Source organism: Marinifilum sp. D714, assembly GCF_030851345.1.
In the GTDB taxonomy this organism is placed as follows: Bacteria; Bacteroidota; Bacteroidia; order Bacteroidales; family Marinifilaceae; genus Marinifilum.
The window spans coordinates 230,686-288,356 of sequence record NZ_JALPNU010000004.1 but is presented as its reverse complement, the minus strand read 5'-3'; the positions used below and the strand labels follow the sequence as shown (position 1 = coordinate 288,356).

General features: G+C 36.5%; 46 protein-coding genes (2 of these 46 only partly in view). 19 read left to right on the top strand and 27 right to left on the bottom strand.

What is annotated here, in order from left to right; all coding sequences use genetic code 11:
• Positions 1-267, bottom strand: the start of a protein-coding gene (locus M0051_RS06435; RefSeq protein WP_306740710.1) for a TonB-dependent receptor plug domain-containing protein. 2,214 nt of this gene lie to the left of the window's left edge; the window shows 267 of its 2,481 coding nt (coding positions 1-267); its start codon is at positions 265-267; its stop codon lies off the left edge, out of view.
• A 180-nt stretch (positions 268-447) separates the two neighbouring features.
• On the opposite strand from M0051_RS06435, the gene M0051_RS06430 reads away from it, so the two are divergent.
• The 4 genes from M0051_RS06430 (at position 448) to M0051_RS06415 (ending at position 3,032) form a co-directional block, all read left to right on the top strand.
• Positions 448-711 carry a hypothetical protein gene (locus M0051_RS06430; RefSeq protein WP_306740709.1) on the top strand — a complete coding sequence of 88 codons (264 nt, stop codon included), beginning with the start codon at positions 448-450 and terminating at the stop codon, positions 709-711.
• Between the two features lie 204 nt (positions 712-915).
• A complete protein-coding gene (locus tag M0051_RS06425; RefSeq protein WP_306740708.1) occupies positions 916-1,527 on the top strand; it encodes a hypothetical protein in 612 nt (203 codons plus the stop codon).
• 337 nt (positions 1,528-1,864) lie between these two features.
• The gene (locus tag M0051_RS06420; protein WP_306740707.1) at positions 1,865-2,266 is read left to right on the top strand and encodes a GFA family protein; all 402 of its coding nucleotides are present in this window, start codon (positions 1,865-1,867) and stop codon (positions 2,264-2,266) included.
• 175 nt (positions 2,267-2,441) lie between these two features.
• Positions 2,442-3,032 (top strand): HD family hydrolase, encoded by a 591-nt coding sequence (locus M0051_RS06415; RefSeq protein ID WP_306740706.1) that lies wholly within the window; start codon positions 2,442-2,444, stop codon positions 3,030-3,032.
• A gap of 159 nt (positions 3,033-3,191) precedes the next feature.
• On the opposite strand, the gene M0051_RS06410 is transcribed toward M0051_RS06415, so the two are convergent.
• Genes M0051_RS06410 through M0051_RS06400 form a run of 3 tightly spaced genes read right to left on the bottom strand, consistent with a single transcriptional unit; the run spans position 3,192 to position 5,500 of the window.
• Positions 3,192-3,806: a bifunctional 2-polyprenyl-6-hydroxyphenol methylase/3-demethylubiquinol 3-O-methyltransferase UbiG gene (locus M0051_RS06410; protein WP_306740705.1), complete on the bottom strand. Its 615-nt coding sequence runs from the start codon at positions 3,804-3,806 to the stop codon at positions 3,192-3,194.
• 9 nt (positions 3,807-3,815) lie between these two features.
• Positions 3,816-4,337, bottom strand: a complete 522-nt coding sequence (locus M0051_RS06405) for a GNAT family N-acetyltransferase (protein WP_306740704.1) — start codon at positions 4,335-4,337, stop codon at positions 3,816-3,818.
• Between the two features lie 5 nt (positions 4,338-4,342).
• Complete coding sequence (locus tag M0051_RS06400; protein ID WP_306740703.1) at positions 4,343-5,500, bottom strand: ATP-grasp domain-containing protein; 1,158 nt, start codon at positions 5,498-5,500, stop codon at positions 4,343-4,345.
• A gap of 168 nt (positions 5,501-5,668) precedes the next feature.
• Here M0051_RS06400 and M0051_RS06395 point away from each other — a divergent pair, with 168 nt between their 5' ends.
• From M0051_RS06395 to M0051_RS06385, 3 genes are read left to right on the top strand one after another with little or no spacing between them, the layout of a single operon-like run.
• Positions 5,669-6,610, top strand: coding sequence for an NAD(P)-dependent oxidoreductase (locus M0051_RS06395; protein WP_306740702.1), 942 nt, complete (start codon positions 5,669-5,671; stop codon positions 6,608-6,610).
• Positions 6,611-6,632: 22 nt separating this feature from the next.
• Complete coding sequence (locus tag M0051_RS06390; RefSeq protein ID WP_306740701.1) at positions 6,633-7,403, top strand: type III pantothenate kinase; 771 nt, start codon at positions 6,633-6,635, stop codon at positions 7,401-7,403.
• 10 nt (positions 7,404-7,413) lie between these two features.
• Positions 7,414-7,872, top strand: coding sequence for a CYTH domain-containing protein (locus tag M0051_RS06385; RefSeq protein ID WP_306740700.1), 459 nt, complete (start codon positions 7,414-7,416; stop codon positions 7,870-7,872).
• Here M0051_RS06385 and M0051_RS06380 read toward each other — a convergent pair.
• Positions 7,843-10,953 carry a glycoside hydrolase family 3 N-terminal domain-containing protein gene (locus tag M0051_RS06380; protein ID WP_306740699.1) on the bottom strand — a complete coding sequence of 1,037 codons (3,111 nt, stop codon included), beginning with the start codon at positions 10,951-10,953 and terminating at the stop codon, positions 7,843-7,845. The two genes, M0051_RS06385 and M0051_RS06380, sit on opposite strands and share 30 nt — an antisense overlap.
• Positions 10,954-11,529: 576 nt before the next feature.
• Between M0051_RS06380 and M0051_RS06375 the strand changes: the two genes are divergently transcribed.
• A complete protein-coding gene (locus tag M0051_RS06375) occupies positions 11,530-12,063 on the top strand; it encodes a hypothetical protein (RefSeq protein ID WP_306740698.1) in 534 nt (177 codons plus the stop codon).
• Between the two features lie 328 nt (positions 12,064-12,391).
• Here the strand turns inward: M0051_RS06375 and M0051_RS06370 are convergent, their stop codons facing one another.
• From M0051_RS06370 to M0051_RS06350, 5 genes are all read right to left on the bottom strand, one after another.
• The gene (locus M0051_RS06370; RefSeq protein ID WP_306740697.1) at positions 12,392-13,516 is read right to left on the bottom strand and encodes a cysteine desulfurase family protein; all 1,125 of its coding nucleotides are present in this window, start codon (positions 13,514-13,516) and stop codon (positions 12,392-12,394) included.
• Positions 13,513-14,220, bottom strand: a complete 708-nt coding sequence (locus M0051_RS06365; RefSeq protein WP_306740696.1) for a hypothetical protein — start codon at positions 14,218-14,220, stop codon at positions 13,513-13,515. Before M0051_RS06365 ends, M0051_RS06370 begins: the two co-directional genes overlap by 4 nt.
• Positions 14,221-14,970: 750 nt before the next feature.
• Entirely contained in the window at positions 14,971-16,908 is a 1,938-nt protein-coding gene (locus M0051_RS06360) for an OmpA family protein (protein ID WP_306740695.1), read from the bottom strand.
• A 588-nt stretch (positions 16,909-17,496) separates the two neighbouring features.
• Complete coding sequence (locus M0051_RS06355) at positions 17,497-20,361, bottom strand: PD-(D/E)XK nuclease family protein (RefSeq protein WP_306740694.1); 2,865 nt, start codon at positions 20,359-20,361, stop codon at positions 17,497-17,499.
• Positions 20,362-20,377: 16 nt separating this feature from the next.
• On the bottom strand, positions 20,378-21,037 hold the full coding sequence (locus M0051_RS06350; RefSeq protein ID WP_306740693.1) for a YiiX/YebB-like N1pC/P60 family cysteine hydrolase: 660 nt from the start codon (positions 21,035-21,037) through the stop codon (positions 20,378-20,380).
• Between the two features lie 249 nt (positions 21,038-21,286).
• Between M0051_RS06350 and M0051_RS06345 the strand changes: the two genes are divergently transcribed.
• Complete coding sequence (locus M0051_RS06345; protein ID WP_306740692.1) at positions 21,287-24,139, top strand: 2-oxoglutarate dehydrogenase E1 component; 2,853 nt, start codon at positions 21,287-21,289, stop codon at positions 24,137-24,139.
• Between the two features lie 25 nt (positions 24,140-24,164).
• The gene (odhB, locus tag M0051_RS06340) at positions 24,165-25,412 is read left to right on the top strand and encodes a 2-oxoglutarate dehydrogenase complex dihydrolipoyllysine-residue succinyltransferase (RefSeq protein ID WP_306740691.1); all 1,248 of its coding nucleotides are present in this window, start codon (positions 24,165-24,167) and stop codon (positions 25,410-25,412) included.
• A 40-nt stretch (positions 25,413-25,452) separates the two neighbouring features.
• Here odhB and M0051_RS06335 read toward each other — a convergent pair whose 3' ends face one another.
• Complete coding sequence (locus M0051_RS06335; RefSeq protein ID WP_306740690.1) at positions 25,453-26,379, bottom strand: M23 family metallopeptidase; 927 nt, start codon at positions 26,377-26,379, stop codon at positions 25,453-25,455.
• 247 nt (positions 26,380-26,626) lie between these two features.
• The gene (gene hutI / locus M0051_RS06330; RefSeq protein ID WP_306740689.1) at positions 26,627-27,880 is read right to left on the bottom strand and encodes an imidazolonepropionase; all 1,254 of its coding nucleotides are present in this window, start codon (positions 27,878-27,880) and stop codon (positions 26,627-26,629) included.
• 255 nt (positions 27,881-28,135) lie between these two features.
• On the opposite strand from hutI, the gene M0051_RS06325 reads away from it, so the two are divergent.
• Positions 28,136-29,731, top strand: a complete 1,596-nt coding sequence (locus tag M0051_RS06325) for a YfcC family protein (protein ID WP_306740688.1) — start codon at positions 28,136-28,138, stop codon at positions 29,729-29,731.
• Between the two features lie 61 nt (positions 29,732-29,792).
• Here M0051_RS06325 and M0051_RS06320 read toward each other — a convergent pair whose 3' ends face one another.
• The 3 genes from M0051_RS06320 to M0051_RS06310 all read right to left on the bottom strand — a co-directional run bounded on the left by M0051_RS06320 (position 29,793) and on the right by M0051_RS06310 (position 34,947).
• Positions 29,793-31,172 carry a RagB/SusD family nutrient uptake outer membrane protein gene (locus tag M0051_RS06320; protein WP_306740687.1) on the bottom strand — a complete coding sequence of 460 codons (1,380 nt, stop codon included), beginning with the start codon at positions 31,170-31,172 and terminating at the stop codon, positions 29,793-29,795.
• A 16-nt stretch (positions 31,173-31,188) separates the two neighbouring features.
• Entirely contained in the window at positions 31,189-34,212 is a 3,024-nt protein-coding gene (locus tag M0051_RS06315) for a TonB-dependent receptor (RefSeq protein WP_306740686.1), read from the bottom strand.
• Positions 34,213-34,776: 564 nt separating this feature from the next.
• Entirely contained in the window at positions 34,777-34,947 is a 171-nt protein-coding gene (locus tag M0051_RS06310; protein ID WP_306740685.1) for a DUF362 domain-containing protein, read from the bottom strand.
• Positions 34,948-35,104: 157 nt separating this feature from the next.
• On the opposite strand from M0051_RS06310, the gene zupT reads away from it, so the two are divergent.
• A complete protein-coding gene (gene zupT / locus M0051_RS06305; protein ID WP_306740684.1) occupies positions 35,105-35,929 on the top strand; it encodes a zinc transporter ZupT in 825 nt (274 codons plus the stop codon).
• Positions 35,930-35,957: 28 nt separating this feature from the next.
• Here zupT and nth read toward each other — a convergent pair whose 3' ends face one another.
• A complete protein-coding gene (nth, locus tag M0051_RS06300; RefSeq protein ID WP_306740683.1) occupies positions 35,958-36,614 on the bottom strand; it encodes an endonuclease III in 657 nt (218 codons plus the stop codon).
• 132 nt (positions 36,615-36,746) lie between these two features.
• Between nth and M0051_RS06295 the strand changes: the two genes are divergently transcribed.
• The 5 genes from M0051_RS06295 (at position 36,747) to nadD (ending at position 42,214) form a co-directional block, all read left to right on the top strand.
• Positions 36,747-38,612: an ABC-F family ATP-binding cassette domain-containing protein gene (locus M0051_RS06295; protein WP_306740682.1), complete on the top strand. Its 1,866-nt coding sequence runs from the start codon at positions 36,747-36,749 to the stop codon at positions 38,610-38,612.
• Between the two features lie 82 nt (positions 38,613-38,694).
• Complete coding sequence (locus tag M0051_RS06290) at positions 38,695-40,035, top strand: MATE family efflux transporter (protein ID WP_306740681.1); 1,341 nt, start codon at positions 38,695-38,697, stop codon at positions 40,033-40,035.
• Between the two features lie 69 nt (positions 40,036-40,104).
• A complete protein-coding gene (locus M0051_RS06285) occupies positions 40,105-40,983 on the top strand; it encodes a YicC/YloC family endoribonuclease (protein WP_306740680.1) in 879 nt (292 codons plus the stop codon).
• An 81-nt stretch (positions 40,984-41,064) separates the two neighbouring features.
• Positions 41,065-41,631, top strand: a complete 567-nt coding sequence (gene gmk, locus M0051_RS06280; protein ID WP_306740679.1) for a guanylate kinase — start codon at positions 41,065-41,067, stop codon at positions 41,629-41,631.
• Between the two features lies 1 nt (position 41,632).
• Complete coding sequence (gene nadD / locus M0051_RS06275) at positions 41,633-42,214, top strand: nicotinate (nicotinamide) nucleotide adenylyltransferase (RefSeq protein WP_306740678.1); 582 nt, start codon at positions 41,633-41,635, stop codon at positions 42,212-42,214.
• 310 nt (positions 42,215-42,524) lie between these two features.
• Here nadD and M0051_RS06270 read toward each other — a convergent pair whose 3' ends face one another.
• The 11 genes from M0051_RS06270 to M0051_RS06220 all read right to left on the bottom strand — a co-directional run bounded on the left by M0051_RS06270 (position 42,525) and on the right by M0051_RS06220 (position 54,306).
• Positions 42,525-44,588, bottom strand: coding sequence for an insulinase family protein (locus M0051_RS06270; protein ID WP_306740677.1), 2,064 nt, complete (start codon positions 44,586-44,588; stop codon positions 42,525-42,527).
• 46 nt (positions 44,589-44,634) lie between these two features.
• Positions 44,635-45,960: a pitrilysin family protein gene (locus M0051_RS06265; RefSeq protein WP_306740676.1), complete on the bottom strand. Its 1,326-nt coding sequence runs from the start codon at positions 45,958-45,960 to the stop codon at positions 44,635-44,637.
• A 249-nt stretch (positions 45,961-46,209) separates the two neighbouring features.
• Positions 46,210-46,761, bottom strand: coding sequence for a 2-oxoacid:acceptor oxidoreductase family protein (locus M0051_RS06260; protein WP_120241564.1), 552 nt, complete (start codon positions 46,759-46,761; stop codon positions 46,210-46,212).
• A 34-nt stretch (positions 46,762-46,795) separates the two neighbouring features.
• Positions 46,796-47,569 carry a thiamine pyrophosphate-dependent enzyme gene (locus M0051_RS06255; RefSeq protein WP_306740675.1) on the bottom strand — a complete coding sequence of 258 codons (774 nt, stop codon included), beginning with the start codon at positions 47,567-47,569 and terminating at the stop codon, positions 46,796-46,798.
• 3 nt (positions 47,570-47,572) lie between these two features.
• Entirely contained in the window at positions 47,573-48,658 is a 1,086-nt protein-coding gene (locus M0051_RS06250; protein ID WP_110360340.1) for a 3-methyl-2-oxobutanoate dehydrogenase subunit VorB, read from the bottom strand.
• A gap of 52 nt (positions 48,659-48,710) precedes the next feature.
• Positions 48,711-48,938, bottom strand: a complete 228-nt coding sequence (locus tag M0051_RS06245; protein ID WP_054716272.1) for a ferredoxin family protein — start codon at positions 48,936-48,938, stop codon at positions 48,711-48,713.
• 191 nt (positions 48,939-49,129) lie between these two features.
• Positions 49,130-50,461 (bottom strand): pyridoxal phosphate-dependent aminotransferase, encoded by a 1,332-nt coding sequence (locus M0051_RS06240; RefSeq protein ID WP_306740674.1) that lies wholly within the window; start codon positions 50,459-50,461, stop codon positions 49,130-49,132.
• Positions 50,462-50,748: 287 nt separating this feature from the next.
• Positions 50,749-51,270 (bottom strand): flavodoxin, encoded by a 522-nt coding sequence (locus tag M0051_RS06235; RefSeq protein ID WP_306740673.1) that lies wholly within the window; start codon positions 51,268-51,270, stop codon positions 50,749-50,751.
• 51 nt (positions 51,271-51,321) lie between these two features.
• Positions 51,322-52,014, bottom strand: coding sequence for a hypothetical protein (locus tag M0051_RS06230; RefSeq protein ID WP_306740672.1), 693 nt, complete (start codon positions 52,012-52,014; stop codon positions 51,322-51,324).
• A gap of 69 nt (positions 52,015-52,083) precedes the next feature.
• On the bottom strand, positions 52,084-52,233 hold the full coding sequence (locus M0051_RS06225) for a hypothetical protein (protein ID WP_170150710.1): 150 nt from the start codon (positions 52,231-52,233) through the stop codon (positions 52,084-52,086).
• A 12-nt stretch (positions 52,234-52,245) separates the two neighbouring features.
• Positions 52,246-54,306, bottom strand: coding sequence for an acetate--CoA ligase family protein (locus M0051_RS06220; protein WP_306740671.1), 2,061 nt, complete (start codon positions 54,304-54,306; stop codon positions 52,246-52,248).
• 272 nt (positions 54,307-54,578) lie between these two features.
• On the opposite strand from M0051_RS06220, the gene hydE reads away from it, so the two are divergent.
• Together hydE and M0051_RS06210 are read left to right on the top strand one after the other, a co-directional pair.
• Entirely contained in the window at positions 54,579-55,670 is a 1,092-nt protein-coding gene (gene hydE, locus M0051_RS06215; RefSeq protein ID WP_306740670.1) for a [FeFe] hydrogenase H-cluster radical SAM maturase HydE, read from the top strand.
• Positions 55,671-56,310: 640 nt separating this feature from the next.
• On the top strand, positions 56,311-57,671 hold the 5' portion of the coding sequence (locus tag M0051_RS06210; RefSeq protein WP_306740669.1) for a two-component regulator propeller domain-containing protein. The gene runs 2,437 nt beyond the window's last position; only the first 1,361 of its 3,798 coding nucleotides appear in the window; its start codon is at positions 56,311-56,313; the stop codon falls past the right edge of the window.

The following is a 57,671-nucleotide window of genomic DNA, read 5'->3' as shown; positions in this document are numbered from 1 at the left end:
ATAAAGACGTGAATAACCTCTTGATATGATGCTAAAAGACGCACCAGGATCAGCACTGTTGGAAATTACCCTAACACCAGAAAATTTACCATTGATTAAATCCTGAATGGAATGATTGTTCCCAGGCAGAAAATCCTTACTGCTTAATTTATCCTTATCAATGGTACTGATCGTATCTTTCTCGTTGTTTTTAACCTGAATAGAATTAGGCTTTCCCATTTGCTGAAAAAAGAGCAAAACCAACAGGAGTAGACTTATTTTTTTCATTTAAGATAATATTGATTACAAGGAAAAAACAAATGTAAAAAACATTAAAATTCTAAACAGTAAGAATTAATATAAATTATACATTAAAAACTATATGGAAAAGTGATTATTGGTCGTATCACAAATATCTATTCACAATAAAAATGGATAGTAGCAATACCCCACAATCAAGCTTACAAATTGAAGGAAAATATCGAAAATTTAAGGAGCTGGCGGATTAGTGGTGTTATGGAAGGTATCGATAATTTTGTAGATCATTATAAGGAGGATAGCATTAAAGAACTTATTGAAGGCTATCGTAAAATTGGACCAAATGAATTATCTGAAACATTCAGCAATTTAATTAGTGCTAAAGCCCATGAGAAAGGTGCAATCCCTAATGAATTGAATGAAATAATAACATCCCGAAAAGACTGCAATTCGGGTTCAATAAAAAACTGGTGAAAAAGAGAGTTGGACGTACAATAGGCGCACTTATCGAATTTCTTATTACTTCTCCCCCAATCTAACTTAAATAACAATATAAATGCTTTGCAAAAGGATTATTGTTTTGTACATTCACAAGCAAATACGTGTACATTACATCCCTAAATGAGGGTATAAATACATATTTGTAGATTGAACAAAAACATCAAAAAACAATAAGCCATGGAAGAACGAAGTGCATTTGATATATTGGTAGACTATCCTAAAAAGCATGGATTGGATTATGATACCCACACGAATGACAGACGGTTTCATTTCTTTCCTTCTGATCCGGTTTTGAATACCAAGTTTGTAATATTTAAAAAAGACAATTTGTTCTTTTGCGCCTATGATTCTTTTGGAACCAAAGCTTATATGAATTGTACCTATACAGGTTTGTACGGCCTTATTGACATACCAGAACCTCTTGAGCTTAAAATGACAAAGAAAGACTGGTTGGATAAGTTTCTAACATCGAACAAGCGCAAAACAGGTAATCATTACATTGATGAGAATGTTACCATCTCATCAAAATCGAGCGATATCCCTTTGCGAATCTTAAATGCAACAGCCGTTAAGCATTTTTTAAAAATGACTGAGAGAACGAATCCGCTAAAAGTGATCATTGAAAAGGATTACCTTCAGTTTGTGAAAGAGTTAAAAGGTAAAATGGTTGTAGGTGTAGAAACCAATAAATGGTTATATGAAGAATCAGATGTTGAAAACTTTCTAAACCAAGGAAGCCAATTGCTACACAGTATGCAAAGAAAAAAGGATATCCTGCACAAACTATAATCCTTAAGCCTATAGCGCAATTTAACTTCCCCTACTGGTGAGAGATTTAATCCTGTCCCATATTAAAGATTGAATCAAACGAGAGAACTCGGCAGTAGCGGAAGTTTTTCCTTGCTGATGCTGAATCCTTTCGCGTTCCATTCCCAAAATAGAACTTGAGAAAAGACTTGTAGTGTAACAGTATTTTATTTAAACAGAGGGTCGAAACAGTTTCCATTTTGAATTTTACTAAAGGAGAGATTGAAAAGTGTAAGTCAAAAAATATGAGTATTTTGGTTTTAATGCTGGAAAAAGCATTTGTTCTAAATTCATAATTATAAACGCAGATACTTATTGTATGGAACATTTGGGTTCTTGTTTGTGCAAAGGAATTAAATTTAAAGTAATCGGTGATTTTGAGAGTTTTTATTTGTGTCATTGCAGATATTGTAGAAAAGATACAGGCTCTGCTCATGCTGCAAACTTATTTTCGACAACAGCTAAATTAGAATGGCTGAAGACTGAAACTGAAATTAAAGTTTTTCAACCCCCCAAAAGCAATCACTTGAAAGCATTTTGTACAAATTGCGGCTCTGCTTTACCCAATTTACAAATGGAAGGTAAACTTTTAGTAGTCCCTGCTGGCTGTTTGGATACCACACTAGAAAAGCAACCTGATGGCCATATTTTTATTTCAAATAAAGCAAACTGGGATGAGTCTTTGGAGGAAATAACTAAATTTGAACGTTTGCCTGAATAAATCAGAAACAAAGAAAAAACCAACATAGGTCTGCATTTACAAACAGTCCAGCTATTATTCGATTCAAAAGCTTAAGCGCACTACAATTTTAAAACAGTTAAATCAGTTTGAGGCCAGCAATCGACTACTTTCTATACAGTCACCCCTGGTAAGGGGATAAAAAACAGACATTGAAATGACAAGAGAGAATTTATTAAAACAAATAGAGTTCATTAAAGAGATTGATAAAATCAAATACATCCAGAGAAGGACAAAATTGTTTCATAGCGACCGAAACGAAAATGATGCTGAACACAGTTGGCACCTGGCGATGATGGCAATTGTTTTAAGCGAATATTCTGATGTAAAAATTGATTTGTTGAAAGTTATAAAAATGGTATTGATACATGATATTGTAGAAATAGATGCCGGCGACACCTTTATATACGACCAGAATAAAAATCACGATAATACCGAAGAGGAGCTGAAATGTGCCAAGCGAATTTTTGGGATGCTACCTGAGAAACAAGCTGCAGAATTTATCGAAATTTGGACCGAGTTTGAAGATGGCATTTCTAATGAGGCAAAATTTGCCAAGTCGATGGACAGACTTGAACCTTTGTTGCAGAATACATCCAATAATGGTGGAACATGGGAGGAGTTTGGAGTAAAATATCAAACGGTTTACGATAAGAAAAAAATAATCAAAAACGGTTCGACAGAACTTTGGAATTATACTGAAAAACTTCTTGAGGAAAGTGTTGAAAAAGGCATTTTAAAGAAATAACCCCTTTTGTCTATGGCTGGATAACAATTCTATCATGTTCCATTTCTAAAATTGAACCTCATGAGAGGATTTGCTCAGTATCGAGAGAAAAATATATCAAGATACTGGCAAATTTTAATTGCAAAAATTATCATCGAAAGATCATTTCCGGCTAGTCGTTTATTCTTTTTTCTTCCCAATAAATCGAATCAAGGAACTCTCTCCTACATGTCCGACTCCTTCATTTAGATGCACCAATTCCTTTTTCAACTCAATGATCTCGTAATTGCTAAAATCGCGTTCAATTTCTTCAATGGAATACATGTATTTGGCATCAGAAGGACCTCCTGCTTCGGGGTTTAGCTTATTAAGCTCTCGATGCTCTTTGCTAAATGCTTCGAAAATAATATGTCCCCCTGGTTTTAGGTAACTATCCAAACGCTTGTGCATTTCCGTTTTAATCTTCGGATCGAAATGTACAAAGGTCATACAAATAAGATCGAACTCCTCTCTTTTGTAGCTTTCCTCTAAAAAACTGCAAACTCTGTAGTCTATCTTCAGATTTTTCGAACTCGCCAATTCATCGGCTTTTTCTTTTCCCCTAGCACTAAAATCAAATGCCGATACTTCCCAACCCAATTGAGCTGCATACACTGAATTGCGTCCTTCACCTTCTGCCGGGAATAATACCTTCCCCACTTCGAACATAGGTAGCTTCTCTTTTACAAATGCATTTGGTTCTTCCCCATATGCAAATTGATCCTGACTATATCTTTCGTCCCAAAATTCTTTCATGTCTGCTAATTATTTTAAAGTTTTCCAGAACACCCAATTCTCGTATTGGCTATCGCCCATTTCGAAATAACATTTGCCTTTAATCTCATAATTTTGATGCTGATAGAAAGTAATGGCTTGTTTATTTTCATAATATGCCGTTAGCCAAATGGCATCAGAACCCGATTTTAAGATTTCCTCTTCGGCATGTTTCAGCATAAATTTGCCCAATCCCTTTCCTTGAAAATGTTGTGAAAGGTACAAAACGGATAATTCGGGTGCATTAATTTCTGGATTCGGACATAGGGTATCAAAATCCAATTGATAACAACCAATTGTACCTCCCTCTTTTTCTAGCAAAAAAATTTTCTTGTCAGGATTTTGAATGATATGTTCTGTCTTTTCCTGGGAAATTTCAGCTACAAGGTAATCGGCATATTCTCCTTCAATACCATCGGTAGCATATGTATGAAGCCAAACCTGAAGCTTTAGCATTGTAATTTTGCTGGCATCTCCAAATTTGGCTTCACGTATCTTAATCTTTTCAATCATCAATTTTATTGAACGAACTCCTTTAAATCCGAAGTTAGAATTTCCTCAATTTCCGAAAATTGATTCTTAGGAGTTTTGGTGTATAGCATTCCAAAAATAGAATACATTTTATAATCTACTTTTCTCAATTCCAATGGTTGAACAAATTTGGTCAACAAGGCATCATAATCGAATTTCGCAATCTCTTTCGAAGGAATTCCTGTTGAATTATCGAGAATAATTAAAGAGTAAACTTCATCATCCATCTCCTCCAAAACTTGATTCCAATCTGGTTTGATATTTTTTAGAAAACAGTAATATGGATTCAGTTTACTAGCAAAATATGTTAAGTCTGCCGTTGTACACCAGCCTCCAAATCGCATTGGATTTACTTCAATCGGAATCAATATTCCTTGCTTATCCACACGTACCTCAACATGCACCGGGAAGTTTTTCAGATTGGCTTCTTTTCCAAGCTGCTGAACAAATTGGGTGAAAGGCTCAAGGTATTGCTTAATGGTTTCTTTGGATGTATAATAAACCCTGTCGCTTACATCGGTATCTGAAGAAAACAAATGCTTCGAAATCCCTAATACGGTAGCCTCTCCCACTTCATCGAAATAGGCATCAAAAGCAAACTCTTCCCCTTCAATAATTTCTTCAATCAGAAAACTAGAAGCATTTACCACCTCGATTGGAAACAGGCTTTGAGCTTCGGTAAACTCATCTTTGATCAATTGTTTTACTCGTACCCAGTCTTCCTGATTCAACACCTTGTGAACTCCTAAACTTAAGAAACCAACAGCAGGCTTAATAATAAATGGCATTGGCAATTCTTCCAGTTTGATCTCATCCAACTCTTTCAAACCCACTTCTCGAAAGAAAAAGTTGGGATACATTTTCTGAATCAGCTTGCGAAACTCAACCTTATTCTTGAAAAAATTAATGTATTCCGGCAATTTTGTAAAACCCAAATTCTTCACCACCCAGTTGATTGAATTTTCAGAATTGGTATACAACCTGCTATTGGAATCATTCTGAAAATTTTTAATAATTTCTTCAGGGCTTATCAAACTTAGTTCTCCATGTTCTGTGATGTTTCCAGTATCTAAGGCAGGAAAATCATATTTTACTATTGTTTCCTTTAAAAACTTGGAAACGTAAGGTTTATCCAATAATATCATTTGGCGTGTAGTGTTTGTTTTGTAGATATGATAATATCGCAAAGCTACGAAGAAAGCATCAATTTTTAAATTTGCCTTTTAATTTCCAGAATTTTTAGCATCCAATACAGCTTATTAATAATGATTGCTTAAATTTCAAAATTGAAATTATCACTAAAAAATTACATTGTGAAAGACAAAATCCTCATCGCCTATTCTATTCCTCCTCAAGGACTTTTGGAGCTCGAAAAAGATTTTGATTTGATATATCCTGGTAAAGAATTTTTCTCAACCGAAGAATTAATTGAAAGAATCCCAGGCTGTGTCGCACTCTTGTCGATATTCAACAAAGAAATTCCCAAAGAGGTAATTGAAGCTGGCAAGCAATTGAAAATCATCAGCAATTACGGAGTAGGTTTTAATAATATCGATATCAAAACGGCTGGCAAAAAAGGGATTGTGGTTTGCAATACGCCAGAAGCAGTTTGTGAGCCTACAGCCGAACTTTGCCTGGCATTGATCTTATCTCTTTCCAGAGGTATTGCAAAGTGTCATCATGGTCTAAAAACCAATCCCGATTTTGAATGGGGAGTCATGAAAAACCTAGGAACCGGATTGCATGGTAAAACTCTTGGTATTGTTGGAATGGGAAAAATTGGAAAATCCGTTGCCAAAAAAGCCGAAGCTTTTGGTATGAGAGTAGTGTATTACAATCGCAACAAAATAGACAATTCAGCATATCAATACCTTAGTTTTACCGATTTACTGGAACAGTCGGATGTGGTTTCCTTGAATTGCCCGTTAACTGATGAAACACATCACCTAATTGGGGAGAAGGAGTTGGAGCTGATGAAAGATACTGCATTGCTTATCAATACGGCACGAGGACCAGTGGTGAACGAGCAGGAGCTTGTTGACGCGCTAAAAAAGAACACCATAGCAGGTGCTGCTTTGGATGTGTTTGAACACGAGCCCAAAATTCATCCAGAACTATTGCAAATGGAGAATGTAGTTGTAGTTCCGCATATTGGAACAGCCACAATCGAAACCAGAATAGAAATGGGCAAAGAGGCCAGCGAGAATATCGTTTCCTTTTTAATTGACGGAAAAGAAAAAAACAGAGTAAATTAGAGTTAAAATCATTTACAAATAGATGTTATTAGCCATTGACATAGGAAATTCCAATGTGGTTTGTGGTTTGTCAGACAACAACCAATGGACTGAACAATTTAGGATTCATACGGTTGCCAACAAAACTGCAGATGAGTACGAAGTAATCTATCGTACCTTACTTTCCAGCCGAAACATTAAACTCGAAGAAATTGATAAAATCGTAGTAAGTAGTGTGGTTCCTTCACTAATTCTGCCCATTCGGGAAATGATCAAAAAGCTATTCGGAAAAGAACCATTGGTAATAGGACCTGAACTATATCCGAAATTAAATATCGGAATCAAAAATCCTTACGAGATAGGAACCGATTTGGTAGCAAATGCAGTTGCAGCTCACAACAAATACAAAGGCAATTGTATTGTTGTTGATTTTGGTACAGCACTTACTTTTACTGCTATAAAAGCTGATGGCAACCTACTTGGCGTGAGCATTGCTCCTGGTTTAAAAACCGCAATGGCATCTCTATCTCAGAATACTGCAAAGCTGCCCAATGTTGACATTGCAGTTCCTCCATCATGCATTGGTAAAAATACCACACATGCACTGCAAGCAGGAATTGTAATGGGTTACAAGGGTTTGGTTGAATATCTTTTGAAAGAAATTAAATCAGAATTAGAAGGCGAAACAAGGGTGATTGCAACTGGTGGTTTATCAAAAGTTATGCTTCCGGTAATTGATTGTTTTGATCACCACGAACCTGATTTGACTCTTGATGGCTTAAAAATCATCGGAAATCAATTTTACAAACAGTGATAACTGAAAAATGGCAATAGAAATAGAAAGAAAATTCCTGGTAAATCATGATTTGCTCCCTCTTCCCAATGATGGAATAAAGTTTATTCAAGGGTACATCTGGAGCGATCCACAGAAAAGTTTACGAATTAGAATTGCTGGCGAAAAAGCTTTTCTAACGATTAAATCGGGAAATGACATTTTAAAGAGAAGCGAATTTGAATATGAGATTCCCATGACGGATGCTCATGAACTGCTTGAACTATGTGATGCTAAAATAGAGAAAACCCGATACCTGATTCCTATGAATCAACACACCTGGGAAGTGGATGTATTCCATGGCGACAACCAGGGCTTAATTGTTGCTGAAATTGAACTGACATCTTCCGAAGAACAAATTGAACTTCCCGAATGGATTGATCAGGAAGTCAGCAATGATCCAAAATATTTGAATGTCTCCTTAATTGAAAATCCTTTCATCAAGTGGTGAAACCAACAAATTAGAAAACTGTCTTGCAGGAGTAATTTCCGGTCTTACGGCCTTGTAAATACACTCCTGTATTTTGGTTCTGACGTCCATTTCCATCAATTTCACATTAGTTTCATCAGGGCAAATTCGGTTCGATAAAAAGATATATACCAAATCATAATCAGGGTCGATCCAAATCATGGTTCCCGTAAAACCTGTATGTCCATAACTTGACAATGAAGCCAAATTACTGGTTGGTCCATTTTCATCGGTCGGATCTAAAAATGGTTTGTCAAAGCCTATTCCCCTTCTGTTTTCTCCTTCAGGATATGCTCGCGAAGTAAACTTCTCCATGGTTTCGGACCCAATGTACATTTCGCTGCCATATTCTCCTTTTTGCAAATACATTTGAGCCAGTTTAGCCAAGTCGCTGGCATTGCCAAACATACCGGCATGACCTGCCACACCTCCTAGCATTGCGGATGTAGGATCGTGCACATATCCTTTTAACCATTGCTTTCTAAAGAAATTATCCTTTTGAGTTGGTACAATTCGCTTTAAGCTAAATCTTCTTTTGGGATGATATCCTAAAGTTCCGGCTCCCAACTGACGATAGAAATGACGACTCACATAACTATCCAGAGGTTCTCCTGATCTTTCGTATATCATTTCCCCCATCAGGATAAATCCCAAATCACTGTACTTGTAACCATTCTTCTCACGGTAATCCGAATCCAAAATTCCTTGCAGTATGGTGTCCTTGTAATTATTATTGATATATAGATTTTTGGCTACCTCAATCGGGTAAGTATCAGACTTCACTTTTGATAAAATTCCTTTCTTGAATTTGTAATTTCTATCAATGTAAAGGTTCTTTCCAAGTTTTAAACTGTATCTCTTGGAATAGCTTCTGCTAAATAGGTTATCCTTAAAACTTGTAGAATCAACAGCCTCCCAGTGAAATGGTTTCCAGCTTAACAAACGAGCTTCATGTGCAAGAATCTTTCTTAAAATCAGGCTGTCTTTATTCGAATCCTTAGCCTTCGAATAGTATTTGCCAATATTGGCATCAACATCAATCCAACCTTCATCCGTCATTTGCATCAATGCCGGTAAGGTTGCTGTAATTTTGGTAAGGGAAGCCAAATCGTAAATATCTGGATTTCGAACAGGCCTTTTCCTTGTGTAAGTATGGTGTCCATAGGACTTATTGAATACAACTTTCCCTGAACGTGCAATCAAAATCTGGCATCCGGGAGTTGCCTTTTGTTTGATGGCATCTTCTGCTATCGAATCAATTACATTTAATTTCAAAGTACTCAGACCAACCTGTTCAGGCAATGAATATCCCAATCGGTTATGAACAGTTTCAATTCCTGAGCCTACCTTAAAATGATCATTTACCGTTACCGGAAGTTTTCCTTTAGCCGCCAAACCTCCAAAAACAATCTGAGCAGAAGCCATTTGCGCCTCTCTACTATCCTGATAAGAAACCAAAATGGCATCCAAATCTTTTAGATTTCGATATCGATCCAAAGCATAAGGATTGCCAAATAGGTCGAAAACCACTTTTTTATTGTCAGATATTTCTGACAACAATTGCACCGTTTGGTCAGTAATTCCAAAGTTTTTGGAAGGACGTTGATCCGTATCGTGCATACTTACGATTAACAGGTTGTATTTGTCGAGTTTCTCTTTCAAAATCTCGAAATGCTCTTCCGAAGCATCCTTTTCAATCTGGTAAAAATCGATATCGGTATATCTTCCCAAATACTCTTGAAATCTATTTCGAATAGAAGCGCCCATGGCAATGGAGGCTACCTTCAATGTATCCAAACGTTTTAATGGCAATAGATTTCTATCATTCTTCAGTAGTGTGATAGACTGTTCGGCCAATTGCCTGCGCAATATAAATCCCTCCTGTGTATTCAGGCCCGACCAAAGTCTTTCAGTATTTACAGGCTTATAGTTGTGAAGTCCTAACCAATACTTGGCCTTCAGAATTTTCTTACATTTCTCATTGATTTCCTCCCAGCTTAGCTCACCATTTTCGATCGCAGCTTTAATTTCCTTTAATGAAATTTGTACATCCTCAGTAAAAAGCAAAACATCATTCCCAGCCTTTAAAGCTTTTACATCAACTTTTCCTTTTTCGTAGTACTTGCGAACTCCCTTCATATTTAAGGCATCGGTAAAAACCAATCCTTTAAAACCCAACTCATTTTTAAGTAAATCGGAAACAATAGGTCTCGATAAAGTTGCCACCTTCTGATTTGGATCCAAGGCAGGCACATTCAAGTGAGAAATCATCACACCACCCAACCCCTGGGCAATCACTTTTTTAAAGGGATAAAGTTCAATCGAATCCAATCTTGCACGATTGTGATTCAAAACTGGAAGATCAACATGAGAATCGGTATCTGTATCGCCATGCCCTGGAAAGTGCTTCCCAACTGCGATTACACCAGAACTCTGCATTCCATTGGCAAACGCATAGGATTTGTTGGCCACATTGTATCGATCTTCACCAAAAGATCTGCTATTAATAACAGGATTGACAGGATTATTATTCACATCCATCACCGGTGCAAAGTTCACATGTACACCCAATCGCTTGCATTCCTTACCAATTTGCTTCCCCAATCTGTATATCAACTCATTATCCTGAATAGCGCCCACCATGAGTTGACGAGGATAGCTAATGGTTTGTTTCAACCTCATCCCCAAGCCATTTTCCGCATCCATACCAAGCCACATTGGTACTTTCGATAAACTTTGATACCAATTGCTTAATTCGGCTTGCTTGCCTGGTTCTCCATGAAAAAAGATAATTCCACCAATCTGATATTGATCTACTATTGATGCAATGCGCTCTGTTTCCTTTTTGTTTTTATTGGAATAAGCCGCAATCATGAACAATTGAGAAATTTTTTCATCCTCACTCATGGTAGAAAAGATGGAATCAGCCCAATGGTTAGACCTATTTAACTGATCGACCAACAAATACTGATCTTGCACATAGTTTTGAGCCGCTAAAGAAAAAGCAAGCAAATAGAAAAAAAATAGTATTAATATCCTTTTCGGAGAAAATATATAAAGCATAGAAAATTCGTTAAATCAATTCACCACGGGGTACCACAAAATTATAAAACGCCCATGAATAAAGAGAATGATTGATCACTAAAAAAAAAGAATTTGTAATTTTTTTGAATGCAAAAAGAGGGCCAATAAAAAAGGGGCGCCGCCCCTTCTCAATTACTTACAACTAAAATCATATTAAAAACTTGAATCTAGGATCGAACCAAGTGAAATATGCGAAACTAAAATCGGGATGTTTTTATCCTGATTCAGAAGTAAATTTATTTTACTCCACTTAAAAAAACAAGTGTCAAGTTTGCCAAGTTTGACAAATTGAGCATAATATTGATTCCGCCCAAAAAAAACTACCAAGCTATAAATCAGGGAGAATCAAGCAATAATACCAATTAGTATTTAAATGACCTATAACTTCACCATACTTGTTATGGATCTTTAAATATCTATCGGCATTATACCTCAATCATTTTTAAATTAGAATGGTATAACAAGCTTTTTCGATGGTCTCTTTTTGATTTGTCTTGCAAAATGACTACTTTAAGACTAGCCATTGTAAGTCATAACCCCTAAAAAACAATCACCATGAAAAAGATATTCTGCACCTTCATTTTGCTTTCCACAGTAATCATTTCCATTGCCCAAAATCATGCAGAAAAAGAACTCAGCATTGATGATCAAACGGCTCTAAAATTGACAGCGTACGTTCAAGTATCTCCTGAGAATTACAATCATCTTAAGAATTGGATTCTTTCAACCGAAGCTGTTGAGTTGGAAATGATCAACGAAAAATCTGGAGAAGCCAAACTTAAAGGAAATAGTCTAATTTATTTGAGTCAGAAACCGTCGACTTTTCAAACCAGGATGTACTACACTTTAAATTTGAAAGAGCAAAACAACCAATTGCAAATTGAAATTACAGATGTGTACTACCTTTCGCTGCCTGTATATGGAAAACAGGGAACAGCATCTGTAATCTCCTACCCTTCTGATTGGTTCTCCAAAGAGAAACTTTATAAAAAATCAGGAAAAGAGCGTTATCTGAATTCAATTGTAAAACAGAATACCATTTCAAAAATGAATGAGCTAATGGATTCAGCTTTGGCTTTTTTGAATTAGAAGTTTCACACAAAGACATATAAAGAAAGTACGCAAAGTATGATAATTCATCTTTGCGTTCTTCGTATTTTATACTTTCTCAATCATTATTTCCAGAAAAGTACACCTCTCCTTTCGGGCATTGGAAGGTCAAGCTGATTAGACACAGAAAAATTTTAGAAAGACGGGGAAGCTGAGAACTTGTTCGAAGATCACCCCGCCGCACTTAAATTTTTCAAGTATAAGTAGTTTGATCTTACTCGCCCTAGATTTTTTGCATCCTTTTTCATCAATGGAAAAAGTAGGAGCCCCTGCGGCTTGAGCAAACTAACAAAAAGACATTCCTAGGTTATTCTCTTAATAAGCTAACAGCTTCCTTTATCTCCTCAATCGCACTAACAATTTCCTCCTCGCTGGTATATTTCCCAACCGATAAGCGCAGAGTTCCCATGGCATATTCGAATGGAACATTCATGGCATCAAGCGTTACTGAAATTTTTACTGCATCGGAATGACAGGCAGCCCCTGCTGAAGCCGCAATATTTGGTATATGGGCAAGAATATCGGCTGCTCTTAAGTTCTTAAAAGAAATACTCAAGGTATTTGGCAAAGAGAATTCAGTATTTCCGTTGATTCTGCAATCCCTCAACGGCTCCAAACCTTCTCTCAAAATTCGTATTAAATTTCTTTCTCTTTCCATTCTGCTTTCCGGATCGATCATTGCCAATTCGGCTGCTTTGCCCAAACCTACAACTTCCAGAATATTCTCTGTTCCGGCTCTGCGGTTCATTTCATGATCGGCACCATGAATTAGCTTTTGCAGTTCCATGCCTTCGCGTACGTACAAAGCCCCAATACCTTTGGGTCCGTAGAATTTATGCCCTGCTACAGTCAACAAATCAACACCCAATTCTTTCACATCCACAGGTACTTTTCCAACCGCCTGGGCACAATCGCTATGTACTGCAATATTGTGCTTTTTCGCCAAAGCGGATATTTCTTTCAGTGGCTGCAAAGTTCCCACCTCGTTATTGGCATACATTACCGATATTAAAATCGTATCAGGACGAATGGCTTCTTCCACATCCTTAAGGCTAAGTCTTCCGGTTTCGTCAACAGGCAAATAGCTCACCTCAAATCCTTCTTGTTCCAGGAATTTACAAACCTCAATAATGGCAGGATGCTCAATCTTCGATGTGATAATGTGTCTGCCCTTATCCTTATTCTGGAAAGCATATCCCTTTAATGCATAATTGTTCGATTCGCTGCCTCCACTGGTAAACACAATCTCCTCACTCTTGCAGTTCAACAGTTTCGCCATACGCTCACGAGCCTGCTCCACTGCCTTTTTGGTTTGCTGCCCATACCAATGCGAACTTGATGGATTTCCAAAATATTCGAATAAATATGGCTGCATGGCTTCTGCAACCTCTTTTGCTACCGGTGTGGTGGCATTATAGTCTAGGTATATCATTTTTGTTGGGGTGTCATTTTAAATTGTTCTAATCCTTTTTGTAAAAACTTCCTATAAAAATTAATAGATAAATCAAAATAGTAAGGGCCCGCTAATAAATCCCCATTACAATTAACAATATAATAAGCTGGTTGCGTGTCTCCATTAAATTTTTGTTTTTGGAAATTGAGACATTTTTCTCCTATTGTCTTTATCAACTTACCATTGTTCATTGATTTAATCTGTTTCTCTTTTGATAATTGTTTTCTGTCATCAACATATAAAGCTGTAATTACAAACTTTTCTTTCAATAAGTTTAAAATCTCCGGATCTGTCCAAACATTAGCTTCCATCTCTCTAGACTTAATAGAACCGTGACCTACAAAACAAATTAAGTTTGGTTTATATGATTCTCTTGAGCACTCCAAGCCCTCTTCAAAATCAAAATATCCTTTTAATCCATAAGGAAGATGTAAGTACCCAGAGTAAGATGGTTTTTTACAAATTTGAGAAGAATTCGTAAGTTTTTTCCTTTCTCCATTATGTCTATACTTTAATTTCTCTTTCGCAAACTCCAAAAATTCTCTCTCTAAAACACTATCCCTTTCAATGTTATTTTGTTTTATAAATTCTAAGAATTTTTTCTTTAACAGACTATCCGTTTGATTTTGGCAAAATCCAGTAACTGAAAAGAAAACAAACACAATTATTAAAACTTTACTCATCGATTTTTTTGATTATAAATTCATTAGTACAATTAAAAACATCACATAACCGTATATGGTATATTAATTATTTTCGCCACTGAAAGTACGAAACAATCCTCCACAAGAAAAGCATTCTCCTTAATATTTTACACTCAATTATAGCATCACAAAAATCAGGTCAATGGCATCCAATTTTCGATTACCGATTGACGAAAAAAAAAGCCCTCAGCTAAAGCAGAGGACAAATGGAAATGGCTTGTGCTGAATTAATCCTCTGACTTGGGTTTTAACCCAAGATTTAAAACAAATAAATCACTCTCAAAAGGTTCGGCGATTATCGCAATCAGGTCCATTGATACAATTTGCCATTACAAATTGACAAGAGTTCATTTTTGTCTAAAAATTGGCTTTGCACACTGACGAGAGATCTTTTTTGTGGCGAATTTGCCATTACACATTGACGAGAGCCTTTTTTTACGCCAAAACTGCCTTTACATTTTGTCGAGAGCTCATTTTTGTCACAAAATTGGCTTTGCAATTCGTCGAGAGCTCATTTTTGTCTCAACAAGATCACAATCAAAACAAAGCCCTCAGCAAAGCAGAGGACAAATGGAAATGGTTTGTGCTGAATTGATCCCTTTGACTTGGGTTTTAACCCAAGGATTTTTTTAGAATGATTATTCTTTAAATGAATTTCTCACTCAAATGGTTCGCGATTACCGAAGCTGGGTTCCTTTCTCCTTCAGGAGAAAGACAGAATGAGGTAAATCATTTATTCACCACCCTAAATTCAGTTCTTCGGTTCAAGGCCTTACCTTCTTCGGTATTGTTGTCGGCTATTGCTTTGCTCGATCCAAATCCTTTGTACAGCAATCGCTCCTTTTGAATTCCTTTGGCAATTAGGTAATCGCATACTGCTTTTGCCCTGTTTTCCGATAAGCTCAGATTGTGTTCTTCGGATCCTGTGTTATCAGTATGTCCCGATATCTCAACAATCAAATTCTGGTTCTGATTCATCAGCTTGAACAGGATGGACAATTCGCTCTCCGATTTTGGCAGAATTTCCCATGAATCGGTATCAAAAAACACATTGCGAAGTACAATTTCGCTCCCTGATACCAGTTTTTGAAGACCAATATTCAATTCTTGCGGTTGATTCTTTTCTTGATTCTCCAAGAGCGAAAAATGATCTGAATAATACAAATAGCCCTCACTCTCGGCGGCAAACAAATACTCTTTTCCTGCAGGCAAACACAGCAGGTATTTCCCATTTACCCGATCCGAATGAATACGGGCAATGGTATCTTTCGAACTCAAATCGATCAATTGCAAAGAGGCATACAAGTTTTCCTTTGTATCCACATCGTATATCTTTCCTTTCAGCCACGAAACCATTGGGGGGCGATGTTCCCTGGGCAAATCGAATACAAAAATATCCTTTCCTTTTCCTTCCAACCTGTTCGACGAAAAGTAGGCCTTATCGCTTTTTGCATTGATCACCAATCCCAACTCCTCGCCATGCGTATTAATCGGATATCCCAGGTTTTCGGGCTTCGACCACTTCCCATCTTCCTGCAGAGTTAGTTTATACAAATCGTAAGATCCCATGCCCGGTAATCCATCCGAGGCAATCACCAAATACTGGTTGCTGGCATGAATAAAAGGCGACATCTCGTTGTTTGCCGTGTTAAAATCCATATTTACAGGTTTCGACCACCTTTGTCTGCCATCGGCTAAGTTTTCCACCAATTCCGATCGCCAAATGTCCATTTTGCCCTTGCCACTCTTGCGATTACTCACAAAATAAAGCACTCTCCCATCAGCCGAAATGCTTGGTTGTGCCTCCCATGCTGCCGAATTTATGGTAGGTCCTAAATTCCTGGGCTTCGACCATCTGTCTCCCTCACGAACCGAATAGTACAGGTCGCATCTGCCTAATCCATCCTTTCTGCCACAAGCGGTGAAATACATGTATTGCCCATCGGCAGTTATCGATTGTGCCCCTTCGTTGCTTGTGGTATTAATGATTTCCGATAAACCTTTGGCCGGTCTCCAGGCTTCTTCCTCCTTTAAGGATATCCAAAAATCCTCTTGCAGCTCCAGTTTTACTTCCGTAGATTTTTCGGCCGTACTCAATCGGGTAAACACCAACACTTCCTCATCGGCAGTTAAGCTGGGCCAGTATTCATCATACTTGGTGTTGATTGCATCACCAATGTTTATGGGTTTAAAATCCACTGGATTGGCAATCATATTCATCGCAAAATCACAATTCTTAATCAGTTTTTGCGCCTTTGCCTTATTCCTCGATGAGATTTTTGAGAAGGACAGAAATTCTTGAAATTTGCCTTTGGCTTTTTGATACTCTCCTTGCTTTAGGTATGCATTCCCCAGGTTAAAATGCACCCGTGGAAAATAAGTTCCGTCTATTGCTATTGCTTTCTGATAGGCTTCAATTTCAGACTTACTGTCCTTTAGCGTATAATACACATCTGCCTGAAAAAGATAAGCCTCAATAAACTTGTCGTTCACCTCCAAGGCTTTGCTTAAACTTTCCAAAGCTTTCTGATTATCCCTGTTTCGATAATGCTGCCCGGCTTCTTCGTAAAAGTGTATGGCCCTGCGCGATTTGATACTGTATTTCTTCTGCGAAGAAAGAGGAAGTACAAAAAGCAATAGCAATAAGGTTAAAACTGAATATTTCATTCTTAATAATCAACTTAAATAAATAACTTCCATAATCTCAAATAGACCGCAACTATCGAAAAAATTGCCAATAATGCACCTAAGATAATTAATGATCTCTGCTCGGATTTTCGTATTGATCTGATAAGCAATAACAAGGACAATACACCAAAAATAGAATAATAGTATTGATATCCATATTCCAATAACTCTGTCAATCCATACAAAGCTTTTGTCTTGCCACTAGTAAGAGATACATATCGATTCCAAAGGTCATAATTTACCTTTAGGGTACAACAAATGCTTATTCCACTTAGAACTATTGATAATATTGCGAATTTATTCTTCATCATTCTTATAAATATACATTTGTTATTAATCCTACTGCACCATTCAGTCCTACTTTTCGGGCATTGGAAGCACAAGCTGCTTATACGAAGAAAAGTTTTAGTAAGACGGGGAAGCTGAGAACTTGTTCGAAGATCACCCCGCCGCACTTAAAGTTTTCGAGTATATGTAGTTTGAGCTTACTCGCCCTAGATTCTTTGCTTCCTTTCTCATCAATGGAGAAAGGAAGAGCCCCTGCGACTAGAGCAGAAAAATCATTCTTTATCTATGACAAATCTCCGCATACAAACAAGTCCTACAAGCATCCTGATTTTCCACCTGAGTAAATGGAATCTTCGGATCAAAAATCTCCTCGAACATTTCCTGTAGAGCTTTGGTAAATTCTTCCTTGTATACTCGGTAATCATCAACTAGTTCTGGTTTCGAACGACCTTCCTTTCGAGCCAACATGCAAGCAAACTTGTTGTTGAAGAATTCTTTCAGACTGTACACACCAGGTGAAATTGCCTCCGCAGCTTTCGTTTTGTCCTCGTAAAACAAGCAATACAATAAGGTTTGAAAAGCTGCTTTGTTTCTGTTCTTGCCCTCTTTTTCAAATAAAGATTCAATATCCTTGAAGAACAAATCAGCTTTACCCGTTTTGTAGTCTAGGATTCGAATGGTACCATTAGCCCTGTCAACACGGTCAATCAATCCCTTAATGTTTACCTTTCTATCTCCCGATATCGGAATCTGAATTCTATATTCATCTTCTAATGATAGGATTTGAAATGGAGCAAATTGTTGATCCAAAACCAATATCCTATCGATATACTTTTTCAGGATATCAAAAATCAACAAGTTTCTTCCTGATATCTGAATCTCTTTATCTTTCGGCGTTTTAAAATAGGTATCGCGAAAAGCGGTCTTTAGCTTCTCTTCAATCAGATCTTTGTCTTTCCTGATGATTTCCAGATCTTCCCTTTCCAAAGTTTTGCCAACAAATGGTTTGTACAAATCTTCCAGCGTATTGTGAAACAGGTTCCCGAATGTTGGAGGATCAATCTCTTCCAAAACCTGATCGGGTTCCTTTAATCCTGCAATGTATTTAAAGTAAAAACTCAATGGGCAAGCCAAATAAGTATTCAAAGCCGAAGGTGAAAAGCTTCTGAATTGATCTCCGCAATACTCCGCCAGGCGATTTAAAATTCGCTCATTCTTCTCAACGCTTATGGGTTTGGCCTCTTTTAACGAGATATCATATCCCGGACTCGATTCTTCAATATCAAAATCCGATTCATATTTCAATTGATACAAAAATCGGCTCATCTCTCCAGTCCTGATTCCATCACTTTGGGTACTGTACAGCAATTTGATATCATCTGCTCGCTGTATCAATCGGTAAAAATAGTAGGCAAAAATGGCATCCTGATGATCGATGGTTGGCATTCCAAATCCCTTTCTCAAGTGATATGGAATGAATGAATTTGCGGTTCCTGTTTTTGGCAACTTCCCTTCGTTCATCGAGAGAACCACCAACTTTTTAAAATCCAGCAAACGTGTTTCCAGAATCCCCATTACCTGCAATCCCGCCAAAGGTTCCCCTTCAAATGGAATGCTCAATGTTTGAATCATTTTCTCCAAAATCTTGTAGAAAGTATCCTGTTTCACCTCTATCTGATGCTGATCCAACAATGCTTTCAATCGCTTAATTGCCAAAAACAGATGGTAGATATACTCCTGCTCAATCTTGTCGACCAATGATTTTTCTTCCTCTTTGGTTTCCAATCTTTGGTAAACATTCTGCAGCAAATTCAATAGGTACATGGCAAATTGATTCACATCCTTCACGGGTGTAAACAGCTTTTCGATTACCTCATCGCCTGTTAAAAGCTTTTGCGGAACCTTTATTTTATTGGTGGTAAGAATATTTTGGGTAAGCTCCTGTGCCAATTCAGGATTTACCGAATTCAAATACTGATGATTCAGCAAAGCCAACACCTCTTTGTGATGAAACTCTATGTCTCCTGCAACTTTTCTGGAGCTTTTTTGCATGTCGATTACCAAGCGTAACAAGCTGGCAACCGGTGTATTCTTAGCAGGATACCCCATGGTAACATTTACATTCTCTACCACCTCGGGAATGGAATGCAAAACAGGTAGCAATAGTTCCTCATCGGCCAAAACAATGGCTGTTTCCTCCGGCGCTACATCCTCATCCTTGCAAAATGCCTGCACAACAGAGTGTGCATATTTGGCCTGCCCAACCTCTGATGACAGAGACACAAACTCCACCTTGGCTTTATTCTCTTTGATATTCGAAAAGCTCAATTCTGTTTTTGGAGCAGGAAATCTTTTGATATTATCGCGCAAAAACAGACCTGCTTCATGATATGGATTCTTCAGATAAGATTCGTCGTAATCCCAATAAAATTCGGCAAGCTCTTTCTTTTTCAAGAACTCAAACAAATCTATCTCGCATTTGTTTAAGGCATTGAACCCAACAAAAATTACTTTTTTGGCATCAATTTGAATTCCTCCCGATTCCAATCCATCTATCAAATTCCTCGAAGCCATTCCCTCGTAGGCAAGCTTTTCTACTTTCAGTTCCTCTCTCAAATCGGTATAAATACCAAACAGATTTTCCCACAAATTCACAAACTCTTTTTGATGCTCTGAATATTTTTCTGGTTTAAAGCTGCTCCAAAATGCCTGTATTGCCTCAACCTGTTCATCCGTTAAATAGTCGAACAAATTCTCGATCTCTTTCTCGTCGGCCAGATTTTGAAACAAATGCTCGGCATTTACCCTGTACTTGTCCAAATCATCAAAATCGCCCAACAACATCTCTCCCCAGTGATAGAATTCATCGAAGCTTTCGCTTACTTTCATTCTTTTCACATAGATTTTGTACAAACGAAACAGCAATCCCAGGTTGTCTTCGATCTGTAAATCGGAAAGAGAACGGAAAAACTCACTAATGGTAAATACTCTTGGTGCCCAAAGCGGTTGTTCAACCAATTCGTTCAGATATTTTGAAAAGAACAGGCCAGCTCTTCGGTTCGGAAAAACCAAAATACTGTCTGATAATTCATAGGTATATTTTGTATAAAGCTCTTTGGTGATTTGTTGTAAGAATGAGTTCATATAATAGTGTAAGAGATTAATTAAATTGATGATTTCCGTATGGCAACACAATTTCAATATTAGATGATTGAAACATGCCATTGGGATTTAAACCCGGTTTTCCTTCCGGGATTTCTACGCCCAAATTCTTGTAATACTCTACCCAAAATGGCAAATATTCACCTGATTGATTATCCTTAAATGTCATGGGATTCAATTGAAACACTTCTGTTGAATCTCCTGTATTTACAAACATTTCATAAATCAACTCGGAACAGTAATAGGTCGAATCACCCATTACATAAATATTATCATAGGGAAAATTCAATAAGCTTTTTCCGTAAGTCATGGCTGCCTCAATTCTAGTATTCAGTTTGGTATTTAACCTGGCAATGGCAACTTTATTGCTTCTTAGTACAAAACTATCCAATGGAGTCAAAGAAACCCCTTTGGAAATTGCTTCGAGAATATACACATCCCCTTTTGAATCAACATCTACAATGCCAACATGAGAAAAATTCAGCTTCTTCTCTCCTCCAGTAACGGATTCAATGGCTTCTGAAATGGAATCGCTATTTAAATCTTGAAAAATTAGATCGCCTTTACGGAATTCAAACTGCGTTTTTTTTTGTAAATTATCACAGCTTGAAAAATGTAGAATAGTCAGCACTAAAATTATGGTGCGAAAAAATGTCATACTATGAAATATTGATGTTTTTGAATGCAAAACTAAATTAATTGGAAAATGCAACAAACGAAAAAATAGCTCTGCATTTTTTCTGCAAATGTTAAACAATATCAGCTCATAGAAAATGTCTATAAGCTTATTAGAAAAAAAAATGACTTTTTGGTCTTTTATTACAGTTTATCATGACTTGTTCCATTTCAAAATTAATACATTTGTTTAAGCAACAACAAAAATCAGACAAGTACAACAAACAATTCTATGGATAAATTCAGTTTTTTGGGTAATAGTGAAATCGACTATATTGATGAACTATACCAATCCTATAAAAAAGATCCCAATTCGGTGGAAGAAACATGGAGAACGTTTTTCCAGGGATTCGATTTCGCATCGGCTAATTTTCCGATAAAACAAGAAAGTACCGAAAGCTTACCTGCCAGCGAATCAATGAGTAAGGAATTTAATGTAATGAACTTGATTCAAGCTTATCGACAAAGGGGGCATTTATTTACTAAAACCAATCCGGTTAGAACCAGAAGAAAATACTACCCTACTTTGGATATTGAAAACTTCGATCTGGCAGAATCTGACTTGGAAACCCCATTTCATGCAGGGAAAGAAATTGGTATTGGAGTAGCAAAATTAAAAGATATTGTAACTCACCTGCAAGAGACTTATTGTAAATCGGTAGGTGCCGAATATGTTTTTGTTCGTCATCCGCAAATGTTACGATGGCTGCAAAAGAAAATGGAGAGTTCGAAGAATACTCCACAGTTTACCGATGAGCAACGCAAGCACATCTACTACCATTTAAGAATGGCTGTTGGTTTCGAGAACTATATCCACAAGAAATTTGTGGGACAAAAAAGGTTCTCATTGGAAGGGGCTGAAACTCTTATTCCTGCTTTGGATGCCATGATTGAGCGTGGTGCTGAGTTGGGTGTTCAGGAGTTCATTTTTGGTATGGCTCACCGAGGCAGACTAAATGTTTTAGCCAATATTCTTGAGAAACCATACGAGAATATCTTTAAGGAATTCGTTGGTGAAGAATACGAAGAAGACATTGCTTTGGGAGATGTAAAATATCACCTGGGATATGGCAATACAGTAAAAACTGACGATGGTAGTGAAGTTAAACTACATTTGGCTCCGAATCCTTCACATTTGGAAACTGTTGGTGCCGTGGTTCAAGGAATTTCGCGATCAAAAATTGACAATGATTACGAAGGCAATCAAGATCGATTGGTTCCGGTCGTGATTCATGGTGATGCTGCCATTGCAGGACAAGGCATCGTATACGAAATCATTCAGATGTCTCAACTGAAGGGATATAAAACAGGAGGTACCATCCATTTGGTAATCAACAACCAGGTTGGATTTACAACCAATTACCTGGATGCCAGATCGAGTACTTATTGTACCGATGTAGCCAAGGTTACTCGCTGCCCTGTTTTCCATGTGAATGGTGATGATGTTGAAGCTTTGATCTTTACCATTAAGATGGCAATGGAATACCGTCAGGAATTTAATACCGATGTTTTCATTGATATTCTATCGTACAGAAAATATGGACATAATGAAGGTGATGAACCTCGTTTTACTCAGCCAATTTTATACAAGGAGATTGCCAAGCATAAAAATCCTAGAGATATTTATGCAGCTCACTTGATTGAGAAAGGCATTTATTCTCAAGCAGAAGTAAAAACCATTAATTTGGATTACAACAAACTGTTGGATGACAAGTTTGAGCTATCTAAAACATTCGATAAGGTTATTATTCAGCCATTTCTGGATAATTATTACAAAGGCATTCGATATTCAGTTGAATCTGATTTCGAATCTTCTCCTGAAACTGGAGTGAATAAAAAGACACTACTATCATTAGCTGATAACTTTACTTCTCTGCCTGAAGATTTAAAATTCTTCAAAAAGATTGGTAAGTTAATGGGCGATAGAAAGAAAATGGTGGAAAACGATCAGCTTGACTGGGCAATGGGTGAAATGTTAGCCTACTCAAGTTTGTTAACCGAAGGAAATTCTGTTCGAATTAGTGGTCAGGATTCTGAGCGCGGAACCTTCTCGCACCGACATGCAGCCTTGGTGATTGAGGATACCGACAAGAAATATTTCCCACTTAAAAATCTTTCTGAAAATCAGGCACCATTCCATGTTTACAATTCATCATTAAGTGAATATGGCGTGTTGGGTTACGAATATGGATATGCTTTGGCTCATCCATCAGGATTAACCATTTGGGAAGCCCAGTTTGGAGATTTTCACAATGTGGCACAAGCTGTAATTGATCAGTACATTAGTGCTGCTGAAGACAAATGGGGAATTAAGAATGGTTTGGTTATGTATTTGCCACATGGATATGAAGGACAAGGAGCCGAGCACTCAAGTGCCAGAATGGAACGCTTCCTGACACTTTGTGCACACAACAACATGCAAATCACCAACCCAACTACTCCTGCCAACTTGTTCCACATGTTGCGCAGACAGGTAAAAAGAGATATCAGAGTACCATTAATTTGCTTCTCACCAAAGAGTTTGCTCCGCCATCCTGCTTGTGTATCAAGTCTGGACGAAATGGCCAAAGGCAAATTCCAGGAAGTAATTGATGACAACAATGTAATCTCCGAAGAAGTGAGAAGAGTTGTATTCTGTACAGGAAAAGTATACTTTGACTTATTGGCACAAAAAGAAAAGCTGAATGCTCAAGATGTTGCATTGGTGAGAATGGAACAATTGTATCCTTTCCCACATCAGCAAGTGGATAAAGTATTGGAAAGATATCCGAATGCTATCCTTCATTTATGGGTTCAGGAAGAACCTGAAAATATGGGAGCTTGGACATTTATGAATTATAACTTCCGCAACAAGGAGGTTTCATTGGTTCCTGTAGCTCGTCAGGCTAGTGGTAGCCCGGCAACAGGTTTGGCAAAAATCCACATGCTTGGACAAAGCGAAATCATCAACAAAGTATTTAGAAAATGTGATTGTGATAGAAAACTAAAATATTGCGGATTACAATGTGTTGAAGGAAGTTCTCACGAAGAAATCTTGCAAACTCATGAATACTTTGAGGAAAAGAAGAGCAAATTATTAATGTAGAAAACTATCAAGAAAACATATCCCAATGATTGAAATAAAAATACCAAGTCCTGGAGAATCCATTTCTGAAGTTGAAATAGCCAATTGGTTTGTTGCCGATGGCGATATTGTTGAAAAAGATCAAGACATTGCTGAAATTGAATCGGACAAAGCAACTCTAACTTTGGTTGCTGATGAAGGCGGAAAAATTGAAATTCTTGCACAAGAAGGTGATACAGTTGAAGTGGGTTCTGTAGCCTGTAAAATTGATACCAGTTTTGCTGGTGAAGCTCCAAGTCCAAAGGCCGAAGCGACAAAAGAAGAAGTTGTTGAAGAGAAAGCTAAAGAAGCAGCAAGTTCAGTTCCGGCAGCCAATATCGAATCGGAGAATTACAAGGATGTAAAAATCTCTCCGGTTGCCAAAAAGCTGATGGAAGAAAACCAACTTTCGGTTGATGATGTAATTGCAGGCTTGCAAAGATTATCGAAAAAAGATATTCAAGCAGTTGTTGACAACAAAAACAACCAACCTGTTGCTGTATCGGCAGAGCCAAAAACAATATCTCGCGAAGAGAAGCGTACTAAAATGACCAATCTTCGTAAGAAGTTAAGTGCTCGTTTGGTATCAGTTAAGAACGAAACTGCCATGCTGACCACCTTTAACGAGGTTGACATGAGTGCAGTAATGGAGCTAAGAAAAAAGTATCAGAAGAAATTCGTTGAGACTCATGACATCAAATTGGGTTTCATGTCATTCTTTACCAAAGCGGTTACCGAGGCCTTAAAGGCTCACCCAATGGTGAACTCGATGATTGATGGCGAAGAAATTGTAACACCTGATTTTGCCGATGTTGCTATTGCTGTACAAACGCCGAAAGGATTAATGGTTCCTGTTATCAGAAATGCAGAATCATTAGGTTTGGCTGATATTGAAAAGAAACTAATGGAACTGGCCACCAAAGCTCGTGCTGGAAAAATTAGCCTGGACGAAATGACCGGCGGCACCTTTACCATTACCAATGGTGGTGTGTTTGGATCTCTTTTGAGTACTCCAATTATCAACCCTCCACAATCAGGAATTTTAGGAATGCACAATATTGTTGAGCGACCAGTTGCCGTAAATGGCAAAGTGGAAATTCGCCCTATGATGTACATTGCGCTTTCTTACGACCACCGTGTAATTGATGGTAAGGATTCGGTAGGATTCCTGGTAAAAATCAAAGAAATGATTGAAAATCCACACAAGATGTTGTTCGACGGAAAAGATCCGGATAACATGTTATTGGGATTATAAAAATAAAAGAAGAGCGATGAAATTTCATCGCTCTTCTTTTTTATAATTTACTTATATATTTCTTTTTTTCTCGTCTGCTAAACTCCTGGGTAATTAACTCATCATTACAGTCTGAAGAATAGTAGTTGTTTGGAAGCAGTAAGGCTTGCCCTCCTTTATAGTAAAAAATTGGATTCACATATCCGTATTGATTGTGTTTATTTTCCTCTTTTTTCAAATTAAACAATTTTTTGGTTTTAAGATAATACACCATTAATGTAAGCCTGCAATTTTTATTAGAATCGAACCTTCCTGCAATTCCAATTGGATCCATTGGATTTACCGTATCACCTTCTTTTACATTTATTGTTCCTGATTTAAATCCAGAGTATTCAGCTAAAGTTCCATCTTTATGCTCTATAAGTACTCTATTTGCAGAACTCACAAAACTGTATTTTCGGGTTGTATCAGCTATATGTTTATCTTCAACTTGCACTACCAATCCTTTTCGTGCAGCAACAACAAGCTCCTCTTTTTCGATATTAAACACAAATGCATTAAAGTCATCAGGAGACCCTTTTCCAAAAGTAAGTCCCATGTATTCTGCTTTACGCACTTTTACTTTTGTGCCTGGTTTAAAAGGCAACATATAAACCATATCATCTTTAATTTTAGGATTCACCTTTCCCCTCTGAAAAATGTAAGTATAAGAAAATCCTATCCCATTAGCCGGATTTTTTGGTTTTAGAGTAAAAAAACGACCTGTACGTCCACTTACATGCGATCCATAACTTGTTTGCATGGCATTGGCTAAATTATCAAATTTAATTAGCAAATAGTACGTTCCATACACCTTTTTGGAATAGGTAAAATCAACACTATTATCACTTTTTCTTTCGTACTTCAACTCAATATCAGATTGAGCAAAACATGTTTTACCCACCATAACAAGCAAGCAAAAACAAATAGACAAGGTAATTTTATTCATAAAACAACTATAAACTAATCATATGTTTTGTAAATGTACACTTTATTTTAAAAACATAAGATCCTATCACTGTAAAATGTTAAAAAAATAAAGTCTTGCCTCAACATTTTCATATGATCCTCAATTGTAGTACAAACATTCCTTTTTCATTGATTTATTTTTTCTCTTGATCAATTCCAAAGTCTCATCGTAAAAAAAGCCTGTCAGAAAACTGACAGGCTTTAAGCTATATCATTGAACCTAGATCTTACAATCTTTGTCCTCTCAAAATTACCGCATCAATTAAATTACTTCCATAAGCATATGGCATAAACTCAACCGATGGAATTTCTTTGGTGATGAAAACATTTGCAATTTTTCCACGTGCGATACTTCCCAACTCTTCCTGAACACCCATTGCATAAGCCGAATTAATGGTTGTAGCGTTCACAGCCTCCTGTGGCAGCATTTTGTAGTTGATACATGCCAAAGACATAATGAACTTCATATTTCCCGATGGCGATGAACCTGGGTTAAAGTCAGAAGCCAAGGCAACTGGTAATCCGGCATTCATCATATCGCGAACTGGCGAACAAACCATATTTAAGAAAAAAGCTGCGCCTGGTAAAACAGTTGGCATGGTTTCAGAACCTTTCAAACACTTAATCTCTTCCTCTCCAACAAACTCAAGGTGATCAACCGAAAGTGCATTATACTTCACTCCTACCTGAATACCTCCCGAGTAATCCAACTCATTGGCATGGATTTTAGGACGCATACCATACTTCATCCCTGCATTCAAAATACGATCAGTCTCTTCTACGGTAAAGAATCCCTCATCACAGAACACATCAATGTAATCTGCCAATTCTTCTGCTGCAACCAGAGGAATCATTTCGTTGATTACCAAATCAACATACTCTCCCTGTCGACCTCTGTATTCAGCAGGAACAGCATGTGCACCCAAAAAGCTCGATTTAACGGTTAACGGAGTTGTTTCTTTAATTCGCTTGATTACTCGAAGCATCTTCAACTCATCCTCAACTGTCAAACCATATCCACTCTTGATTTCAACCGCACCGGTTCCCATGCTAATGATTTCATGAATGCGTTCCATTGCTGCTTCGTATAGTTCATCTTCCGTCGCATCGTGCATGCGTTTAGCTGAATTCAAAATTCCACCACCACGCTTTGCAATCTCTTCATAAGAAAGACCTTTAATCTTATCGGTATATTCAATCTCGCGACTACCAGCATATACAAGGTGTGTATGCGAATCGCAGAATGATGGGAATACCATACGACCTGTAGCATCGATCTCCTCCACATGATCGAATCCTTCCATTTCATCGTAATTGGGCATATCTTCCATCCTGCCAAAATCAGAGATCTTCTCATCTTCAATAAGCAAATACGCATTATCAATGCAATTTAAATTTGCCATATCGGTTCCGGCAACCCACTTACGAGGAGTTTCTTCAACCTGAACAAGAGTCTTTATATTACTTATTAACAACTTCATATCTATTTCAATTAATAATTAGCAAATCATAATGAACAATTTGAAGAGAAGAATTAATACTGAAGGTTTCACAGTTTCAATTCAAATCCACTTATTCACTTTAACATGCAAATATTATCTAATTCTGGACAAATTGCAAACCTTTTCGATCTGCTCTTTAAAATTATTTTATATCGCTGATTCTGTACATATTTTTCTATTTTTACGCATTCAATTTTAAGGGGTAAAACCAAAACACAATCTAAATCAACCTATATGTTTAAAAAGATACCACACACTTATGTAATTGTATTTGCAATAGTTGTATTATCTGCAATATTAACCTGGATAATCCCAGGAGGAGAGTTTGAACGAACAACAGTAAATGTAAATGGAACTGATCGTGAAGTTATTGTTCAAGGGTCATATCATCAAATAGAAAGTCAGGGACAAAGCTGGGAAATTTTCTCTTCTTTCTTTAAAGGATTTGTTGACAAGGCCGATATTATCATGTTTATTTTGGTAATTGGTGGTGCATTCTGGATTATGAATGCCAGTAAATCTATTGATGTAGGAATCTATTCCTTCCTGAAGTTCACTCAAAAACTCGAGAAGAATAAAACCATACGGAAAATTGGGGTCAACAATATTATACTAACCTTAATTATGCTGGTGTTTAGTGCCTTTGGTGCCACATTTGGAATGAGCGAGGAAACCATTGCCTTTGTAATCATTTTTGTTCCAATGTCCATTAAAATGGGATATGATTCCATTGTTGGAGTTTGCATTTGTTTTGTTGCTGCAGGTCTAGGATTTGCAGGAGCGCTTCTAAATCCTTTTACCATTGGTATTGCGCAAGGATTATCGAATTTGCCATTATTCTCAGGTATTGAGTACCGTTTGTTTTGCTGGGTAGTAATAAATGTAATAGGATTTGCATTCATATTACGATATGCTGCTAAAATTCGCAAAAACCCACAAGCATCATTGGTTTACACCGACGATGCTTACTGGAGAAAACATACCGATACGGATATGGAAGAGTTGGAATTCTATACTCCAAAATCGGCATGGGTGACCTATTTTATCCTTTTAATTACAATGGTAGTATTCTCTTACCACTATCCAATGAGTACCTTAAAAGTTGGAAATTCGGAAATGACAACCTACGTCCTTCCAATTGTTACAGGATTATTCGCAATTCTAGGTCTTATATCTCTTCGTAAATCGGTACATTTCTACATTCTAAACCTTTTACTTTTCACGATAATTTACCTGATTGTTGGCGTAATGGGATATGGATGGTACATCATGGAGATTGCAACCTTATTCTTTGCAATGGGTATTTTCTCGGGTATTGCATTCAATAATACTGCCAACGAAATCACAAACCTATTCCTAGAAGGATCACGAGACATCCTTTCTGCTGCAATGATTGTTGGTTTAGCAGGTGGTATTCTAATTGTTTTGGAAGAAGGAAACGTAATCGATTCTATTTTGTACTACATTTCACAATCGATGAACGATTTTGGTAAGATGGCTTCGGTATCTATCATGTATCTGATTCAAAATATCATTAATGTAATCATCCCATCTGGATCGGCAAAAGCAGCATTAACCATGCCTATGATGTCTCAGTTCTCTGATTTGATTGGAGTATCACGTCAAGCAACAGTAATGGCATTTCAGTTTGGTGATGGTTTTACCAACATGATTACTCCAACTTCAGGCGTATTAATCGGCGTTCTTGGAGTTGCAAAAATTCCTTACGACAAGTGGGTAAAATGGATTGGCGGATTTATGGCAATCTTGCTCTTATTAGGACTTTTATTGCTAATCCCAACCGTAACCATGGAGTTAAACGGATTCTAAAAAAATACAAACAAAGGGGCTCATTCGAGCCCCTTTTCAATTCTACTAACCACACGGGAAATTAATATCCGGGATTTTGGGAAAGATTTGAATTAACATCAATTTCTCGCTGTGGAATTGGGAAAACCAAACTTGGATCGTTCCAAGGCACAGTTTCTCCTGCTCGCGTAGCAAGACTATAACCAACTGGTAATTGCCATCTCTGAAGATCATATACTGCATGACCTTCTGCAACAAACTCTCTAATAAATTCCATTCTGATAGAATCTCTCAAATCCGTTCCTGTTACTGTTATGTCAGCTAAGTTTGCTCTATTTCTAATTACATTTAATATATCGGCTGCATCCCCTTCACTTCCTCCTAATTCATATAATGACTCAGCACTAATCAGATACATTTCTGCTAGTCTTATAATAGGAAGATTGGCATCATCCGCTATCCACTTATTCGACCACATTTGATCATCATCTTCAATAAACAATGAGCTCAACCTCGTATCTCCAGCTGGAAATAAATCTAAGGTACTCTGTGGAATTGAAATATCTGCTCTCTCAGTTGGCGAGAAGTAGTCATTCAAACCTGCATTGGTATTAGATAAATTATCTGTTGAAGTGTGAACTATTGCAAATATAGATTCAAGCGAACTTGCAGGACCAAATGAACTTGCGGGATTTCCATCTAATGAGAAACCTCCATTATCAATTACATCATTTGCATAGGTGTTTGCATTGGTATAGTCCTTCATAGTTAAATAAACTCGAGCTAGAAATGCCTTTGCAGAATACATGCTTGCTCTTTCAAAATTCGCGGCAGCAGGTAATAATGTTTCAGCCTCTTTCAAATCACTGATAATTTGACTAAAAACTTCACTCACTGTTGCTCTGGTTGTCCCACTTTGGGCATCACTAACATCTGAAGTACCAGTTAAAATTATTGGTACTCCGGGATCGGAACTTGATCCAGCATTATAAGGCAGTCCAAAATTTCGAACCAACTCATAGTAAGTAATGGCACGTGCAAATAGGACTTCTCCTTTAATTCGATCTTCAACTTCTAAAAATGCAGGATCATCAAGTCCATCAACTAATGCATCCAAAACTTTATTCGCACGATTAATAACATCGTATCCATCCACCCACAAACGTGTAGATTCTGCATTAACGGTGGCCATAGTTTTCGATGCAATTTCTGAGTAACTGGTGAATGATCCACCCCAAATTACATATTGAGCCTTCACTTCAGCATCTTGAACCACATTTGCACCATAAACATCAGCATCCTGCAATCCATCGTAAACACCTGCAACTGCATTTTCAAACCCTTGCAATGTAGTAAACACCGCATTATCATCAACTGATTGAAAAGGTGTTGTATCTAACTCATCCTCACAAGAAGTTAAGAATGCCAGAAAAAACACCATGATTAAATATATTTTTTTCATGATTCTAGTTTTTAAATTATAAGCCAATATTTACTCCAAATGTCAATGTCTTAGAAGGAGGCGCTTGGAAGAAGTCTTGCCCTTGACCAATATTCACAGTTCCTTCAGAGCTGACCTCAGGATCATGTCCCTTATAATCATCAAAAGTGAACCAATTCTGAGCTTGAGCAAAAACTCTAACATTTCTTAAGTTTAATCGCTCTACTATTGATTTAGGCAATGTGTAACCAAGAGTGATATTCTTAACCCTTAAGTATGAACCATCTTCAATCCAACGAGAAGAACGACCAGATCCATTCCCAGAGAATAGTTCAGCTCTAGGCACGTCTGTGATATCGCCAGGTTTCTGCCATCTGTTTAGCTGATCAACTGACTGATTCCAAATACTATTTGCATTATTAGATACAAATCGACCAGCATCACGATAGATATCATTTCCATAAACAAATTGTAAAAGAATACTTAAGTCAACTCCCTTATAAGAGAATGTGTTTGTCAAACCACCTGTAAAATCAGGATTTGGATCTCCTACAATTTGTCTAAATTCATCACTATAGGTACTTGTTTTATTTCCTTCAAGATCATAATACAATGCATCACCATTATCTGGATCAACACCTGCATATTTAACAGTAAAGAATACACCAATTGGTTCTCCTTCAATCGCACGAGAAATACCATTCGTAATTATCTGACCATCCAGATCAGTTATTTTGTTCCTATTAAATGCAATATTAAAGTTGGTACTCCATTTAAAATCTTTAACAAAGTTTCTGGTATTCAAATTAAATTCGAACCCTTTATTTTCTAGTTTCCCAATATTGTCGAAATAGTCTTCGTACCCACTTACTGATGGTAAAATAACATTCAACAACAAGTCCTTTGTCTTTTTAATATAGTAATCAGCCTCAAACTCAACTCGATTATTAAATAATCCTATATTTAAACCTACATTAAATTGAGCTGTTTGCTCCCATTTTAAATCAGGATTAGCTAGTTGACTTGGCGCCAACCCAGGCTGCCCAGCGTAATCAGATCCTCCAATATATAATCCCCTAGATGGAAAATTTGCACCTGTAGCCTCTGATGTTGCATCTGATAAAACTTCAGAATTACCAGTTAAGCCATAACTAGTACGTATTTTTAAGAATGTTAACCATTCGTTTTCACTCAAAAAATCTTCATCACTAACTACCCAAGCTAAGGATCCAGCTGGAAAATATGCATATTTATCATTTTCACCAAATCGAGATGAACCATCTCGTCTTAATGAAAACTCAGCAAAGTATTTATTGTCATAATTGTAATTGATTCTTGAAAAATATCCATCAAGAGCAACATCAGATATAGAACTACCGCCATTAGTTATATTTGCAGCATTGTCTAAGGAGCTAAGGTCATTGTTTGGAAATCCTTCACCTGTAACATTTGAATTCTCTGAACGAGTTTCCTGATAAGAAAAACCTAACAATGCAGAGAAATTATGAACTTCATTAAAAGTCTTTGAGTATCGTAAAGTTTGTGTTTGAATCCAGTTTGTTCTTCTGTAGCTAAGTGCTTGTCCAATTCCTCCTGAGCCACCACCGTCACCAGAATTAACACCCCAAAAAACTTTCTCTGAAACATCTATATAATCCAATCCCCATTCTGATCTAAAAACCAAATCAGGAATAATTTCATACTCTGCAAACAGATTAATGAAAGGTCGAATTGTAATTGCTTCATGTGAATTTTCCTGATCTTCCTTTACCAAGTTATAGGCAATGTTATTAAATACATTTACCCCTCTTCCATCATAAAATGTTCCTTCAGGGCCATAAAGCTCTGAACCATCACCATAAATTGGAACATTTGGATAGTTAAGAAATGCAGATGTTGAAGGTGATGAAACCGAATTGTTATTCGAAATTCTTTGATTCACGACTCGCGAGAATCCAATATTAGAACCAAATTTCAATTTGTCAGAAAACTTGTGATCAACATTTAAACGTGTTGAAAGTCGATCAAATTCATCACCAATAGTATAACCTTCTTCTTGTCTATAACTAAAACCAGAGTAAAACTGAGTTTTTTCATTCCCCCCTCTTGCTGATAAATTCCATTCATGAATACTACCTGTTCGGGATACAGCATCCCACCAATCCGTATTTATTTGCTCTTCAGGACTTCCTAAAATTTGAGGATCAGAATCGCCAGCATTAAAATTTGATTCATTCCAAAGTTCTGCGAATTGAGATCCATTTAAAACATCGAACGTATTAGTTTCTTTTAAAATACCTCCATAATAAGAAAAATCAATTTGTGTTTTTCCAGCCTTACCTCTTTTGGTTGTAATCAAAATCACCCCATTTGATGCTCTCGCACCATACAAAGAAGAAGATGCTGCATCTTTCAGCACTTGTATGGACTCAATATCGTTCGGATTAATATTAGCCAATGGCGATTGTTGAGTATTATTTCCAGTATAACCTATGATGTAATCCCCTTGGGGTACACCGTCAATTACGTATAAAGGCTGTGAACTAGCTCCAATAGATGAAGTTCCTCGAATACGAACAGAATTGGCCTCTCCCGTACGTGAACTTGTATTCATCTGCACCCCTGCAGTTTGACCTTGTAGTGCATTCTCAAAACTTGGAATTGGAACATTTTCCAATTGTTCCGATTTGATACCTGCTACAGAACCCGTTAAATCTCTTTTTCGTTGAGACCCATAGGCAACCACAACAACTTCATCCATTCCAACTGTTTGTTGACTCAAACTAATATTGATAATAGTTTGGTCACCAACTTGAATTTCTTGAGATTGCATACCTACAAAACTAAATAACAATACATCTGAAGATCTTGCTTCAATGGTATATTTTCCATCAATATCAGTACTGGTTCCTGAGGTTGTACCCTTAATAACGACCGAAACACCAGGCATTCCCATGCCATCATCGGCACTTGTTACTGTACCTGAAACCTGCTTTGTTTGAGCACTTATCAATTGAGTTGACATGATAATAGCACAAACAATAAATATCAGTCTTTTCATAAATTTCATTTTTTGTTAGAATTACATCAGTAAGGATCGGACTTGCACCCGATAAATTTTTTCAATCCTTAAAACACCAAATGCTAATTCAAACCATATAAATAGCGTGTACAGACATGCACCTACAACTATATTAGTCTAGTCTAAACAAGCGTAACACCGCTCTTACAAAACCAAGCAGGCTATGCAATTACAATAAAATGGTGGTGGATTTGGGCTTAAGGCGAACAGAGAGTTAGGTCAGTTTATTAAATCCCACTGTCGACAAAAAAGGATTCAATAACGAATCAAATTATAAAACTAATTTGATGTTAATAAAAATGTTTCATGGATACTACAGATAGTAACTTCATTTTAAAGATTTTTTAGTTAGTAGAATTAATAATAACAATCAATTTCCTAAAAATTTGACATGTTATTCAAAGTTAAAAATTAAGGTCCCCTATATAAAAGATGATCTTCTGATCAAATTCCCTATTAATTTAATGATTTTTTTTCATTAAATACAAAAATAAAAAAGGAACCTCACAAGGTTCCTCTCAAGTATTCAGACATTTAGCTAAATCAATCAGCTTCTGAAATAGCCTCTACCGGGCATACTTCTGCACAAGCAGCACAGTCAATACAAGTATCTGGATCGATAACATAAATATCCCCCTCTGATATTGCATCAACTGGGCATTCATTTATACAAGAACCGCAAGCGGTACAATCATCTGATATAATGTAAGCCATAACAATTCGTTTTTAATTTATAAATCACTTGTAAATAAAATTACTATTTGGTTTCAATCAAAACAAGATGTTAACATCCTAAACTCTTATTTAGAATTATTCCAATTAATCATTATATTTACTGCAACAAAAAATTAAACAGACTAAAAAACAATACATGGAATTCGAATATTCTACTACAACAGTATTAATAGCATTTGGTTTGACTCTATTTGCAGGCCTGTCTACAGGGATAGGAAGTGCTATAGCCTTTTTTGCAAAGCGAACCAATACCAAATTTTTATCTCTATCTCTAGGGTTTTCAGCTGGTGTAATGATTTATGTATCTCTTGTTGAGATTTTTCAGAAAGCAAAAGATGCTTTGGTTACTGATCATGGTGAAGTTGCAGGAACTTGGTATACTGTGCTTTCATTCTTCGGTGGCATTTTATTTATTGCAATCATAGATAAATTAATTCCTTCTTTTGAAAATCCGCATGAGGTTAAAAAGATTGAAGACATTGACGAGACAAATATCAAAAACAAAAAATTGATGAGAATGGGCATATTCTCTGCATTGGCGATTGCAATACATAACTTCCCTGAAGGATTAGCAACTTTTGCAGCAGCTCTTGCCGATCCTACAATTGCGATTCCAATTGCTGTTGCCATTGCAATTCATAACGTACCTGAAGGAATTGCTGTTTCTGTGCCAATTTATTATGCTACTGGTAGCAAGAAGAAAGCATTCTTACTATCATTTCTTTCTGGTTTGGCAGAACCTATTGGAGCTTTAATTGGATTTATTCTTATCTATTCTGTGTTAGGTCTAAACAATACAATTTTTGGTGTATTATTTGGAGGTGTTGCAGGTATTATGGTATTCATTTCATTGGACGAACTATTGCCTACTGCAGAAGAATATGGAGAACATCACAATGCAATTTATGGATTAATTGCAGGAATGGCTGTAATGGCGGTAAGTCTGCTATTGTTTCTTTAAAATATAAAAGCCTCAAACGAGGCTTTTTTTATTTCTTTTCTTTCTTCTTTTCTTCTCTTTGAAAGTATCTGCAATACTCTTTCAATCCACATGGTTTACATTTGGGTTTGCGAGCCAAACAAACATATCTACCATGAAGAATTATCCAATGGTGAGCAGTAGCAATCAATTCCTCTGGAATATAACTCACCAAAACCTTTTCTGTTTCCAATGGTGTTTTTGATTTGGTTGTTAACCCTAGCCTTTCCGAAACTCTAAAAACATGAGTATCCACCGCCATTGCAGGCTTATCGTAAACGACCGAAGCAATTACATTCGCAGTTTTTCTTCCAACTCCAGGAAGCTTTTGTAGTTCTTTAACATCATCGGGAACCACTTCCTTAAAATCCTCAACCAGCATCTTTGCCATTCCTAACAAATGCTTCGCCTTATTATTTGGGTACGAACAGGATCGAATCAAATCGAAAATATCATCCTGAGTAGCATGCGATAAATCAAATGCAGTGGGATACTTTTCAAATAATGGAGGTGTAATCTGGTTAACCCTTTTATCGGTACATTGAGCCGATAATATAACGGCAACCAACAACTCGTAGGGATTAGTATAGTTTAATTCTGTTTCAGCAATTGGCATGTTCTCCTGAAACCAAGCTATTATTTTTTCAAATCTTTCTTTCTTACGCATAGTTAGTATTGTTTTACAATTGCGAGCTAACGAAATTAATAAACTCTTACGAAAAACCTTATTTGCTTGCAGAAAAGTAAGTATTGAGATACTTATTCTTAAATTTGCATCACAATTTTAGAGAATAACACAATGATATCATATTTACAGGTTGAAAACCTAAGCAAAAGTTACGGAGATCTAACATTATTTGAAGGCATCAGTTTTGGTGTTGGCCAAGGGCAAAAAATTGCATTGATCGCAAAAAATGGTACCGGAAAAACTTCCCTTCTAAATATTATTGCAGGAATCGACTCTCAAGATTTTGGAGATGTAATTTTTCGTAATGATATCAAAATTGCATACTTACAGCAAAATCCTAATCTGGAAAATAGCAACACAGTTCTTAACGAAGTTTTTAACTCCGATGATCCTGTACTTTCTGTAATCAGGGAATATGAAAAAGTAATTAGCTCGAATGATCAGGAAAAAATGACTGAGATTCTCGAGAAAATGGATCAATACAAAGCTTGGGATTACGAAAATAAAGTCAAGCAAATTCTGTCTAAACTTAAAATCACCAATTTCGATCAGGTAATAGGACAACTTTCTGGTGGACAAAAAAAGAGAGTTGGATTGGCAAAAGTGTTGATTACAGATCCTGACTTTTTGATTTTGGATGAGCCCACCAACCATTTGGATTTGGAAATGATTGAATGGTTGGAGGAATATTTGAACAAATCGAAAGGAACCCTGCTGATGGTTACTCACGATCGTTATTTCTTAGATCGAGTTTGTAATGAAATCATTGAAATGGATGCGAACTCCATTTACACTTACAAAGGCAATTATTCCTATTATCTTGAGAAAAGAGCCGAAAGAATTGAAAATATAAATGCGGAAGTTGGTAAAGCTCAAAAGCTCTTAAAAACAGAGCAGGAATGGATGCGAAGAATGCCTCAGGCACGCGGAACAAAAGCAAAGTATCGCATTGATGCTTTTTACGATCTGAAGAAAAAAGCAGCAGCGGGTTTTAAGGAAGACAGTATGGAGTTGGATATCAAATCATCTCGACTGGGAAAGAAAATCTTAGAACTGGAAGGTTTGTACAAGAGCTTTGGTGATTTAAAAATTCTTGAAGATTTCAGTTACAAATTTCAACGTGGAGAAAAAATTGGTATTGTTGGTAAAAATGGAACTGGAAAATCTACTTTCCTAAACATCATTACCAGAAATCTTGAACCAGATTCGGGCTCAATTGAAATAGGAGAAACCGTTGTTTACGGTTACTACAAGCAGGATGGAATTACAATAAATGAAAATGAGAGAATCATTGATGTAATTAAAGATATTGCTGAATCAATTGATCTAGGTAATGGCAAGGTAATGTCGGCATCCCAGTTTTTGGAATATTTCCTATTTCCACCAAAAACACAATACAACTATGTATCAAAATTAAGCGGTGGAGAAAAACGCCGTTTGTATTTGATGACGGTTTTAATGAAAAATCCAAACTTCCTAATTTTGGATGAGCCTACAAATGATTTGGATATCATGACTCTGAATGTTTTAGAAGAATATCTGATGAACTTTAAAGGTTGCTTAATCATTGTTTCTCATGACCGTTACTTTATGGATAAAGTGGTTGACCAGATGTTTGCATTCGAAGGAATGGGAAAAATCAGAAACTTTCCGGGAAATTATACAATTTACCGTGACACAATTGCTGAAGAGGAAAAGGAGCTTAAGAAAATTGAAAAGCCTGCAAAACCTAAAAAAGAAAAACCAAAGTCTAATAATACTGCAAAAAAACTTTCTTTTAACGAGAAACGTGAATTTGAGCAATTAGAAGTTGAATTGGAAGCATTAAATGCTGAAAAAGAGGAATTGGAAACTGCGATGAGCTCTGGTACATTAGCTAACGATGAGTTGATGCAAAAAGCAAGTAGAATTGAAGAAGTAATCAACTTGATTGATGAAAAAGAATTGCGTTGGCTGGAATTAAGTGAACGTGCTTAATTGTTAACTACTGTTAAACATTTGAGATTTTTTTGAGAATGATGATAAAATTGAGAGCTTTGTATTTCTACAAAAAGGCTGAATGAAAGATTTTACAAGCGGAAACGTAAGCAAACTAATTTTTAATTTTACACTCCCAATGCTATTGGGAAATGTATTTCAACAACTTTACAATGTTGTTGATAGCATTATTGTTGGTAAAGTTTTGGGGAAAGAGGCCTTGGCTTCTGTAGGTGCATCATTTCCAATCATTTTCACACTTATTGCATTGCTTATCGGAATTGGTTCCGGTTTCTCTATTGTTATATCGCAATTTTATGGTGCAAAGGATATTAACAGCGTTAAAAAATCTATCGATACAATGTATATATTCCTGTTTGTAGCAGGTTTGTTTGCATCCATATTTGGCATTTATTATAGCGAAGAGCTTTTTCTTCTTTTGCAATTGCCGCTTGAGTTAATTCCACAGGCTACTACTTATCTAAACATTTATATGGCAGGAATGATCCTGTTCTTTGGATTTAATGGTACAAGTTCGGTTCTACGAGGTTTGGGAGATTCTAAAACCCCTCTCTATTTTTTAATTCTAGCATCGCTTTTTAATATCCTATTTGATGTTCTTTTTGTAATGGTATTTAAATGGGGAATTGCAGGAGCCGCCTGGGCAACGGTAATCGCCCAAGGAGGAGCATTTGTAACAGGAATCTTATACCTTAATCGGACTCATAAAATCATGAAATTTTCTCTATCGCAACTCAGTTTTGATAAAGATCTTTTCATCAAGAGTTTAAAAATTGGTTTGCCTTCGGGAATTCAGCATACATTTGTAGCCATTGGAATGATGGCTTTGCTAGGAATTGTGAACACTTTTGGAACCGATGTTATTGCGGCTTACACGGCTGCCGGCCGGATAGATTCACTAGCCATGATGCCTGCAATGAACTTTTCTCAGGCCGTAGCTGCATTCGTAGGGCAAAATTTGGGAGCCAATAAAATAGAAAGAGTACGAAAAGGATTTAAGGCAACATTTTTAATGTCGAACCTGTTCTGCATTTTAATGACTGCCATAATTGTGATATTCGGAAGTCAACTCATGAAAATGTTTACCACTGATCCCAACGTAATTGCAATTGGCGAAAAGTACTTAATCATTGTAAGTTCCTTTTACCTGTTATTTTCTACTCTATTTACAACAAATGGTGTACTACGCGGAGCTGGAGACACCTTAATACCAATGTTCATCACCCTATTCTCATTATGGATCATTAGGATTCCTTGTGCATATTTTCTTTCTGCTGAAATTGGAGAAACAGGAATTTGGTGGTCTATTCCTATTGGATGGTCAATGGGAGCACTCCTTTCCTATTTATACTATTTGACAGGAAAATGGAAAAGCAAATCGGTTGTTCCTCACAAAGCTTGATTCCTACAATCCAATTAGTTTGTAATTCCACTTCAATCTCTTACCTTTGCGGAAATAAATATTTCGTATATGTTAATATCGATGACCGGCTTTGGTAAAGCCACTCTAGAATTGGAAAACAAAAAGGTTTCCATCGAAATTAAGTCTCTAAACAGCAAGCAGCTGGATATAAATACCAGAATTCCGAACCTTTATAAAGAAAAGGATTTGGTTCTTAGGAACGAAATCAAAAATCAACTTGAACGTGGTAAAGTTGAACTATCCGTTTTTATAGAGAGTGTTGGTACCGATAAAGAAACTAAAATAAACAAACCAATTGTTGAGGCTTACTATCAACAGCTTACCGAACTTTCTTCAGAATTAGGTATTCCTATGGATAAAGAGCCTATTCTTCAAACCATTGTTAAGCTTCCTGATGCACTAAAAACAGAGCACCAAGAGCTAGACGAAGAAGAATGGAATCAAATTTTTGCAGGATTTAAATCAGCAGTTGCTGACTTAAACTCATTTAGAAAGCAAGAAGGGGAAGCTTTACAAGTGGATATATTCGAACGAATTGCCAATATTGAAAAACTATTGGAAGAAGTTCCTCAATACGAAGCAAACCGTATCGAAACCGTTAAAACAAGAATTAATGATAACCTGAAAGAATTTGTTGAAAAGCAAAATGTAGATAAAAACAGATTCGAACAGGAGATTATCTATTATCTTGAAAAATTAGATATCACCGAGGAAAAAGTTCGTTTGGCAAACCACTGCAAATACTTTATTGAAACGGCTAACAATGGCAATTCAATCGGTAAAAAATTAGGCTTTATCGCTCAGGAAATTGGTCGGGAGATAAACACTTTGGGATCGAAAGCAAACAATTCTGATATCCAAAAAATAGTGATTCAGATGAAGGACGAGTTGGAGAAGATAAAAGAACAGCTCCTAAACGTCTTGTAAGATAAAAAACTAAATTCAACAGAAGCGTAGGGTCAAAACTCTGCGCTTTTTTATAATTTTAAAACAACACACAACTAAAATATGTCAGGAAAATTATTCATTTTTTCAGCTCCAAGTGGTTCAGGTAAAACAACCATTGTTCGTCATTTACTTGGACAGGATTTTAGACTTGAATTTTCTGTTTCAGCAACCAGTCGTGCCAACAGAGGCAACGAAGTACATGGTAAGGATTATTACTTCTTAAGCACAGAGGAATTTAAACAAAAAATTGAAAATGATGAGTTCTTGGAGTGGGAAGAAGTGTATGAAGGATGTTTTTACGGCACCTTAAAAAGTGAAATTGATCGGATTAGAAATAAAGGCAACAATGTAATTTTTGATGTTGACGTCGTAGGTGGTGTAAACATCAAAAAATACTATAAAGATGATGCTTTGGCTGTTTTTATTCAACCCCCTTCGATTGAAGAGTTAGAAAAAAGATTAAGAGGAAGAAATACCGATAGTGATGAAGTGATTGCTGAACGAATTAAAAAATTCCAATTTGAATTGGGATTTGCAGATCAGTTTGATATGGTGATTATTAACGACAAGCTTGAGGATGCTTTACAAGAAGCTGAAAACACTGTAAGCGAATTTATAAAAAAGTAATATGAAGCTTAAAATTGGATTATATTTTGGATCATTCAATCCAATTCACATTGGACATTTGGCCATTGCAAATTACATGGCCGAATACTCCGATTTGGATCAAATCTGGTTTGTAGTAAGTCCTCAAAACCCTTTTAAGCAAAAATCAAGCTTACTTAGCGATTATCACAGGTTAGAGTTAGTAAATCGATCAATTGAAGCATATCCTAAATTAAAAGCCTCGAATATTGAGTTTGGCTTACCTAAACCTTCCTATACTATAGATACGCTTACTTATTTAAAAGAGAAATATTCCGAATATAATTTTTCTTTAATAATGGGTTCGGATAATCTAAAAAATTTCAAAAAGTGGAAAAACTACGAGTTAATTCTGCTAGAACATGATTTGTATGTGTATCCCAGACCTGGCTTTAAAGATAAAGAAGTTGAACTAAATGGCAATGTTCATTTGGTGAATGCACCACTTATGGAAATATCATCTAGTTTTATTAGGGAGGCCATAAAGGAAAAGAAAGACATTCCGTATTTTATGCCTGAGGCGGCATACAAGTATCTAAAAGAAATGCACTTCTACGAAAAGTAATAAAAACAAAAAGGCAGGTCCCCACCTGCCTTTTTCTAACCCAAAATGATTTCCAATACGAAACTTTAACCCTAAAACCTTATACAATTCATATTGAAATGTTGATTCGTTCAACGTGCCTAACCACTACACTCCCGAATCGGAGTGCAAAGGTAGATATTATTTTTAATCTGCAAAGGAAATTTAAATTATTTTTCTAAAATTTGATTCTAAATAAATTTTATATCATCTAAAATCCTTATTTCAAAAGTATTCAAACAAAAAAAAGAGACTGCAATTGCAGCCTCTTTTAATATATTATCTAATTCTATTAGTTAAAAATTGCATCATCGACACCTTTGTTTACAAGCAATTCTTTAATGGTTAAAGGCATTTCCTGTGGTCCCATTTTAGTAATGGTTTGGAATGGATACTTTACACCATCAACTTCTTTATAATCCTTGTACAACATGATCATACTCATACTCTGTTGCTGAGCAACGGTCTTAACTTTTAATCCTGTACTAGCATTAAAGAAATCAAATCTTGAATTTCCTTGTGGATCTTTAATTTCAATCTTATAAGTTTTTTCACCATCAACTTTTTCAGCACCAACAAGTTTCATTTCATAACCTAATTTTTCCATAGAAAGCTCAGGACACATTTGTGCTTGTTGTTTAAATCCTGCCAATTGTGCTTCATTAGCTGCCATTTCCTGTCCTTGTGCAACTACTCTACCAGCGGTTCCATTATAATACATCGCCTGCATTACCTGTCCGTTCATGGTCATTTTCATACAGAATTTCTCATTGTTTTTCTGTGCTGTCTCAACATTAATGCTCATTGGACCCATTTTCATTTCGCCTTTAATACTGATGTCTTTTACAGCCTCCCACTTATCACGACCTCCAATTGCAGCAACGTAATTTTCAATTACTGATTTACATGTCAATCCTTCTGGAATTGCATTAGGATCTTCTTTTACAATATCACCTTTGTAGTCATACTCTTCAACTTCACCATCAGAGTCTAATTTGGCCAATTGCTTTTTGTATTTCTTATCACCAACAACCAAGTAAACTGCGTTGTTAGGATCAACATACTTTTTAGCCATAGCTTGTATATCTTCCAAAGTAACTTTGTCTAATTTTTCAAGGTAAGTTGCGTAATAATCAGATGGCAAGTTGTAACGTTCAATGGCCATTGCAAATCTTGCAATAGTACCTGGATCTTCAAGAGATCTGGCAAAGTCACCTGCCATAGTTGCTTTGGTCATATTCAAATGATCTTGAGTCAACTTCGTATCTCTGATTCGATTCATCTCAACAACCATTTCCATTAAAGCGCTATCAGTTACTTCTGCTTTAACTTCTGAACTAGTGTAAAAACCACCTACCAATCTATCTGAATATAATCTGGAACCTGCCCCATAAGTATATGCTTTATCTTCACGCAAATTTTTCATTAATAACCCAGAAAAACCACGTCCTAACATTGCATTCATAACTGATGCTGGAATTACATCAGGATTACCTTTCTTCAATTCAAATGAGTTGTAGATTCTCACCAAAGACTGAGGAGCAGCATCTTTATTTGCCAATACCACACGCTTACCTTCTATTTTTGCAGGCGTTTCATAAGTATGAGTTGGAACTTTAGCATCTTCCCACTCTCCAAAATACTTTTTAACCAACTTTTTAGCCTCTTTAGTGGTAATATCACCAACAATTGCCATTAATGCTTTATTTGGCTTAAAATAGGTTTCATAGTACTTTTTACAATCCTCTACAGTAATACTCTTAACAGTCTCTTCAGTTACAACATCTCCGTAAGGGTGATTTGCAGGATAAAGCACTCTACTTCTCATATTACCTGCCATTGATTTAGGATCTGTTTTATTGGCTTCCAAACCTGATAAAGTTTGTTTTACGATTTTATCAAATTCTTCTTGTGGAAAAGTTGGATTCAATAATACATCGGCCATCAATTCAAGAATTTGTTCCTTATATCTTGACAAGCCACCAGCATCAACTCCAGATGAAGACACACCTAAATCAGCACCGATAAAATCAACTTCATCAGCAATTTGTTTTGAAGACCTTGTTACTGTACCACGATCAAGCAATTGTCCCATAATCGACAAATAACCCGCTTTGTCGCCTTCAGCAATCGGATCATTCAACAATGAGATTGCAAAACCAACTTGAGGTAACTTGTGGTTTTCAACCACTAAAACTTTCATTCCATTTTTAAGGGTAAAACTATCGTAATCACCCAACTGTACTTTTGGAGCCGGACCCGCGTTAGGAGCTTTTGTTCGGTCAACCTGAGCACTAGCTGTAAATACGAAACAAACAACAACAGCAAGTGCTAAAAATCTATATAAGTTTTTCATTTTCATATATTTTCTATTCTGGAAATTTCAATTAAGAACTTCTATACTATTTCTGCTTTGGCAAGTAATACAAAACAACTCTGTTCTCAGGAACGAAATACTTTTTAGCAACATTTCTAATATCTTCTTTTGTTACAGCAAAGTATTTTTCAAGCTCCATATTTACTCTTTCTGTATCTTTAAAGTAAGTATAGGCAGTAGCAAGGTTTTCTGCTCGATCGGCAATCGTTGCATTTGAACTTACAAGCTCATTCTCAATTTTGTTTCTTAGCTTTTGGAATTCTCTATCTGTGATTAATTCGTCTCTTACTACAGAAAACTGCTTGTCCATTTCATCCTCTAAAGCTTTAGGATCTACTCCCATGTTTGGAATACCAAAAGCAAGAGTCAAACCTGGATCCTCATATGGCATTGGAAAAGCCATCAACTGAATTGCTTTTTGCTGATTATCCACCAATTCTTTATAAAGACGAGAACTCTTTCCATCAGTCATCAATTTTGATAACATATCTACAGCGTAAAAATCAGGAGTTCCTACAGCTGGAATGTGATATGCTTGAATAACTGCTGGCAATTGAATATTATCAAATACTGTATCTCGAACCTCGGCAGTTTTTTTAGGCTCCACAATATTTGGACGATAAATCTCTTTAGTTCCTTTTGGAATTTCAGCGAAATAATCATTTATTAATTTTTTCGCTTCCGCTTTGTCAAAATCACCACAAATAGTCAAAACAGCATTATTTGGCACATAAAACTCCTTGTAAAAGTTCAAGAAATCCTCATCCTTAGCATTGCTAATGTGCTCTTCATCTCCAATTGGAGTCCAACGATATGGATGCTTTTGGTAAGCATGAGCCATAGTTTGAGGCAGGATGGTACCATAGGGAGGATTATCGTAACGTTGCTTCTTCTCTTGAATTACAACTCCTTTTTGAGTTTTAATTCCGACTTCTTCAACTTTTGCATGCAACATTCTTTCCGACTCTAACCATAAGCCTAATGCCAACTGGTTTGATGGAAGCATTTCAAAGTAATAAGTTCTATCAGTAGAAGTATTTGCATTCAACTCACCACCTGCTCTTGACACATATTTGTCGTATTGGTGACGAGGAATGTTTTTGGTTCCTTCGAACATTAGATGCTCGAAGAAATGTGCAAATCCAGTAAGTTCTGGATTCTCATTCTTAGAACCAACATGGTACATCACAGAAACTACAATGTTTGGTGTAGTATGATCCTGCTGCAAGATAACATGCAAGCCATTGTCCAAATCATACTCTTCAAACTCAATTTTTCCATTTTGGGAAAAGCCACTTGCCAGTCCGAATACAACTAGCAATGAAAGTAGTAGAAGCTTTTTCATCATCATTTTATATTGTTTTACATTATTAATTGGATTCTACTCGAATCTAAAACTGCTAAACAATATTAGATGATTATATCACCAATTTCAATTTTTTTGGATAAACTCAGATTTAACTCGATAAAACGATGTATTAAACTGTTAAACCACTCTAACTGAACAAAACAGTTAGAAATTGTTAATTATGCAATATAAAAAAAGAGGAGCTCCAATGAACTCCTCTTAATTATTGAATGTATGTTATGTCTGTTGTGATTACAGCACTTGAACATTTTCAACACTATCGATTCCTTTTTGAATTGCTTCAATATTAAGGGGAATCAATTTGTGGTGACGTTCTGGTAAAGATTTTTCCAAACCTTTTTTAACATTTTCAACCTTAACAATAGGTTTCACATTTAAGAAACCACCTAAAATAATCATGTTAAAAGTTTTAGGATTACCCATCTCAGCAGCCAAAGCAGCTCCAGGAATCTTAAAAATGTTAATATCTTTTCTTTCTGGATGACGAGTGATACCGTTTGGATCGTATAGTAAAGTTCCACCTGGTTTAATATCAGCTTCGAACTTGTCCATCGATTGTTGATTCAGAATGATAGCTGTATCAAACTTCTTCAAAACAGGTGAACTAATTCTGTCATCACTTAAGATTACTGTCACGTTAGCAGTACCTCCACGCATCTCAGGACCATATGATGGCATCCATGATACTTCCTGATCTTGCATAATACCTGAGTAAGCTAAGATTTTACCCATTGAAAGTACACCTTGACCACCAAATCCTGCAATGATAATTTCTTCTGTCATTTTTTTACAGTTTTTATTGATTTAAAATGGAGTTCTATTCATCTTTTAATGTACCCAATGGATAGTAAGGGAACATATTTTCTTTCATCCACTCGTTTGATTGAGTTGGAGACAATTTCCAACCTGAAGAACAAGTTCCTACAATTTCGATGAAAGAAAGACCTTTTTTCTCTCTAGTATTTTCAAACCCTTTACGAATAGCTTTTTTCAACTTTCTTACTGCACCTGCAGTTTCAGCTGATTGACGAGTTACAAAGCGTGTACCCGGTAACAAGCTAACCATTTCACTCATTTTCATTGGAAAACCTGTTGTCGCACAATCACGTCCGTAAGGAGATGTTGCAGTTACCTGACCTTCCAAAGTTGTTGGTGCCATTTGACCACCTGTCATACCGTAAATAGCATTATTTACGAATACAACTACAATATTTTCTCCACGGTTACAAGCATGCATGATCTCAGCACATCCAATAGATGCCAAATCACCATCACCTTGATAAGTGAATACATATTTGTCTGGCATTAAACGAGAAGTAGCTGTAGCTAGTGCAGGAGCACGACCGTGAGCTGCTTGTTGCCAGTCAATATCCAAATAATTATAGGCTAATACAGAACAACCTACTGGTGAAACACCAATTGTCTTATCCTGAATATCCATTTCTTCGATAACCTCAGCAATTACCTTATGAATTACACCATGTGTACAACCTGGGCAATAGTGCATTTCGTTATCTAAAAGAACATCGGTTTTCTTGTAAACCAAGTTCTCTTCGCTAATAATATTATTGATTTCAGTTGTTGCTGTCATAACTTATTTTCCTAAAATTTTTTCTTCCAATGCTTCCACAACCTCTTCTGGTGTTGGAATAATTCCACCATAGCGTCCGAAGTGTTCTACTGGAACTTTACCTTCAACTGCTAGTCTAACATCTTCTACCATTTGACCAGCACTCATTTCTACAGATAGGATACCCTTAACCTGTCCCAACATTTCTTGAATTTGTTTTGTTGGATAAGGGAATAGAGTTATTGGACGTAACAAACCAACTTTAATACCTTTTTCTCTTGCTAGCTCAACTGATTTCTGGCAAATTCTTGCACTTGAACCATAAGCTACGAATAAGTAATCTGCATCGTCACAAGCAATTTTTTCGAAACGAACATCGTTCTCTTCCATTGCTCTGTATTTAGCTTGAAGTTTGTGATTAAATACTTCTTGCTTTGCAGAATCCAAATCCAAAGAAGTTGAAATATTACGTTCGCCACCAGCTTTTTTACCGTTAGTTGCCCATGATCCTGAAATCTTTTCGATTTCCTCATCAGTCCAACGTGGCTTGTAATCAGACAATTCTACTTTTTCCATCATCTGACCGATAACACCATCAGATAGAATCATTGCTGGATTTAAGTATTTAAATGAAAGCTCAAACCCTAGGTCAACAAAATCGTTCATTTCCTGAACCGATGCTGGTGCTAAAACGATCAATTTATAATCACCATGACCACCACCTTTTACTGCCTGGAAATAATCCGACTGAGCAGGCTGAATAGTTCCCAAACCTGGGCCTCCTCGTACAATATTTACAATCAATGCAGGAAGTTCAGCACCTGCCAAATAAGTAATACCTTCTGCTTTCAAGCTAATCCCCGGACTAGATGAAGAAGTCATTACTTTCTTACCGCAAGAAGCACCACCATAAACCATATTAATAGCAGCAACCTCACTCTCAGCTTGTAGAACCACCATACCAGTTTCATCTTCTGGTTTGCGGATCATTAGGGTCTCCATAATTTCGGATTGAGGAGTAATTGGATATCCGAAATATCCATCGCAACCACAGCGAATCGCCGCTTCTGCAATTACCTCATTTCCTTTCATTAAACGAACGTCTCCCATTACGAATATTTTTTATAAATTTTTCAGATTTTAGTAATAAGTACTTATTGTACTAGCTAGCCTTGGCTCTGTAAACTGTAATTACAGTATCAGGACAAACCAAGCCACAGCTTGAACAACCAATACAAGCATCTGGATTGGCCATATGAGCATAATGATAACCTTTACCATTTACTCCTCTTGCCAGTTCGATAACCGCTGTAGGACAAGACACTACACAAAGTCCACATCCTTTACATTTTTCGGTATCAACTACAATAGCACCTTTAAATTTTGCCATAGCATTTATAATTAAAAATTAAATGTTTTTACACTCTAAAGGTAACAAATTAAAAGCAGTATTAACGATTCAGCTTTCAATTTATCATCTCATCAAATCAACTGAATTTCAATTCCTTACACCTAAACACCAGAATTTACAATCAGTCTAAATAATATAATCCACTAAGGATTAAAACATTATGTCTTTTTTTAGCTCAACTTACTCTCTAATTGATGATGTTTTTCAAATTCTTTTAATCTGAATTCAAGATCCTTGAATTGATCACGAGAAATTTGAGAAACACATGCTCTTAGTCCTTCTTTCAAGCTACCAGTTTCGTTCAAACAAATTGCTGAAATTCCATAATACAATAACTCTTTATTTAGTTCAGCCCCTGTCATTCCAGGATATGAAACCGTAAAATAGAATCCGTCAGCAAGCGGTACATTCACATCAGTATCATAAACCAGCTCGAAACCATTTTCAAGAAACATCTTTTTCATGATTTGAGCTCTTTCACCATACTCTTTCACATCATTTATAAAATCAAAACTCCCATCATTTGCAGCTTTCAACATCGCACACAAAGCATATTGTGCCGAGTGAGAAGTGCCCGATGATAAAGTATAAATAATTCTATAGATGATTGTATATCCTAATTCACCTGTTCCACCAAATCTTTTCTCAAGCTGTTCGAACTTGCGACTATACAGTTTATCTGAAATACAAAGCAAACCAATACGTTGACCAGCATAACTAAAAGCTTTTGAGCTCGAAATCATCAACACATAGTTATCTGTATAATTTGCAACACTTGGTTGGTAAGGTGCAACACCTGGCTTACCTAAATCCGAACGGAAATCCATAGCAAAATACGCCAAGTCTTCCATCACGATCGTATCGTATTTATTGGCTAGTTCACCAATAATTTTAAGTTCTTCTTCATTAAAGCAAATCCAAGCCGGATTGTTAGGGTTTGAATAAATCATTCCAGCGATATTGCCTTTCGAAAGGAATTCTTCTAATTTTTCTCTTAGCTTCTCTCCCCTATAATTGTACACATCGAATGATTCATATTTCTGTCCCATTACCTCCAACTGCGTTTTCTGTACTGGAAAACCTGGATCGATAAACAATATGGTATCTTTTTTAGGATCACAATTTCCAATTGCCATGAAAGCCGCATATCCACCTTGCATTGAACCAACAGTTGGAACAATACCATCAGCTTTGATATCGATATTCATGAAATTCTTAACGAAACGAGAACCTTCTTCCTTTAAAGCTTTAACACCTTCCAACATCGGATATGCCGAAGCGGCTCCTTCCTCTAAGGCTTTTTTCTCTGCTTCAATCCCCACTTTTGCAGGTTTTAGTCCAGGAACTCCCATCTCCATTCTAATGAATTTCTCTCCACTTTCCTCCTGAATTAAATTTACAACACGAACAATATCACGAATTGTTGCATCAGCCATGTTATTGATTCCACAATACGCTAATTGCTTATCAACAACTTCTTTATTTATGGGGGTATTTTTCATTTCTCCGTATTTTTTGTGGTAAAGGTTAATAGTTGGCGAGATTTTAGCTTTTCCATCTTAAAATCTTTCAATACTTAAGCATCACTATTACTCACCTTACTAATTTTATGCAATTTTACGAATTTTAATAACAAATTAAAACATCAAACCCTTATTTGATTGCAATCTAAACAAAGTAATCGTTTTAAATGTTTCAATTCGTCACATTAAGGGTTTATTACCTTATAAATTAAAAGAGGCTGATCGGAATACCGTCAGCCTCTTATATTTTTATACTCTATAGAATATTATTCAAATTCAGGAAGAATAACTTCTAACCATTTCTCTACCCTTTCTTCGGTAAGGTCTGATTCAAAGTCTTCATCCAATGGCAGGCCAACAAATTTGCCATCAACAAATGCTCTCGATTCGTTAAACTCATAGCCTTCGTCACTAACCTGACCAATCATTTCGGCTCCTGTAGGTTTAATTGCCTCAGCCAAATCTCCCATTGAATCAACAAAGAAATCTGCGTAAGCAATATGATCTCCTAAACCAAAAAGAGCTATTTTTTTACCTTTTAGATCTAAACCATTCAATTTTGGTAAAAAATCATCCCAATCATTTCCCGAATTATCAGACGACCAAGTATGCTTTCCAAGAGTTGAAATTCCCATGATGATATTTGAATACTCCGTCAATTTCTCAGCGTCGGTTTCTTTAACCAAATGAACTTCAACCTTTTTAGTAGTTATCTTCTCAGCTACAATTTTAGCGACCTTATCTACATTTCCGCCTTCAGGTCCGTAAAACAATCCAATCTTACTCATAGGACAATATTTTATATTAGTGTGTTTCTTGTTTCTTCTACAAAGTTAAAACTATTTGGCACTTTTCAAACTCGCAATGGCAAGCAATACACCTAATACAATACCCAAAACCGCTGCGAATAATACCTGGAAATCTGGTGGCAACAAAAAGGTAATCGTATGGGCTGGAATCCAGAAAAAAGGAATTGTCTTTTTAAATACAAAGTTCCATTGTACATCCCAGTTTAAATTCACAAAAATATTTGAGAACTTGATTGGACGTAGTAATCCTACAACAGTACCTCCATTATCAACAATATGAGTATCCGTAATCTTATGCAAGGTCATCATTACTGGTGCATAAATCAGGTTCATAAAAGCGCTTATGCAGAAAGCCACCAATAGTTTTGTTACAGTAAATGGCTGTTTCATTGCCTCTATAGCACCTTCAACTCCAAGGTATGATAAGAAGATTGGCGTACCAGTTGCAAAAATTACAAAGGCCAACTTAATGGTTAAACCTAAGAATCCCCACACAATTGCTCTTGGAATTACACCAAATCCCCTTTGATAGTAATTACCTGTTCGAATACGCAAGCCAATTACTTCACCAATGGTTGCTAAAATTGCAAACTTGATGAAACTGGTGATCATACCATGCTCCTTATTAAAATCGATATAAAAATCGAAAACAGTTTGAGATACAAAAAATGGCAAGAACAATAATACGAATCCAAGCCAAAAGATAATATCCTGCTTTTTCATTATTTTATATTTAGATGTTATTTGTATATTGAACACAAATAGCATGAGAATTCTCCCATGCTATTGTATTTATTTTTCTGATTGCTCTGTATAGTTATCCAGACCTTGAAAGAATCCTGTTTTCACTTCTTTCCATTTTATCGCTATCCCTATTAATAGGATAATTACAAAACTGATCAACATTTTCTCATTCTTATTCAGATCTTTCCACTTTCTCATCACAAATCGTTTTTATTCTTTTTCTATTCTGATACGAGCATCAACAGCCGTAACCACATCTTTGTTACCCAATAGTGGATTCAAGTCCATTTCGAAGATTTCAGGAGCAACCTTCATTAAAGCAGCTACACGACTTACTGCTTCAGCAAAACGATCTTCGTTTACTGGTTCCTGACCTCTTACACCTTTAATGATTCCGTAGGAATTTAATCCTTGAATCATTTCATGAGCTTCCTCAGTTGAAATTGGAGCAAGAGATGCTTTTACATCTTTTAATACCTCGATAAAGATACCTCCTAATCCACACAATACCATGTGACCGAATTTCTCTTCACGCTTCGCACCAATAAATACCTCAGTTCCGCTAAGCATCTGAGCCAACATCACAGCGTAAGTGTCTTTAATCTGCATCATTCTCTTGAACTCAGAACGAACAGTTTCCTCATCTTTTACATTCAAGGTTACACCACCCACATCTGATTTGTGAACTGGCCCAACAACTTTCATTACCAATGGAAATCCTATTTTCTTCGCCAAAGCTACAATCTCTTCTTCAGTATCAGCAACACCTTCTTGTGCACGTGCAATTCCTGCAGCGTCTAACAAGTTGTGAATTTGCTCAGGGCTTAAATATCCGTTATCAGCCTCGTCAACAATCTTGCGAATTCCAGCTACATCAACATCTGGCAAAGCAATTTCTTCTGGTTGTGGCTTCGTTGTATTGTATACTTTCGCCAATGCGTTACCAAATACTACCTCATCAGGGAAGTTGATTCTACCCTTAGCCAAGAAGTGTCCTATCTCGTCCTTCACATTAATTACCGATGGAAGAATTGGATAAATTGGCTTCTTGCACTCTTTCATTTTCTCGTGCAGAAGATCGTAAACATCGTATACTGGGAATAATCCCGGACTACCGAAAATTACCGCCATTGCATCGATGTTATCGAAATCATTTTCGCATGCATCAATGATATCACCCAGTTGCTGAGCAGTACCTGTTGCCAGGAAGTCAATTGGATTTGCAACAGAAGAACCTGGATACAATTTCTCTAATAAAGCATCAGCTTTAGGACCTTCGATATGAGGAACATCCAAGCCATTGTTTGAAAGAGAATCTGTCAACATTACTGCAGGACCACCAGCGTGAGTAATTACAGCAACATTCTTGCCTTGCAATTCAGGATGCATGAAAATTGATGCAACAGTTGCCAATTCTTCACGACCGCTACAACGAACGATACCAGCCTTCTTGAACAATGCATCAACAGCAACATCAGAGCTAGCCAAAGCACCAGTGTGCGATGAAGCAGCACGGCTACCAGCTTCTGAACTACCTGATTTGATAGCAGCAATCTTACATCCTTTGCGAATTAAAGATGAAGCGTGCTTCAATAACATTTCAGGCTTATCAATATTTTCAATGTATAAAAGCTTTACCTTCGAACTTGTTTCCGGATCGAAGCTTTCATCCATGTATTTTAATATTTCTTCAACACCCATTTGTGCCGAGTTACCTACAGAGTAAACGCTAGAGAATGACAATCCCTTAGGAACACCAGACTCCATTATAAATACTGCAGTAGCACCAGATCCTGAAATGAAATCACAACCTTTAGGATCAAGAGAAGGAATTGGAGTAGTGAAAACACCATTGTAGTTTGAGTTTAATACACCAACACAGTTAGGGCCAATTAATGAACCACCAACAGAATTCACTGTATCAACAATCTCTTGTTCTAGCTTAGCTCCTTCTTCATTCTCTTCGCTAAATCCAGCCGATAGAATAATAAAAGCACGAGTATTTCTCTCTTCTGCCAAAAATTTAATGGTTGAAGGACAAAATTTAGCTGCAATAGCCAAAATTGCAAGGTCTACATTAGGCAGATCCTTAGGGTCTTTAAATGATTTAACACCTTGTACTTCATCCAATTTTGGATTAGCTACATACAAGTCGCCTTTAAAATCTCCATCGATAAGGTTTTTTAAAACCTTTCCACCTGGTTTTTGCACATCATCGGAACCGCCAACTACAACTATACTTTGGGGGTTAAGTAACTGTTCGTTTATCATGTTTTGTTGTTAATAGTTTTTCTATTTTCCGACAAATATAGTAATAATCTGCTCCTATTAGGCTGATTTATCAAACAATCCGTAAGTAAAATTTAGATTTTCGCTTATCAATATTGTTATTTAGAAGCATAGCTATCTCATTTCAACTCAAACGTTTTCGGAAAATGCAATATTAAGATTTAAGAGTGTTTTATTCCAAATTGCATCCAATGGTACAAAAAGCTAGAATTTTATAATTATTTTTGTCGGAGAAACAACAGATACAAAATCAGATGTCAAAAAGTATTCAACAGATCCTGGAGCAAGACTCATTAACAAAAGAAAATATAATCCAATTATTAAAATCTACCGGAGAAGATGAGAAGGCATTATTTGCCAAATCTTCTGAAATTAAGCTTGATTACATTGGAAAAAATGTTCATTTCAGAGGATTGGTTGAATTCTCGAACATTTGTAAAAAGGATTGTTTGTACTGTGGAATTAGAGCAGGTAACAAAAATGTTGATCGATATGATATTGCCGACGAAGAGATACTAAAGGCTGCAAAATTTGCTTACGATAACAATTACGGATCGGTAGTTCTGCAGTCTGGTGAAAGATCGGACAAGGAATTTGTAGACCGAATAGAAAACCTGCTAAAACAAATTAAAAAACTTAGCAACAATGAGCTGGGCATTACCATTTCCTTGGGTGAACAAATAAAAGAAACTTACCAACGCTGGTATGATGCAGGTGCTCACCGATACTTACTAAGAATTGAATCGAGCAATCGTGAATTGTATGAGAAAATTCATCCTAAGAATGACAATCATGCTCATGAAACAAGATTAAGATGTCTGAAAGATTTACAAGACATCGGCTATCAGACTGGGACAGGTGTAATGATTGGTATTCCATTTCAGACTTATGAAGATTTGGCCAACGACTTGTTATTCATGAAAGAGTTTGACATTGATATGGTAGGAATGGGACCATTCATTGAGCATGATGAAACGCCATTGTACGAATATCGCGATCAGTTAATGAGTTTGAATGATAGATTCAGATTAACCCTTAAGATGATTGCCGTGTTGCGCATTTTAATGAAGGACATTAACATTGCATCAGCAACAGCTCTGCAGGCTATTGATCCATTAGGGAGAGAAAAGGCCCTAAGAATTGGTGCTAACATCATCATGCCAAATATTACCCCAACCAACGAAAGAGCCAACTATTTGCTTTATCAGAACAAACCTTGTATTGACGAAGGTGCCGATGATTGTACAAACTGCATGGAAGCCAGAATTAATATGGCCGATGGAGAGATTGGTTATGGCGAATGGGGAGATTCAAGACACTATACAAACAGAAGGAAGAATGTTTAGCTAATGAGAATTCCAATTCTAGAAATTCTATACACATTGATTGTCGCTCAATACTCCCTTAGAAATTTTCCTGGCACATTGTACGATTGGCAATGCTAATTTTGAATTTAAAAAGCTGCATTAATCGAGTGGAAAAAGGCCTATGAAATTTCTAGGATCATTGCCGCTTGAAAAAAGTGGATTTTGAACTTAAAAACTGCATTTCCAATGAGGTAAAGCTACTTTTTAATATCAAAACTACGTTGCCGTTAATAAAAAATACGATTTTGAATTCCAAATCCACGTTTCCATTTGAGAAATGTGGATTTTTAAATTCAAAAGGCCTCTTTCCACTCGATTAATACCTCTAAAAATTTCCAATTGTACATTGCCTATCGATTAATGTATGATTTTGTCTTCAAAATTGGCATTACCACTCAAGCAATGTATCTAAAAAATTACCAGGACCATTTTCATGCGGCAATGAGTGAAATCATTACTTACTAATTCATTTGGCAAAATATTAGCCAAATCTGAATAAAAACCTTAACAGATAAATAACAAAAAACCAAGCTGTAGCATGGTATAAACACTTTCAATTCCTTCAAAAAAATTGTACCTTAAATGGCATTAGCAAACAATTTACATTTAAAGGAGTATTATGAGATATTTTGTGGTGTTTTGTATGGTTCTTTGTTTGATTTTACTCCCCAATCATCATTCCAAAGCGCAACAGTATAGCTTCCAAAACTATTCCCTTGAGGAAGGATTACCTCAATCGGAAGTTTTTAGTTTAATTCAGGACAAGAAAGGAAATTTATGGCTCGGCACCAATGGCGGTGGTATTTCTCGCTTTAATGGCAAAGAGTTCATCTCTTACGATCGCAGACATGGTCTGGCCGATAATAACATTAGAGCCCTGCACCAGGATTCCAAGGAGAACTTATGGATTGGAACAAGCATTGGCATCAGTAGTTTTAACGGAGTATCGTTTAAAAATTTTGGGATAGAGAATAATGTACCCAATGCTGTTTATTTTAATATTTTTGAAGACAAAAAAGGGCGAATATGGGCCTTAGGAAATGATCAGAATAATCGACAAATCATTTACCGTGAAAAGGGTCAATTTAAAGATTTCATTAAAGAGCACGAAGATGTAATAAACAGAAATCAGGTGAGAAACATACTTATGGACAATGATGGAACAATTTACATCATTACTATAGATGGCTTATTTGAATTTAAGGATGAAGCTCTCTCCAAATCGTCACTTAACGATCTACCTGAATTTGAAGGCCAAATTGTTGCACCTGCTTTAGTCGATGGAAATAATCAGTTGTGGTTTTCAAATTTCATTCCGAACCAAGGATTTGTATTCTATAAAATGGTGGATGACAAACCAATAAAAATTGATTTGCCAACTAACACCCCGATCCAAAATATCGGTTCAGTTACCCTCGATTCCAATAATCGTTTATGGATTAGTGTTTTTGGAACCGGTGTTTTGCTTATCGATGAAAAACATAGCAAAATAATAGATGCTAGCCGAGGTCTAATTAATCCCTTTATCAACAACATAGTTGAAGACAAAGAAGGTAACATTTGGATGACAACTAGTGGAAATGGATTGATAAAATATGGTAATAATAAATTCCTATCTCTTGATTTCACCAATGATGTTGGTGGCAATATTGTGCGTGCGATTATGCAGGATTCCAAAAACAATTACTGGTTTAGTATATCGGGCAAAGGAATTGTACAATACAAACGAAACGAACGAAAAGCCTACACTCCTGCCGATCACCCAGGACTTATAAATATTCGTGATTTTTACGAACTGCCGAATGGAAATATTTTAATGGCAGGCTTTAACGGATTAATTGAGTATAATGGCAGAACTTTTCAAGACGTATCGCAACGTTATGGGTTACGAGCAGGAACAGGCATTATAGATATTCTCGAAAAAGATGGTGAAATGTGGTTTACTACCCAAGGTTTTGGAGTGATACATTACGACAAAAC

Excerpts from the sequence above, each read along its gene's own strand:
- M0051_RS06425 (WP_306740708.1), top strand. The coding sequence starts at position 916 with ATGGAAGAACGAAGTGCATTTGATATATTGGTAGACTATCCTAAAAAG.
- M0051_RS06420 (WP_306740707.1), top strand. The coding sequence starts at position 1,865 with ATGGAACATTTGGGTTCTTGTTTGTGCAAAGGAATTAAATTTAAAGTA.
- M0051_RS06415 (WP_306740706.1), top strand. The coding sequence starts at position 2,442 with ATGACAAGAGAGAATTTATTAAAACAAATAGAGTTCATTAAAGAGATT.
- M0051_RS06410 (WP_306740705.1), bottom strand. The coding sequence starts at position 3,806 with ATGAAAGAATTTTGGGACGAAAGATATAGTCAGGATCAATTTGCATAT.
- M0051_RS06405 (WP_306740704.1), bottom strand. The coding sequence starts at position 4,337 with ATGATTGAAAAGATTAAGATACGTGAAGCCAAATTTGGAGATGCCAGC.
- M0051_RS06400 (WP_306740703.1), bottom strand. The coding sequence starts at position 5,500 with ATGATATTATTGGATAAACCTTACGTTTCCAAGTTTTTAAAGGAAACA.
- M0051_RS06390 (WP_306740701.1), top strand. The coding sequence starts at position 6,633 with ATGTTATTAGCCATTGACATAGGAAATTCCAATGTGGTTTGTGGTTTG.
- M0051_RS06385 (WP_306740700.1), top strand. The coding sequence starts at position 7,414 with ATGGCAATAGAAATAGAAAGAAAATTCCTGGTAAATCATGATTTGCTC.
- M0051_RS06380 (WP_306740699.1), bottom strand. The coding sequence starts at position 10,953 with ATGCTTTATATATTTTCTCCGAAAAGGATATTAATACTATTTTTTTTC.
- M0051_RS06375 (WP_306740698.1), top strand. The coding sequence starts at position 11,530 with ATGAAAAAGATATTCTGCACCTTCATTTTGCTTTCCACAGTAATCATT.
- M0051_RS06370 (WP_306740697.1), bottom strand. The coding sequence starts at position 13,516 with ATGATATACCTAGACTATAATGCCACCACACCGGTAGCAAAAGAGGTT.
- M0051_RS06365 (WP_306740696.1), bottom strand. The coding sequence starts at position 14,220 with ATGAGTAAAGTTTTAATAATTGTGTTTGTTTTCTTTTCAGTTACTGGA.
- M0051_RS06360 (WP_306740695.1), bottom strand. The coding sequence starts at position 16,908 with ATGAAATATTCAGTTTTAACCTTATTGCTATTGCTTTTTGTACTTCCT.
- M0051_RS06355 (WP_306740694.1), bottom strand. The coding sequence starts at position 20,361 with ATGAACTCATTCTTACAACAAATCACCAAAGAGCTTTATACAAAATAT.
- M0051_RS06350 (WP_306740693.1), bottom strand. The coding sequence starts at position 21,037 with ATGACATTTTTTCGCACCATAATTTTAGTGCTGACTATTCTACATTTT.
- M0051_RS06345 (WP_306740692.1), top strand. The coding sequence starts at position 21,287 with ATGGATAAATTCAGTTTTTTGGGTAATAGTGAAATCGACTATATTGAT.
- odhB (WP_306740691.1), top strand. The coding sequence starts at position 24,165 with ATGATTGAAATAAAAATACCAAGTCCTGGAGAATCCATTTCTGAAGTT.
- M0051_RS06335 (WP_306740690.1), bottom strand. The coding sequence starts at position 26,379 with ATGAATAAAATTACCTTGTCTATTTGTTTTTGCTTGCTTGTTATGGTG.
- hutI (WP_306740689.1), bottom strand. The coding sequence starts at position 27,880 with ATGAAGTTGTTAATAAGTAATATAAAGACTCTTGTTCAGGTTGAAGAA.
- M0051_RS06325 (WP_306740688.1), top strand. The coding sequence starts at position 28,136 with ATGTTTAAAAAGATACCACACACTTATGTAATTGTATTTGCAATAGTT.
- M0051_RS06320 (WP_306740687.1), bottom strand. The coding sequence starts at position 31,172 with ATGAAAAAAATATATTTAATCATGGTGTTTTTTCTGGCATTCTTAACT.
- M0051_RS06315 (WP_306740686.1), bottom strand. The coding sequence starts at position 34,212 with ATGAAAAGACTGATATTTATTGTTTGTGCTATTATCATGTCAACTCAA.
- M0051_RS06310 (WP_306740685.1), bottom strand. The coding sequence starts at position 34,947 with ATGGCTTACATTATATCAGATGATTGTACCGCTTGCGGTTCTTGTATA.
- zupT (WP_306740684.1), top strand. The coding sequence starts at position 35,105 with ATGGAATTCGAATATTCTACTACAACAGTATTAATAGCATTTGGTTTG.
- nth (WP_306740683.1), bottom strand. The coding sequence starts at position 36,614 with ATGCGTAAGAAAGAAAGATTTGAAAAAATAATAGCTTGGTTTCAGGAG.
- M0051_RS06295 (WP_306740682.1), top strand. The coding sequence starts at position 36,747 with ATGATATCATATTTACAGGTTGAAAACCTAAGCAAAAGTTACGGAGAT.
- M0051_RS06290 (WP_306740681.1), top strand. The coding sequence starts at position 38,695 with ATGAAAGATTTTACAAGCGGAAACGTAAGCAAACTAATTTTTAATTTT.
- M0051_RS06285 (WP_306740680.1), top strand. The coding sequence starts at position 40,105 with ATGTTAATATCGATGACCGGCTTTGGTAAAGCCACTCTAGAATTGGAA.
- gmk (WP_306740679.1), top strand. The coding sequence starts at position 41,065 with ATGTCAGGAAAATTATTCATTTTTTCAGCTCCAAGTGGTTCAGGTAAA.
- nadD (WP_306740678.1), top strand. The coding sequence starts at position 41,633 with ATGAAGCTTAAAATTGGATTATATTTTGGATCATTCAATCCAATTCAC.
- M0051_RS06270 (WP_306740677.1), bottom strand. The coding sequence starts at position 44,588 with ATGAAAAACTTATATAGATTTTTAGCACTTGCTGTTGTTGTTTGTTTC.
- M0051_RS06265 (WP_306740676.1), bottom strand. The coding sequence starts at position 45,960 with ATGATGATGAAAAAGCTTCTACTACTTTCATTGCTAGTTGTATTCGGA.
- M0051_RS06260 (WP_120241564.1), bottom strand. The coding sequence starts at position 46,761 with ATGACAGAAGAAATTATCATTGCAGGATTTGGTGGTCAAGGTGTACTT.
- M0051_RS06255 (WP_306740675.1), bottom strand. The coding sequence starts at position 47,569 with ATGACAGCAACAACTGAAATCAATAATATTATTAGCGAAGAGAACTTG.
- M0051_RS06250 (WP_110360340.1), bottom strand. The coding sequence starts at position 48,658 with ATGGGAGACGTTCGTTTAATGAAAGGAAATGAGGTAATTGCAGAAGCG.
- M0051_RS06245 (WP_054716272.1), bottom strand. The coding sequence starts at position 48,938 with ATGGCAAAATTTAAAGGTGCTATTGTAGTTGATACCGAAAAATGTAAA.
- M0051_RS06240 (WP_306740674.1), bottom strand. The coding sequence starts at position 50,461 with ATGAAAAATACCCCCATAAATAAAGAAGTTGTTGATAAGCAATTAGCG.
- M0051_RS06235 (WP_306740673.1), bottom strand. The coding sequence starts at position 51,270 with ATGAGTAAGATTGGATTGTTTTACGGACCTGAAGGCGGAAATGTAGAT.
- M0051_RS06230 (WP_306740672.1), bottom strand. The coding sequence starts at position 52,014 with ATGAAAAAGCAGGATATTATCTTTTGGCTTGGATTCGTATTATTGTTC.
- M0051_RS06225 (WP_170150710.1), bottom strand. The coding sequence starts at position 52,233 with ATGAGAAAGTGGAAAGATCTGAATAAGAATGAGAAAATGTTGATCAGT.
- M0051_RS06220 (WP_306740671.1), bottom strand. The coding sequence starts at position 54,306 with ATGATAAACGAACAGTTACTTAACCCCCAAAGTATAGTTGTAGTTGGC.
- hydE (WP_306740670.1), top strand. The coding sequence starts at position 54,579 with ATGTCAAAAAGTATTCAACAGATCCTGGAGCAAGACTCATTAACAAAA.